The sequence below is a fragment of the Paenibacillus sp. sg306046 genome (genome assembly GCF_059821225.1).
The window spans coordinates 1-47,555 of sequence record NZ_JCAMRT010000031.1; the positions used below are offsets into that span (position 1 = coordinate 1).

Here is a 47,555-nt window from a genome sequence, read left to right on the forward strand (position 1 = left end):
ACGTTTCCCAGTATACAAGAGGTGCTTTTTTCGTTCAAAGCTCAAATTACTTCATTACAGGAATGGCTCCTTTTGCCGCCTGAGGGCCGTTGACGTTCAGGCGGGTGTGTTTTCGCCGCACGCACTTGCATGGCGATCTTCTCCAGCAGTTCATAGCTGAGCTGGCTCGACTTCAAAATTGCCTTCATATGATCTCCTCCGTTTCACGTGCTGGATAAGAAGGATTGATTTCATCGAGAACATCACCCTTCCACCAATCTAGCAACGTCTTGATTTTCAAAATATCCACTTAAAGTAGATTATAGATTAAAAAAATTTCGTTAACACTCCTTCCTACTAACTTCGAAAATTCTTTTGCTTTCCCCACCGGCATATCATCAGAATTGTTTTCCCACTTCATATATGTTTGCCGATGGACACCCAACATAGATGCAACTTCCTTTTGCGATAAATCAGCCAGTAGCCTGGCCTGTTTAGGAGTTACCGCCACACTCAACATCTCCTTTAAGCGGATATGACTCTATAATTATCTTCTAAAAGTAGATTGTCAACATCAAAATGAATATTTTATCTTCTTTTGGTTGATTTTATCCGACTTGAAATGTATAATCCACTTATAATAGATTCCTCGAGGGTGGATATCATGACTATTGCAGAAAATATTAAAAAGATTCGTGAGCGTTATAATTTGACGCAAGAGGATCTAGCTGAAATTGCTGGAGTTACTAATAAAGCTGTTTCCGCTTGGGAAACTGGAAGAAAAGAACCGAGAATGGGACCAATTGAACGAATCGCCAGTAGGTTTAACTTAAAAAAGAGCAACATAATCGAAGATAACGGGATGGAGGACATTTCACTATATCAAGAAAACGGCACAGGCCTAAAAGTGAAAGAAGAAAATATTATTCAGCCCGAAGAACGTGTGCTACTCAAAAAGTATAGAAATTTGGACGATAAAGGCAAACACACAGTAAACACGGTTCTCGACATGGAATACAACCGTGTTCAAAAACCGCATCTGGAAGTTGTCGCGGCGCACAGCGATGATTACTCCGAGGAGCAAATTGGACTAATGAGACAAGACCTAGAGGATCTGTAGACCGGAGATGATGCGATGGCGAATTATGAATACCTCATAAATCACGCTTCCGCCCTTGGACTACAGGTGGAAGAGAAGGATTTTAGATCAGCGGCAAAGGGGCTGATCAAGGGAAGTAAGATCGGCATACGGAAGTCCATGCCGACGACTACGAAAGCCTGCGTCGTGGCCGAAGAGATCGGCCACTACCGCATTACCGTCGGCGACATCCTTGACCAGTCCGATATCCGAAACCGCAAACAGGAGCTGCTTGCCAGACAATGGGCTTATCAGTGCATGCTTCCCTTGGACCGCATCGTGCAAGCCCACCGTGCTCGGATATCCGGCCGCTACGAACTAGCGGATTATCTGGGGGTTACAGAATGCGATTGATCGGTATACCGAAAAATACGGTCTTTCCGTCAAAGTAAACGAACGGTATATCATACACTTCGATCCCTTGAATGTAACAGATCGCTATCCGTATCTTTGCTGAATAGGCGCTTTCCAGCCGCAAGGCTGTTAACCATACATAATTCAAGCTAATCGAAAGGACGATGAACCATGAACGATCAAATCTTAGCGCAAATCCTGGAAGAGCTGAAGGACATGAAGCAACAACTGGGGGAACTCGAAGGCATGAAGCAACAACTAGGAGAACTCGAAGGCATGAAGCAACAACTAGGAGAACTCGAGGACATGAAGCAACAACTAGGAGCGCTCGAAGGCATGAAGCAACAACTAGGGGCACTCGAAGGCATGAAGCAACAATTGTCTAGAATCGAATCCCAAACCGCAGATATCCCTTTGCTCAAGCAAGCTGCCTTAGAAACTCTGGATATTACGAAAGAACTTTCGACCTCACAGAAAAGCTTTGAGCGCCACGCGGAGAGTGAGCTGAACACCTTTAAACACTGAACACCTTTGAACACAGTATTGATATTCTGAATCGCCGACAACTCAAGCTGGAAACCGATTTGGAGAAATTGAAGAATCGGTAAGATGGGGTCCGGCCGACAGGCCTCTTCATACCAAAAATAGAACATACGTTCTTTTCAGGGGAGGAAAATGGATGCGAGCTGCTATTTATACGAGAGTAAGCACAGCGGCACAAGCCGAGGAAGGCTTCAGCCTGGAAGCCCAGGAAGAAATTTTACAGCAAACAATTGAGCGTAAGGGACTGGAATTATACCGCGTCTATTCCGATCCCGGCGTGAGCGGCAAGACATTCAAGCGCCGCGGCGTTCAGGAAATGATTGCAGACATGAAAGCCCGACGCTTCGAAGCCCTGCTGATTCATAAGCTCGACCGTTTAAGCCGCAATATGGGCGATATCATCGCCTTCATCGACATGATTAACCGGCTGGACATTCGCCTTATTATCGCAGCGCAAGGGCAGGATGAGATCGACACCCGCTCCCCGATGGGCAAAGCGTTCCTGCAGCTCAACGGGATCTGGGCAGAGCTGTACATTAACAGCCTCCGGGAAGAGACGCTCAAGGGGCTTGTCAAGAAGGCCGAGAACGAGGGACAACATATGTCACGTCCGCCGCTGGGCTATCGGTTTGAAGAGGTGGAAGCATGAAACTTGTTATCGTCGAAGAAGAAGCGCAGCTTGTCCGGGAAGTCTTCGACCTGTTCACTGAAGAAGGTTGGGGCGTGACGAAAATCGCCAAACATATGAACACGAAGTGCCGAACGAAGGAAGGTGGGACGTGGGATAGCAAAACAGTGCGGAATATGCTGACCAATCTTACCTATGCCGGGTTCAACCACTTCAAGGCCGAGGACTGGGAAGAAGATCAGCGCATCATCAAGCCCGGAACGCATCCGGCGATCATCAGCAAGGAACAGTTTGATCAGGCACGTAACTTCCGAAAACGCCGTGCAGAAGGCCACATGTCCAGGCGATCATTCGACTATCCGTACAGCGGGATCATCAAATGCGGAAAATGTGGAGCGACATACGCCGGTAACGCATCCGTTCGTAAGAACAAGAAATACCTGAGCTACCGATGCCTCAACCAATACGCCAAAGGCACGTGCGACGCGTCCAGCATTTCTGAACGGCAATTGACGGAGTTGGTGTTCAAGCACATTGAACTCATCGAAGACGGATTTCAGAAGCCCACGCCGAAGGTCAAGCGCAATAAAATTAACTTGGACAAGGAGCTGGCCGTGAGCCAGAAACGCCGCCGTAACTGGATGATGGCGCTAGGGGATGGAAAACTTTCAGGCGATGATTACGCTGCACTGATTGATGAGGAAGACGCGCGGATCAGCGAGCTGAGAAAGCAGGCCGGGCCGGAACTGCAGCCTGAACAAACGATTCCTATCGCCGAAGTCCGCGAAGCGTTCCATAATTTGAAAAGCAACTGGAACTTGATCGAAACCGCCACGCAAAAGCAAGTGGTTCAATCCCTCTTCCGCAAAATCACCATAAAAAAATCAGACGATTGGCATATCGTCGATATGCTGACCGTCTGATCCTTCCTCTTACATTTTCTGTACTTTAATGGAGACGAGGGGAGTCGAACCCCTGTCCGAAGATAACGCCACACAGGCATCTACGGGTGTAGTCACAGTTTTGATGTCACCCAGGCCGACGCCCCGTAACCGGCTTCGATCCAGGTCAGCCTGATTGTCTTCTTCAGCTCACCGCAGGCGGAGATGAGACAGCGTATCCCACTAAGGTTGAGCCCCTATCCCGGCACATGGGCGATGCAGGGTAGAAGCCGCGTCACAGGTTATTAAGCTGCGAAAGCGAGTTGTTGTTGTTGTTTGCCAGTTAATTGGCGTTAGCGTTGATAAAGCGGACGCTCCCCACTACCCGCAACCCATGCTCGAACTACCCCCGTCGAATCCAAGAACGTCCCCGCATAGGAGGGACCTGCTAGGGTCCCAAAAGTAAAGCAAAAGGTTATGATGAAAAACTTATCAGCCGATCCTCTGAACGAAGATCCGTGATTCTGTCCTGACACTTCGTGCTGACTGACTTTGATGATTTTCGCTTGGCAATGGCAACGACAAGCTGGGCGAATGCCAGCTGCTGATTTGCGCTGTACAGGCTGACTTCCTGTGGCGCTTTTTTAGTATAACACAAGTCCACGAGTTTTGCAGGCTGACTTATTGGAAAGCTGGCCAATATCCGGTGTACTGTTCGTCACACTCTATCGCTAGCTTAACGCGCCACCTTCTGCTTCTCGCGCAGCGCACGCTGGATGTCCCGTTGGGCATCGCGCTTGGCGTCGCTTTCACGCTTGTCGTACTGCTTCTTGCCTCGACCAAGGCCGATTAGCAGCTTGGCGTAGCCGTTGCGGATATATACCTTGAGCGGCACGAGGGTATAGCCGTCGCGCTTTACGTGGCCGACAAGCTTGCTGATTTCCAGCTTTTTCAGCAACAGCTTGCGTGCCCGCGTCGGATCGCTGGGATTGTGGCGGTTGCCCTGCTCGAAGGGACTGATATGCATGTTATGGATAAAGGCTTCCCCATTCCGGATCGTAGCAAACGCATCGCCAATGTTCGATCTGCCAAGACGCAGCGACTTGATCTCCGTACCGGTCAGTACCAAACCGCATTCATACGTATCTTCGATAAAATAATCATGCGACGCCTTCTTGTTCTGCGCCAGCAGCTTACCGTCATTCTTCTTGCTCATGGGCACCTACTCCTTCCCCTCAAGCTTCAGGCAAATACCAGCAATAGCTAGGGATGGAGTTCATTGTACCAACTCCATCCCCGGAAATCAAGCGTATCAGCGCTTGATTGTTTTCTTCCGCTTCTTCTTCGCGAAGCCGATGCCAGAGCCGCTCCCGCCGCCGCGCTTGCCTGCGCCGGCTTCGCTCCCTGCGCTGCGGCCTACGGCCTCCAGCGCACGCGATTTCGCGGCGGCTGCGCCTTTACCGCGGCCGCCACTGCTGCGCTTGCCCGCACCTGCGGCAGCGCCACGACCACCGGCGCGCTTGCCCGCGCCGCCACTGACAGCGCGCCAGAAGCCTGGCGCGGCATCGCCCTCGCGGCCGCTACGTTCGGCCGCGCCTTCACCCCGCCGGCCGCTGCGCCCTGCTGCGCCGCCATAACCCGGCGCCGCCTCATCGCGGCTGTCGCGCTCCGCTTCCGCGCGTCCTCGCGGCGCGTACTCCTCCGCATTCGCGCCCTTGCCTGCGCCACGACTCCAGGCCGGCGCTCCTTCGCCTCCGCCGCGCTCCGCTTCACCGCGCGCAGCAGCTCGCTCGCGGCGGCCCGGACGGCTGCCGCCTTTCCCGCCGCCGTCGCGTCCGGCGGAGCGCCCGCCTTTGCCGCCGCCAGCTGCGCCGCGTAGTCCGCCGCCCTTGCGTTTGTCCTTACGCACGGCGTTGAGCGCATCGACCAGGCTGACTTTTTTCTGACGAGGCTTTGTGTTAACCATCGCAAAGTCGACCGTTTTCTCGTCGAGACTGACGCGTGTAACCTGCACCTTCACCTCGTCGCCGAGCCGGTAAATGGTCGACGTCCGCTCCCCGATCAACGCATGCTGCGCTTCATGATAGTGGTAGTAGTCGTCCGCCATGTCAGACAGCCGGATCAAACCTTCGACTGTGTTGTCCAGCTCGATAAACATCCCGAAGCTCGTCACGCTGCTAATGATGCCGTCGAATTCCTCGCCGACCTTATCCAGCATAAACTCCGCCTTCTTCAGCGACTCCGTTTCACGCTCGGCATCGACGGCCATTCGCTCCCGCTCGGAGGACTGGCGAGCAATATCCTCCATCCGCGAAGCCAAATACTCATGCCGCTGATCCGTCAGCGAGCCGCCGCTTTCCAAAACCTCGCGGATCACGCGATGAATAATCAGATCGGGATACCGGCGAATCGGCGAAGTGAAGTGCGAATAATATTCCGCAGCCAGGCCATAGTGGCCCATGCTGTTCGCATCATAACGCGCCTGCTTCATCGAGCGCAGCATAACCGTGCTGATGACCGTTTCTTCCTTCGTCCCCTTGATCTCCTCCAGCAGCGTCTGCAGCGCGCGCGGATGCACCGTGTTGCCCTTGCCCCGCACAGCATAGCCGAAGTTCGAAATAAACTCCATAAAGTGCTGCAGCTTCTCGCCGTCCGGGTCCTCGTGAATCCGATACAGGAACGGTACCTTCAGCCAGAAAAAATGCTCCGCGACCGTTTCATTCGCCGCCAGCATAAATTCCTCGATAATCATCTCGGCAATTGTCCGATCGCGTTTAATGATATCCGTAGGCTTGCCGTCGGGATCAACCAAAATTTTCGCTTCCTGAAAATCGAAGTCGATCGCGCCACGGTTCATCCGCCGCTTGCGCAGCTTCGTGGCCAGCTCCTGCATCAGCCGGAAATCATCCATCAGATAACCGTACTTTTCCAGCAGTTCCGGGTCCGGCGACTCTTCGGTCAGCAGCGTACGAACATTTTTATACGTCATCCGTTCGCTCGTGCGAATAACGCTGGTGAAAATATCATGGCGAACAACGTTCGCCTGCTGATCGAACTCCATCTCACAGGACATCGTCAACCGGTCCACCTGCGGATTCAACGAGCATATGCCATTCGACAGCCGATGCGGCAGCATGGGAATAACCCGGTCCACCAAATACACGCTGCAGCCGCGGTTATACGCTTCCTGATCGAGCGCCGAGCTTTCGGTCACGTAGTAGCTCACATCGGCGATATGCACGCCCAACACGTAATTGCCGTTGTCCAGCCGCTCGACGTTAACCGCATCATCCAGGTCCTTCGCATCTTCGCCGTCGATCGTCACGATCCGTTTGTTGCGCAGGTCGCGGCGTCCCTGACTGCGAATTTCTTCTTCCGTGATCGTCTCCGGCGCAGCCGTAGCCTCGTTCATCACCTCGTCCGGAAATGTCTCCGGCAAGCCATGCTTGCGGATAATCGACAAAATGTCGACTCCCGGATCGTTGCGATGTCCGAGAATTTCGACGACCTCGCCTTGCGCCGCAGCCCGGCCTTCCGGATACGTCACGATGTTGATGACCACCTTATGACCGTCCATCGCCCCGTTAAACGCATCCTTCGGAATAAAAATATCCCGCACAACCCGCTTGTCATCCGGCACGACAAACGCATATTCGCCCTGCGATTGAAACAGTCCGACAATTTGCGTATTACCCCGGCTGACGACGCGAACAACCTCGCCTTCCAGCCTGCCGCCGGAGGCTCCTCTTGAATTGACGCGCACTAGCACGATATCGCCATTCATGGCCGTCCCCATATCGTTGGCATGAATATATACATCCGGCAGCTCCCGGTCATCCGGAATTAGGAAGCCAAAACCTTTGGCATGCGCCTGCAGCTTGCCGCGCAGCAAATTCATCCGTTCCGGAATCCCGTACCGGTCATTACGCGTCCGCAGCACATGCCCTTCGTTTTCCAGCTCATTCAGCAGCTTGAGGAACACCTTAAAATCAGCCGCGTCCTCCAGCTCAAACTGCTGCTCCAGCTCCTGGTACGTCATCGGCTTATAAGCCGTTTCTTTCATAAAATCAAGCAAGCCTTCCTTGGTTACCATCCTTGGTTCACCCCTTACTTTCTATTATAATGCGGCAGCTTCGATCACCGCCTGTTCTTTCGCTGTCTCGCTCTACATCAGCATGCCCAAAAACAGAGCTTGTTTTACCTCAAGCTTCCGGTTCGACTTCATGGACTGATGCCCACCGGCTGCCTCACCCATCGCTAGCCTGGGAAAAGCTTCGTCCCAACTATACCCGCTCAAAACGTATGCCCTCTGATCTTATAAAAAAACAGCAGGAGTCATAAGCCCCCTGCTGTCGCTTGTTAACGTTACAGAATGTTTCAGTTCGCTAAGCGCTAAAGCACTGTACATATTCTGTATCCACAAAACGTGCCTCGGAAACGCAGTCGCTCATCCTAGAACGGCCTTGATCGAGGTGTTGTATCATCTAAACGGATCTGACGAAATAAGCTACAACAATCGTCAGGACAAAGAAAATGACCGCAAGTGCCATCGTCAAACGCTGGAGGAACAGCTCCATCCCGCGCGCCTTCTGCTTACCGAACAAGTGCTCCGCACCCCCGGAGATGGCACCGGATAACCCAGCGCTTTTGCCTGGTTGCAGCAATACCGCCAAAATTAATCCAATAGACGCAATCACCAAAACAATTTTCAGTGCAATTTCCATCTTCACACCTCCTACAAGCAGCGATTCACGATCTTGTCCGTAAATAGACAGCATGCATAGTATAGCATAAAAAAAGAAACCTGACAAATCTTGTTTGGCCGATCACAAACAAAGCCTCGGAGTCAGAGCAGTCTTCCATCTGCTTCCATTCCCAGGCTCCCTGCTCACATGCTTGCCATCATGATTAAAAGGCAAGTCTGCTTCGCTCTCAGTAGACTCGCCTTTTCCTCTCGCCGTTGCGCACCCTCTCCTGCGATTGCCTGGAACGACTAGTCTGGGGCTAGCCAGCCCACCTGCCCTGCTCCGAGCGATCCGCCCTCAGCTCTGCCTACACGCCCGGCTCCGAACGGTCCAGCCGCAGCTCCGGCTTCGTACGCCGTCCCGCCCTGCCGGATCGCCGTCCACGCATAAAGTGACCAAGCGCCTGAGCCGCGCACCACAACGCAAACAGCGTAAACAGCAGCGCCCAGCCGACCGCCGGGACCGGCGTCATGTTGGCCAGATTCGTCGCGTCGCCTGCCTTGGACGGATCACTCCAGGCGTACAGCAGCAAGGAAAACGGCCCGAACACCGATTCCTCCAGAGTCAAAAAGGCCAGCAGCAAATAATACACATCCCGCAGCCAACGCGGAGCGAGCGCTAGCACCAGCACGGTCAAGACGATAAAGCCCAGCAGCCACACGATCCCTGACTGATTGCGTACGAACAGCACAAGCGACAACACAGCGACCAAGGTCATCAGCTGCAAGCCCAGCCGCTCCTTGTCAATCGCACGCAGCCAAAACAGCAGCAGCGCGAATAGCGAAGCAATCGTATAGCCGGCAAGCGAGATCGGAATCAAGCTCCAGCGGTTTGACACCTGCGAATAGGTGACGCCGCTGTGATTGGCGTACAGCTCGATATACATTACCTTGCCCGACAGCAGCAGCGTCACCAGCGCATGGCCGAATTCGTGGATCATCGTATCCAGGCTGCGGAAGTAATCACTGAAGGGAACCAGATGCGTAAGAAAAGCCGAGATCACCAGAAATAACACGGTCTTTATCAGATTACCCATAGGTTTCCCCCCGAAAAATAATTGGAAAGACGCAAGCTGCGTCCACCTGCCGGATACAGCCTGGAATAAAAACCACCCGCTGGACCCAGGAAGCGGGACGGCAGCGGGTGTAGCGCAGAAAAGCTGTATAGGCTAGCTTATTTGAAGTTTTTGAGGTTGTAGAACGCCGATTTGCCAGCGTATTGAGCTACTGCGCCGAGTTGATCCTCGATGCGAAGCAATTGGTTGTACTTCGCTACGCGGTCCGTACGGGATGGAGCGCCGGTTTTGATTTGACCCGCATTCGTAGCAGCTGCGATGTCAGCAATAGTGCTGTCTTCACTTTCGCCGGAACGGTGGGAAATAACAGCCGTGTAGCCAGCGCGCTTTGCCATTTCAATCGCATCAAACGTTTCCGTCAAGGAGCCGATTTGGTTTACCTTGATCAGGATGGAGTTCGCGATGTCTTGTTCAATCCCCGTGGACAGACGCTCCGTGTTCGTTACGAACAGGTCATCGCCAACGAGTTGAACCTTGGAGCCCAGCTTGTCAGTCAGCAGCTTCCAGCCATCCCAGTCATCTTCGGAGCAGCCGTCTTCGATAGTGATGATCGGGTATTTGTCAACCCAAGCAGCCAGGAAGTCTACCCACTCAGCGGAAGTGAACGATTTGCCTTCGCCTTCGAGGTGGTACTTGCCGTCTTTGAAAAACTCTGTGGAAGCAACGTCCATACCCAGGAATACGTCAACGCCTGGCTTGTAGCCTGCTTTTTCGATAGCGGTGATGATCGTTTGGATCGCTTCTTCGTTGGAGCCCAGGTTTGGCGCAAAGCCGCCTTCGTCGCCGACAGCTGTGTTCAGTCCTTTTTCTTTCAGAACCGCTTTCAGGCTGTGGAAAATTTCCGTACCTGTACGCAGAGCTTCCTTGAACGTAGGAGCGCCAACCGGCAGAACCATGAATTCTTGCACGTCAACGTTGTTGTCCGCATGCGCGCCGCCGTTGATGATGTTCATCATTGGAACCGGCAGTGTTTTAGCGTTGAAGCCGCCGAGGTACGTGTACAATGGAACATCCAGAGCGTCAGCCGCAGCGCGGGCAACAGCCATGGAGACAGCAAGAATCGCGTTTGCGCCGAGCTTGCCTTTGTTAGCCGTACCGTCCAATTGAATCATACGTTGGTCAACGCCAACTTGATCAAGCGCGTTCATACCGATCACTTCAGGAGCGATAATATCGTTGACGTTCTCAACAGCCTTCAGAACGCCTTTGCCCAGGTAACGGGACTTGTCGCCGTCGCGCAGTTCAACAGCTTCATAAGCGCCTGTCGATGCACCGGATGGTACGATTGCGCGGCCGCGTGCGCCGGATTCCAGATGAACATCAACTTCTACCGTCGGGTTACCGCGGGAGTCCAACACTTCACGAGCATATACATTCGAAATAATTGTCATGATTCGAAAACACTCCTTCATTGAATGGTTTGAATTTAACTGCGCATGCCTGAGCGTGTAGGCCGACATGCGGACAAGCTTACTTACGTGGCGCAGCAAGCGTGGTTCCGGTCATTTCTTCAGGCTTGTCGACACCAAGCGCCGCCAGAATCGTTGGCGCAATATCCGCCAAAATGCCATCGTTTCTTAGTGTAACATGACTGTCGGTCATAATGAAAGGCACCGGATTTGTCGTGTGCGCCGTGTTCCGCGAGCCGTCCGGATTCGTTACGACATCGGCATTTCCATGGTCCGCCGTGATCAGCGCAACGCCGCCCTTGGCAAGAACCGCTTCCACCACTTGACCGAGGCAGTTGTCCGTCGCTTCGATCGCTTCGATGGTCGGCTGCAGCAGGCCGGAGTGGCCTACCATATCCGGATTGGCAAAGTTCAGGATGATGACATCCTGGCGTTCCGCTTCAATCTCCGCCACTGCGGCGGCTGCCACCTCGTAAGCGCTCATCTCCGGCTGCAGGTCATAGGTGGCCACAGCAGGCGACTTGATCAAAATGCGCGTTTCGCCCGGCAGCTCGACATCACGTCCGCCGCTGAAGAAGAAGGTAACGTGCGGGTATTTCTCCGTCTCGGCAATCCGCAGCTGCTTGAGGTTGTTTTGCACCAGCACCTCGCCCAGCGTGTTGTCGAGATTTTTCGGCTTATACGCCACATACCCGCCGACCGTCTCGCTGAACAGCGTCAGGCACACGTAATACAGATCGGTCGGAGCCTTGTCCCCGCGCTCGAAGCCGCGGAAATCGCTGTTGGTAAATACTTGAGACAGCTGAATCGCCCGGTCCGGACGGAAGTTGAAAAACACGACGGCGTCGCCGGATTCGACCAAGCCTACCGGCGTCCCGTCCGGCTTCACGATGACCGTCGGCATGACAAATTCATCAAACACGGAGCGCGAGTACGACTCCAGCACGGCCTTCATCGGGTCTTCAAATACAGGACCTTCGCCGTACACCATCGCACGGTACGATTTCTCCGTCCGCTCCCAACGCTTGTCGCGGTCCATTGCATAGTAACGGCCTTGTACCGTCGCGATGCGGCCAACGCCCAGCTCGGCGATTTTCGCCACCAGCTGCTCCATGTACTTGGAGGCGCTGTCCGGGGCAACATCACGGCCATCAAGAAACGCGTGAATGTAGACGTCTTCGAATTGCTCGCGTTTGCACACTTCCAGCAAAGCGAACAGGTGCGCGATATGGCTGTGTACGCCGCCGTCCGACAGCAAGCCGTACAGATGCAGCTTTTTCCCGTTGTCCTTGGCATAGCGAACCGCTCCAAGAATCGTCTCATTGTCGAAAAACTCGCCGTCGCGAATCGACTTGGAGATGCGGGTCAAATCCTGATACACAGTGCGGCCTGCGCCGATGTTCAGGTGACCGACCTCGGAGTTGCCCATCTGGCCTTCAGGCAAACCGACCGCTTCCCCGCAAGCAACAAGCGTCGTATGCGGGAATTGATTCCAATACCGGTCATAGTTCGGTTTCTTCGCCTGAGCGACAGCATTGCCCTGCACGTCGCTGCGCAGGCCGAAGCCGTCCAAAATAATCAGCGCTACCGGTTTCGGTCTCGTAGCCATCTTACTTAGCCCCTTCCACCAAGGCAATGTAGGAAGCCGGCTCCAGGCTGGCGCCGCCTACAAGCGCGCCGTCGATGTCCGCTTCGCCCATATACTCGGCGATGTTGCCCGGCTTCACGCTGCCGCCGTATTGGATGCGTACCGCTGCCGCTGTCTCTGCGCCATACAAGCCTTCTACCAAGCCGCGAATGTAACCGATCACGTCCTGCGCATCAGCTGCTGTAGAGGACTTGCCTGTACCGATGGCCCAGATTGGCTCATAAGCGATCACGACTTGCGCCGCTTGCTCTGCGCTCAGACCAGCAAAAGCCGCTTCCGTTTGCACCTTGCAAACGTCCTTCGTCTGACCCGCTTCGCGCTCTTCAAGCTTCTCGCCTACACACACAATCGGCGTCAAGCCGTGCTTGAATGCAGCCAACGCCTTCTTGTTGACGATTTCATCCGTTTCCGCGAAGTAAGCGCGGCGCTCGGAATGGCCGATGATGACATAATCAACGCCAAGCTCCTTCAGCATTACACCGCTGATTTCGCCGGTAAATGCACCGTTGTCTTCGAAGTGCAGGTTTTGTGCGCCGATTTTCAACGATGTTCCTTTCACCGCTTCAACGAGTGCAGGCAAATTCGTGTAAGGCGCGCAAATGACGCTCTCCACGCCCTCTACCTCAGCCTTGCCTTTCACCTCATTGATGAATGCCGTCGCTTCGCTGACGGTTTTGAACATTTTCCAGTTGCCTGCAATAATAGGCTTACGCATTAGATGGTTACCCCTCTCTGCCTGCTCATCGTACTCCGCAGCCCGGCCGGAGCCGGGCGCTGAGCCGCTTCATTTCCTGAATTACTGCTTACTTGTCGTTCAGAGCTACGACGCCTGGCAACGCCTTGCCTTCCATAAATTCGAGCGAAGCGCCGCCGCCTGTGGAGATATGGTCCATTTTGTCAGCCAGCTGGAACTTCTCTGCAGCAGCAGCCGAGTCGCCGCCGCCGATCACGGTGTAAGCGGAAGTTGTTGCGCAAGCTTGGGCAACGGCACGCGTGCCATGGGAGAAAGGCTCGATTTCAAATACACCCATCGGTCCGTTCCACACAACCAGCTTGGATTCAGCAATAACCTTTGCATATTTCTCGCGTGTTTTCGGCCCGATGTCGATGCCTTCCCAATCAGCCGGAATTTCATTGATTGCTACGATCTTCGTATTTGCGTTAGCGCTGAAATCGTCTGTAACGACGATGTCCTCAGGCAGCAGGAAGTTAACGCCTTTTTCCTTCGCCTTGTTGATGAAGCTCAGCGCCAGGTCGATTTTCTCGTTGTCAACAAGCGACTTGCCGATTTCATTGCCAAGCGCCTTCAGGAACGTATAGGAGAGGCCGCCGCCGATGATGATGTTGTCAGCCAGGTTCAGCAGGTTGTTGATGACGTCAATTTTGTCCTTTACCTTCGCGCCGCCGACGATCGCCGTGAACGGGCGCTCCGGATTGTTCAGCGCTTTGCCAAGCACATCCAGCTCTTTCTCCATCAGCAAGCCGGAAACGGCCGGCAGATGATGCGCGATGCCTTCCGTGGACGCGTGTGCGCGGTGAGCGGCGCCGAATGCATCGTTGACATACAAATCAGCCAGCTCGGCAAACGACTTCGCCAGCCCGGCATCATTTTTCTCTTCGCCTGCATAGAAACGCACGTTTTCAAGCAGCAGCACGTCGCCTTCGTTCAGCGCAGCCACCTGTGCTTGAACCGCTTCGCCAATCGCCTCGTCAGCCTTCACAACCGGCTTGCCGAGCAGCTCGGACAAACGGACAGCCGCTGGCGTCAGACGCAGCTCCTCGACAACCTCGCCTTTCGGACGGCCGAGATGGCTCGCCAAAATAACCTTCGCTCCGCGCTCCGTCAAATACTTGATCGTCGGCAGCGTCTCGCGAATCCGTGTATCGTCCGTAATTTGACCGTTTTCCAAAGGTACATTGAAATCAACCCGTACAAATACCCGCTTACCGCTTACTTCCACATCACGCACGCTTTTTTTATTCATCTCCGTGGCCTCCCGCTTTTTTCTATGAGTTATGTCCCTACACAAAAATTGTGGTCATGATCTGCGTCACGCCCAAAAGCACGGACCCGGCATAACACCGGACATCCGGCGCGCCGCCTGCTCATCAAGGAGGCTGCTGCCTGGATGTCCGATGCCGGACGCACTTCTGAAGCTTGAGTTTCAGTTCATCACCACAACTAGAGGTTGTTGCTTACAGGCCTTTGGACGCGATGTAGCCTACGAGGTCAACTACGCGGTTGGAGTAGCCCCACTCGTTGTCATACCAGGAAACAACCTTCACCAGATTGTCGCCAGCAACCATCGTCGACAGCGCGTCGATTGTGGAGGAAGCAGGGTCGCCGTTGTAGTCGCTCGATACGAGCGGCTCGTCGGAGTAGTTCAAGATGCCTTTCAGAGCGCCGTTAGCCGCTTCTTTCAGAGCTGCGTTTACTTCGTCAACCGTTACGTTTTGCTTCAGCTCAACAACCAGATCCGTTACGGATACGTTTGGCGTAGGTACGCGCAGTGCGAAGCCGTTCAGCTTGCCTTTCAGCTCAGGCAATACGAGGGATACAGCTTTCGCTGCGCCAGTCGTCGAAGGAATGATGTTTTCTGCAGCAGCGCGAGCGCGACGCAGGTCTTTGTGCGGCACATCAAGAACGGACTGGTCATTTGTGTAGGAGTGAACAGTCGTCATCAAGCCTTTTTCGATACCGAACTTGTCGTTCAGCACTTTCGCGAAAGGAGCCAGGCAGTTTGTTGTGCAAGAAGCGTTGGAGATGATTGTATGTGCAGCCGGATCGTATTTGTCTTCGTTTACGCCGAGTACGATCGTGATATCTTCGTTCGTTGCAGGTGCGGAGATGATAACTTTTTTAGCGCCGCCCTTCAAGTGAAGCTCAGCTTTTTCCTTGGAAGTGAAAATACCTGTAGATTCAACAACGATTTCTGCGCCAGCTTCTGCCCAAGGCAGGTTTTCAGGGTTGCGCTCAGCAAATACTTTAACGGTTTTGCCGTTCACGATCAGCGCGCCTTCTGTCGCTTCAACTGTAGCATCAAGCGTGCCGTGCGTCGTGTCATATTTCAGCAGGTGAGCCAACGTTTTCACGTCTGTCAAATCGTTGATTGCGACGATTTCAACATTCGGGTTGTTCAATGCTGCGCGGAATACGTTACGACCGATACGACCAAATCCGTTAATACCAACTTTAGTTGCCATGAGAAGGTTCCTCCTAAGAATGGTTTGTGTTGTATATAGTCAAGACGGGGGTGAGCCCGTCAAGATGACAATAGCTGTACAATTTCTGCGGCGGCCGCTTCATCCGTGACCAGCACGTCCTCGTGTCCGTGTCGGAGCACAGCCAAAATCGCCTCGCCTTTGCCTCGCCCGCCCGCGACTCCGATCACCGTATCCATGTCATGGATATCCTCGATCCGCAAGCCTATGGTCGGCATCTTATGCAAAATTCGTCCGCTGCGGTCGAAATAATAACCGAATGCTTCGGCCAGCGCTCCTTCGCGCTGCAAGCTTGCCGTCGTATCGGGATCAACCTTTCGCCGTCTGGCCATCACCATAGCATCTCCCATGCCATGAACGACCATCCTCGCGTTGCGGATAAAATGGAACACTTCTGTAATATGATCATCCTGCATCAACAGCTGGTACGCCTCGTCATTCAGATGATCGGGTACATGCAACAGCCGGTAACGTCCGCCTGCTTTCTTCGCCATCGTGGCAGCAACCGTATTGGCCTGCAGCTCTACGCTTTCGCCCAATCCGCCGCGCGCCGGCACAAACCAGCAGCTTTTCATCGGCGCAGTAGCGTTCAATTGCCCGGCAACCTCCGCCATCGTAGAACCGCCGGTGACAGCGATCACTTCTTCCTCGCGAATCAGCTTTCTCATCACCGAAGCGCCAGCGCGCCCCAGCTCCTTCTTCGCATGCGGCGAGGTCTCCGAATCGCCAGGCACAATCACAACCTGCTTCAAGCCGAATCGGGCACGGATACGTTCCTCCCACTCGGTCAAGCCGAACAGGTCCTTAATCAGTGGTTCGATGCTCTCCAGCAGCAGCCGGCCATCCTCGGTGATTCGCATCCCCGAAGCGTCAATCTGCAGCAAGCCCTGCTCCTTGAGAAATTCAACCTCGCCGCGCAGCACACGTTCCGTCGAACCGATGGAAGCCGCAAGCGTACGGCGTCCGACGACGCCCGATACCAGTATGTGCTGCAGCACCGTGTACCGCTTCTTCATGGTGTCGAGCAGATCGGGCAGCAGTTGCTTTTGAATGTCCAGCATATCCCGCATGGCGCTCACATCTCTCCGCCCTGGGACTCGATTCGTCCCGGTGATGCATTTTTAGTCCCACACGCTTCAAAAAAAGTACTAAGTTGTTCACTTAGTTAACTACAGTATAGACCAACACTACCGCAAGATCAAGTCGAACCCTGTTAAAAAACGATAAAATTAGCCCGATTCTGCTCCCGATTCGCGCCTCTGCTGGAGCCGTAAATTATTTTGGGCGAACCGCTTGCATTATTATGAATTATGTTATATAATAACTTCTGCTGTCACAGTTGTTGAACTTTGTTTAACATCATGCATGCTGTGTGAATGTGCATGCTGTGTGAATGGATGTACAGCACTAGATACGCGCCCGTGGTCCAATGGATATGACGTAGGCCTCCGGAGCCTGAGATTAAGGTTCGATTCCTTACGGGCGCGCCACTTATGATTGAAACAATCAGTCCTGATGTTGATCGAGGCTGATTTTTTTATGTCTTCATTTGACCTTTCTTGACCTTTGATTGAATTTCCGTTATGATGGGTATAGCTTGTTTTATATGAGATTGATTAGAGGTTTATTAAAGGAGGCTGCAGCTCATGAGTTTTATTCCAATGGTTGTCGAACCGGATGGCAGAGGAGAACGCGCTTACGATATTTACTCGCGCCTGCTGAAGGACCGGATTATTTTCCTCGGTAGCGGAATCAACGATGTTGTAGCCAACTCGATTATTGCGCAACTGCTGTTCCTGACCGCACAGGACCCTGACAAAGACATCAGCATCTATATCAACAGCCCCGGCGGCTCCATCACGTCCGGCATGGCGATCTATGATACCATGCAATTCATCAAGCCGGACGTATCGACGATCTGCGTCGGCATGGCCGCTTCGATGGGCGCTTTCCTGCTTGCGGCAGGCGCCAAAGGCAAGCGCTACGCGCTGCCGAACAGCGAGGTTATGATTCACCAGCCGCTGGGCGGCGCAGAAGGTCAAGCAAGCGATATCGAAATTCGCGCGAAGCGCATTCTGAAAATGCGCGACAAGCTGAACACGATTCTCGCTGAGCGCACCGGCCAGACGTTCGAGAAAATCGAGCGCGACACGGACCGCGACAACTTCATGTCAGCTGCGGAAGCGCAGACGTACGGCTTGATTGACAAAGTTATCGAGCGCATCTAATCCGCTGACAGTCAGATGTCAGACGCTCAGAACAGTGACGCCCCTAGAGGACGCCAACTCTGCTCTGAGCACAACGAAGCCCCAGCTTGCTTGCCGCCTTCCCGGCGGCCGGAGCACGCTGGGGCTTTATTGTGATGAAACGACTTGCTGTCTGTTCATTCTCCAGCAGTCGCTATTTCACCCCTGTCTGAAATGAAAACGTATGGCTGCGGCGCTCCGAGTCCACCGTCACTTCAACCTCGCGCCCCGGCGCAAAGCCTCCCTCCGGTTGAAAGGTGATGCCATATCCGGTGCCCGCTACTTCGCCAGGCAACGCTTCATCCGGCTGGTCTTTATATCGGATTTGCATGCCCATGGCGTCCCGCTCCCCGTGCCAGATGACCTCAACCTTTGTATCCCTGGGCACCTCAACCGCACCGTCGACCGGATAGGTACGTGCAATCCAGCGCTGGTCAGCATACCGGTCCCAGCCCCAAAGCGCGCAGAACCCCACAAGCAGCAGCACTGCAGCCGCCATCCCTTGCTTGCGAGACAGTCTTAACCCGCCGCGCAGACGCCCTGTCAGCGCATGGGCCGCCGTGATGATCGACAGTGCGGCCAGCGCCGTGAGCGCCAGATGGAGCGACAGCCCGATGATCACCCCCCCAGGCCCCCAAGGCGTCCACGCTTGCGTAAACAATCCTCCATACATTAACCAGCTGAATAATGCGGGCATCTGAGCCAGCATCACCAGCAGCATCCCGACGATACTGAACAGCAGCAGCCAGCGCTGTGCCTGCTCACCGCTTCTCATGAGCAGCGCTCTCCCGCCCAAGGTCAGGATACCGCCGACTATCGACATCTGTCCCCACGAACGAATCTCAGCCTCCTGCACCTCGCCCAGCACATACCACGGCAGCTCCGGCACAAACAAGCTGCCGGTCACAATCAGCAGCCCCCCTGTCCAGCCAAGCCAACGCTCCGGACGCAACCCCTGACCTGTTTTCATACAAACAACCCCCGCCTTTCTGCATGTGCTCACACCTTCCAAACGATCCAGCCGCCCAGAAGTTTCACATTTGTCCGTGACAACTTCCTGACGATCGGCTGACGGCTGCCAGCGCTGCACAGCACCCGCTTGCAATCCCTTCGTCGCTGCGGGACGCTTCCCGCTTGAACGCACAAAAAACCGCAAGCGCGCCCGAACACGAGCGCTTGCGGTTCTGTATCCTATTTAGACGGATCACGGACAGCCCGGACAGTTTAGCAGACAGCCTGGCGTTCAGCCTGACACCCCGAAACAACTACCTCGTCTCGCGGTCGTCCAGCGGATAAAAGATCAGATCAATCGGGAACGCCGATCCGGCCGGCGGGCTAAATTCAATATCCAGCGCGTCCTCCGTGCCTGTCGTCTTCGCGATAATTTGCAGCCCATCGAAGGCTGTCATCACGCCTGACTCCGGTACAAGCCGCATTTCACCATTAATTTTAAACGGCCCCTTGAAGACGCCGCCCTTCGGCAGCACCATAACGGCCATCTTGCGCGGCTTATCGGCGTGAATTTTATAAATAACGCCATAATTGCCGTCATTTTTTACTTCCTGCTTGCGGATTGTATCATAGCCTGGCAGGAACGGATCAATTTTGCCGTCGCCGACGATCAGCCGTGAAGGCTTGGTAAATGTCGTGCCGTCGATGTTCCACCTTAGCTCCGACACCGGGAACGTGCCGCGCACATGCCCGTCAAACGGCAGCAGCGGCAGTGACAGCGAATTGGCTGTTATTTCACTTGTGGCAATAAACGAGAACTGCACAGGTCCGTCCGTTTCAATATCGTAAAACAGATTGACCCCCTGCGCCGGGTAAAAATCCGGCATTTGCTTATAAATAAATGTCTGGTTAGCCGGGATCGTCATCTTTTCATTCATCGGATCGCCAAGCAGAAAATCAACGGTAGCCTCATTGCCGATCAGATTGGCATAGACGGACGGCCATACCTCGCCCTGATTGGTCGTGCGGATCGTAATCGGCTTCGTGCTCATATTTTTGGCGAGAATCGCCATCGTCACCTTCTGCTGCGTTCCGTTAATATGATCAGCGTACAGCCGCCCCTTGCCATCGACCGTATCCTGATACAAAATGCCTTGCTGCGTAAACGTCTCCGGGCTGTCGCTGACAAGCAGCTTGCGGGTCGTATCTTGCGTGACCTGCTTGGGAAGCTCCGGCAGATCGTAGAAATTGCCCCACAGCACGGACCAGTTTGTTTTAATATACCCGCCAACCGGCTTCATATAGATCGGGTATTCCACTTCGTTCAAATACGTTTCCTTGCCGACAACGATATTCCGGGTATAGGGCTCGCTTTTGTTGCCATGGCGGTCCTCAACCGTCAGCGTAACCGGGTACGTGCCCGGGCTGAAATACACCTCTTGACGCCCTTCCCACTTGTGATTAATAACTCCCTCTGCATCCGGATCATAGCTCAAGTCGATGAACTTGATCGGCTCGCCGATTTTGTAGCTTGTTTTACCTAGGCTGAACTTCGCTACCGGCTTCGAGTTGTCATTCGCCGGAATGTAGATGCCGGTCGGAATTTTCGTGTACAGCACTTCCACACGCCGCAATTCGTCGTTGTACGTGTAGCGAGCGCCCATATAATCGGCCAGCCAGGTGAGCTTGATCATCAATCGGCCGTTGACAATCGCCGCCGCGTCGTCGAAGCGCATCCAGTATCCGTTAATCCAAATGGACTTGTTATCGCTATCCAGCGAAATCGTCGCTTTCGGCGTAACCATCTCGATCATTCGCGACGCCTCATTCCATTCCACCTTCATGCCGAACGCATCGCCCAGAAATTTGGCCGGTACGTACATCTTGTCCTTGATAATGGTAGCCGGAGCATCCAGGGTCTCAAGGTCGCCGTTCAGGAAAGCTTCAGCTTTGTTTAAATATAACAACACCTGCACCGTACCCGAAGACATAGGCGACTCCCGGTCAGCCGCAGTCGCCGCCCCTTGACTGAAGGTTGTCAGCAGCAAGCTAAGTACCAGAAGAATTGTCCACTCTCTTTTCATCCGCTTCATGATCTCTTTGCTCCTTCATTTCTTGTTGTCTCCGCTCGCGCGTCGGATGACGAAGGTTAGACGCCGACATCATGACAAAGGTTGCGCTGCATCCGCACACCCTGGGCCGGCATTAGGCAGAATCGTATCGTTGTTCACGAAACATACACATTATCGCCCGATCCCCCTGCCCCCTATCCATCCTTGCCTGCGCAAACAAAAAATCCGAGCGGCAAAGCCGTCGGTTAGCTGAAAAACAAATTTAGTTGTAAGCGTATGCAAGATGTACCGAACGCGTCCGGCAATCCCTCTGCTCGATAAACGGGCGAAGACGGATTTCCGTGTTCACGCTGGCTCGTAGACGCTGGCACTGCGGCCTGACAGGTTTGGCAGCCCTCCGTCCGGAAGAAGCTGTCGATGCCCGAGGCGCTCCAACGGCAACAAGCTTCCTTCACGGAAGCTTGCTTACCGGACTCTTATTGGTTCTCGAGTTCCTCTTTGCTGACCAAGGTGACTAAAGCGTTTACAGCCTGCTCAGCGTCTGAACCTTCCGCACTTATGTGTACTTCAGTCCCTGTACTGATCGCAAGGCTCATAATGCCCATGATACTTTTGGCGTTGACCTTCTTCTCATCCTTCTCCACGAAAATCTCGGAAGAAAATTTGTTTGCTTCCTGTACGAAAAGTGCCGCCGGTCTGGCATGAAGACCTGTTTTCAATTTGACGACTACTGGGCGTCTCGACATGCAACCAATACCCCCTAGTTTTAATTGCTCATCCATGAAGGCGCTGGCCCTATAGATAAAGTTCGTGTACCGAATTTCGTCTGTCCCGGTTCGGGATGCCGCTTGTTGCTGTTCATGAAAAAATCACGCCGACCCCCCAGCCCGATTGCCGGGATCGGCATAAAAGCGGTTTTCAACTAGTATAGCATTTTTCGGCGAATTGCACTAGAATTTTTGATGAATTACACAAAAATTCTATATTTGCTCCTCATGGGAACAGCTTACCTTCTGAGCTTCTCCGCCAGCTCATCAATTTTGCGCAGCCGATGATTGACGCCGGACTTGCTGACACTGCCCTTCAGCAGATCGCCAACCTCCTTCAGATTCATATCCGGATGCTGCAGCCGAATTTCAGCCACCTCGCGCAGCTTCTCCGGCAGATTTTCCAGTCCGATCTGCTTCTGGAGCAGCCGGATATTGTCGATCTGTCGGACAGCGGCGCCAATCGTTTTGTTCAGATTCGCCGTCTCGCAGTTGACAAGCCGATTCACCGAATTACGCATATCCTTCATGATCCGGACATCCTCGAACCGGAGCAGCGCCTGGTGAGCGCCAATCAAGCTGAGAAATTCGATGATTTTCTCGCCTTCCTTGATGTACAGCACGAATCCTTTTTTGCGCTCGATGCAGCGGGCGTTGAGATCGAATTCGTTGGCCAGCTTGCAGAGCGCCTTGCAATGCTCCTCGTACATCGAATAAATTTCCAGATGATACGACGAGCCCTCCGGATTGTTCACCGAGCCTCCCGCGAGAAAAGCTCCGCGTAAATAGGCGCGCTTGCAGCAATCCTGCCTGATAATCGACTCCTCAATTCCGTCTGTAAACAAAAAGCCCTCGGAGACAATGTCCAGCTCTTTCAGTATATGCTGAACTTGCACCGGCACACGCACAATGTACACATTATTTTTTTTCAACCGCATTTTTTTACGGACGAGCAGCTCGGTATGAACCTGAAAAGTTTTTTTCAGCAAGGAATAAATGCGTCTGGCGATGGCGGCGTTCTCCGTGGAAATATCCAGCACAACCTTCTGACTGGACAGTTGGACGGAACCGTTCATGCGAATAAGGGAAGACAGCTCCGCCCGTTCACAGCAAGGGTCGGACTCCATCAACGTCAGCTCTTTCTTCGTCTGAGCGGCGAAGGACATGAACATCACCTCTTCTTGAACATCCAGCTCTCAACCAATTGGTAAATGTGCTGACTCAGCTTCTCGGCATCATGGCGCAAATAGGTGCGGAACAACACCAGTTGATCGGCAATCACCTTGTAGCCCTGGCGGGTAACCTCATCCAGATCCAGATGCACCACCTTGGCGCCCTTCTCCGCATATCGGGACTGCACCTGCTCCGGGATTTCGCCGTTGTTCACGATCACGTAATCGAACAAATCGACGCCGATATGATCGCGGACCGCCTTCAGATGGTCGCTCACCTTGTAATCGTCGGTTTCACCTGGCTGGGTCATCACATTGCATATAAACATTTTGAGCGCGGACGATTGGACAATCGTTTGTGTAATTTCCGGAACGAGCAAATTGGGGAGAATGCTTGTGTACAAGCTGCCTGGCCCGATCAAAATCGCATCGGCCTGGCGCAGCGCCTCCAGCGCCTCCGGCAGCGCCTGGGCATCCTGAGGTTCTATTCCGACTCTGCGGATCACGCCGCCCGCCTTCGGAATTTTGGACTCGCCCTCGACAATCGAGCCGTCCTCCATCTCCGCGCGCAGCACAAGCGCCTGGTTCGCCGACGGCAGCACGCGCCCGCGAACCGCAAGCACCTTGCTCAGCTCGCGTACCCCGGTCACGAAGTCGCCGGTAATGTCGCGCATCGCCGCCAGCATCAGATTGCCGAGACTATGTCCGGCCAGTCCGTTGCCTTTGTCAAACCGGTAATCCAGCAGCTCGCCCAGCAGCGGCTCCACATCGGCCAGCGCGCTCAGCACGTTGCGAATATCGCCAGGGGGAATAATCTCCAGCTCGGACCGCAAAATCCCGGAGCTGCCGCCGTCGTCGGCTACGGTGACAATCGCCGTAATGTCGATCGGCTTCTGCTTCAACCCCCGCAGCATGACCGACAATCCGGTGCCTCCGCCCAGCACGACGATTCGCGGCAAATACGCTTCCGGTTGCGGATCAAGGTTCATCGCTTCACCTCAGCCCGGTCGCGCTCGGAATCCCGATGGCTAACCCGCACGATCTCCGTTTCACTGTTGCCCATCACTTTGCCCAAATATTCGGCGATGGCGACCGAGCGATGCTTGCCGCCCGTGCAGCCGATGCCGATGACGATCTGGCTTTTGCCTTCCTTGCGGTATTGCGGTACGAGAAAATGCAGCATATCGAGCAGCTTGATCAGAAACTCCTGCGTCTCGCCCCACTTCATTACGTAGTCGTACACATCGGGGTCCTGACCCGTATTCGGGCGCAGCGTATCAATATAATGCGGATTCGGCAAGAAGCGGACATCAAAGATCAGATCGGCATCAATCGGGATTCCGTACTTGAAGCCGAAGGAAATCACATTAAGCACAATCCCGCCGGTCCCGAGGCTTGTAAACCGCGCGACGATCCGTTCCTTTAATTGGGCCGGCTTCAGGCTGCTTGTGTCGATCACCTGCGTCGCCAGCCCTTTCAGCTCCTCCAGCAGCTTGCGCTCCTGATGGATGCCTTCGAGCGGGGCGCCGGTCGGAGCAAGCGGATGCTTCCGCCGACTCTCCTTGTAACGCTGCACCAGCGTGCTGTCCGTCGCGTCCAAAAATAAAATTTCGTAAGTCAAGGTGTCATTATCATGCAAATATCGCAAGGATTCGGATAACGTATTGAAAAACTCACGGCCGCGCAAGTCGATAACCAGCGCAACCTTGCCGATCCGACCCTTGGACTGCTCGATCAGCTCTGCAAACTTTGGAATCAGCACTGGAGGAAGATTATCAACGCAGAAAAAGCCCAAGTCCTCCAAGCTCTGCACGGCGATCGTTTTACCCGCCCCGGACATGCCGGTAATAATGACCAGCTTGCCCAAGCTATGCAATTCATCCATAGGGACCCCGCTCCTTCGCTTGAATGCCTCGCCGGACGGCTCCGGTCAGAGCCGCGCACGACGGGCTTGCTTAACCGCGCAAATTCAGGCCGGCTGCTCCGACGACGCCCGCATCATTGCCCAGCACGGCCGGCACGATGTCGACGCCCTCCTGGGACGTTTCCTGCGCATACTCGCGGTAATATTTGCGGATCGCTTCAAACAAAATGTCGCCTGCCTTGGAGACGCCGCCGCCTACAACATACCGCTGAGGGTTGACGATCACCGATACCATCGCCATCGACTTGCCCAGATACAACGCCGCCCGGTCAATAATGCGCAGCGCGGTCTCGTCGCCTGTCTTGGCCGCATCAAATACATCCTTGGCCATGATGTGCTCAACCAGCGCCAACGAAGTATGCTCGCCGCGCTCCACCGCTTCCTTGGCCATCCGGATAATGCCCGTCGCCGAGGAGACCGTTTCCAGGCAGCCGCGTTTGCCACAGCCGCAGTCTATGGCCTCAAGGTCGGGCACCAGCGAAATATGGCCCAGCTCGCCCGCCATGCCGTTGGAGCCTTGGTAAATGCGTCCGTTAATAATGATGCCGCCGCCGACTCCGGTGCCGAGCGTGTAGCAAACGACGTTCGGCAGCCCTTTGCCAGCGCCCGCCCAAGCTTCGCCGAGCGCGGCAACGTTTGCATCGTTATCAATTTTAACCGGCTTGCCGAGCTTCTCTTCGAGAATTTTTTTCACCGGTACGTTCCGCCAGCCCAGGTTCGGAGACAGCTTAATGAAGCCCTCGGGAATATCCATAAATCCCGCGATGCCGGCGCCGACCCCGGCTACCTGCTCCCATGTGTATGCCGAATCCGCTATAATCTTGCGCGCGTACTGCGCGATGTTCTCCAGCACAACATCCGAGCCGTGCTCGGTGCCGGTTGGCCCTTCGTACGTTGCCAGCAGATTGCCTTCCACGTCGCACAATCCTACCTTAATCGCAGTTCCGCCCAAATCGACTCCCAAGTACACTTGATCTCCCATACCTGCTTCTCACCTCGTAATAATGTGCTTGACCTGCTTCTTCAATCTGTAGCTATTGTGAAACAACCCATCCGTTGCCGAATAACGGCGTCAGGACGGCGTATCCAGCCCCGGCAGCTTCCGGAAGATGGCCTCCATCTTTTCCTGCAAGCCGCAAGCCTCGTCGATCAGCTTCGCGTTTTTGCGAATCGTTGCTGCGGATACGTCATACCGTTCCGCCATCTCCTGGTACGTCGCCGGACGACGGTGCATCTTCGCCACCCAATATTCCAGCGCAGCGGCCCAGCCCTCCAGCTTGGTCAGCTTGGGCACCGCAGGGAACATCCGCGACAAATATTCGACCCACAGCGTCTGCAAATCGTATTGCTGCACCATATCGTAACGCCCCGCCATCCGGCCGAGCGCCAGCTCCATCACGGCCTGCCACTTTCGTTCCCAGACGGGCAGATTGGGCGACGGCGGCGACGGCGAAACCGTCGTCTCACGTCCCTCCAGCACCGCGGCCAGCGGCTCCTGCACCCCTATGCTGCGCAGCACAAACACCGCAACCTTCTTCAGATAATCGTCCTCATCCGGCTCCTGAATAAACCCGGTCAGCGCATCCTTCACCTCATCGTCGCCGATCAGCCCGAATGCCTGAATCACCTGCAGCTTCGTATCCATATCGCCGTGACGCAGCGCCCAGAAAAATGACGAGCGTACGAGCGGGTCCTTCTTCAAATGCTCCGGCAAGCCGCCTTCCACCTTCTCCAGCCCGCGGAATTGCTCCTCGAACGGCAGATGGTAATGATAGCTCACCGGCGGCTTCGGCTCACTCTGCTGAATACGCGACAGCACATTCAAGTAAAATTTCGGAATTTCGGAACGCGGGTCGAACTTCTCCGTCTGCCGCCACAACCGCTCGGCTTCAGCCATCCGCCCCGTATTGTAAGCCGCCACGGCCGCGTAATGAAACAGGCACGGGTCAAGCCCGGCCTCGCCGGTTTTGAGCAGCCGCTTGAACAGCCGGAACGCCTTGTCATGCTCGCTCAGTATACCCATCGTCGTCGCAAGCTTGAAGACATGGTCCTGATGAAACGGATACGTTTTGCGCAGCACATCCAGCAAGCCGGCCAGCTTCTCTTTGTCGCCAAAGTGCTGATAGAAAATCGCAAGGTTGCATAACGCATGCAAATTGCCCGGCTCCAGCTCAAGCACCTCGCGGATCATATGCACCGATCGTTCGAAATGACCCATGTAGTAGTAAGCGAGCGCAAGATTGTTACGGGCCGCCATAAAGTCCGGATGACTGCGGATCAGCCCTTCCAGAATACGCACGGCCTCGGAAAACTTGCCCTCCTCCAGCATGCTGCGCGCCCGGTCGTGCTCAAACATGCCCTCCCGGCTCTTGATGGTCGTCAGCTTGGTCGGTCGATCAAGCTCGATCCGGAGCAGCTCCATCATTTCCTCCGACTCTTCGAGATATTGACCCGTCGGATCGTTCTCCAGGTAATGAACAATCGCCGTCTCGGCGGACTCGTAATTTTCCATGTTGGCAAAGTTATTAGCCATATAAAAGTAGCATTCCGTCATCGACGGATCGATCTGATCAAGCACATGCTGTAAAATGCGATTGGACTCCTCGTAATTGCCCATCTCCGACAGCAGCCCCGCCAGATTGCAATGATTGACCGGATTCTCCGGTTCATATTCAGCCGCCCGGCGAAAATACTTCAATGCCTTATCGTAATGAAGCCGGTCCATCGACTGGACAGCTTTTTCGAAAAAGAACGTGGCGTCCATTTTCATCGAAACGACATTGGTGCTGGTACGAGGCAGCACACGTTTTTTCTTCTCCATGGTATAAGGCACCTCCGTGACCCGTCCGGAAGAGATAACTGCCGAATACGAGGTAGGTAGCTATCGTCTCTTGCTTTCCGGAAACCTAATGATTGATCAATTATAACACAAACCGGCCCAAAACCGTAGGGTTTGCGGGCCGGATTCAAGTGGTAATATAATCGAACGCGCTTGATCCTCCTTATGAGGACCTGTTACACGCCGCCGTATTTGAACAAAGAGCTAAGCGAACCGCCTGCCTGGATAATATTGATCGCATCCGCGAGCAGATGGGAAACGGACAGCACCTTGAAGCGGGAGGAGCAATCGTTCGGAATCGCGATGGAATCCGTAATGACAACCTCCTTGATGTTCGGATGATCCAGACGCTGCAGGGCAGGACCGGAGAACACCGGGTGCGTCGCACAAACGTAAGCATCGTTGGCGCCGCGTTCCTTCAAGCCTTCGACGACATTCACGATGGTCGTGCCTGTGTCGATCAAATCCTCGATAATGATTGGCGTACAGCCTGCCACCTCGCCGATGACATGAGTAATGACCGATTCATTGTGCGCAGGGCGCTTTTTGATCATCATCGCGAACGGCGCATCGAGAATGTTGGCCAGGTTTTCAGCCGTTGTCGCGCGACCCGCATCCGGCGATACGATGATCGGATTCGGAATATTGAGGCTCCGGATATAATCGCTAATCAGATCCAGCGCAGTCAAATGATCCACCGGGATGTTGAAGAAGCCTTGGATCGCAGGGGCATGCAGGTCAATCGTGATGACACGGTCGGCTCCTGCGGCCGTCAGCAGATCCGCCACGAGCTTGGCCGAGATCGGCTCCCGCGGCGCAGCTTTCCGTTCTTGGCGGGAATAACCATAGTATGGAACGACAAGGTTGATCGTTCTCGCCGATGCACGTTTGGCCGCATCCATCATGACGAGCAGCTCCATAAAGTTCTCGTTGATCGGATGGGAGAACGTTTGCACGAGGAAAACGTCGCAATTACGGATGCTCTCCTCGTAGAGACAGTAAATTTCACCGCTCTTGAACCGGGAAAGCTGAATTTGGCCCAGCGGCACCTCAAGCTCTGCACAGATGCGCTCCGCCAGTTTCGGGTTGGACGAACCCGAGAAAATCTTCATTTTGTCGCTGTACATGGTTACCTCCGCTTTTCTTCATGGTACATGGTTCGTTTGACGCGCTCCGATTCGGTAATCCTGAGCCGCTATAACATCATCGGGTTCACACAATCTTTAAAATGTCCCTCACTCATTATACATCAAAAGTGTCAAATCCAATAGGCAACATTGTCCGTTTCCGACACTTAAATGTGGCTAATTCGTTAAAACCGACATTTTTCAACAAAGCGACCGCCTGGTCCAAATATTGCGTCAGCCGCTCCGGCTGATGGGCGTCCGAGCCAAGCGTCACCGGGATGCCCAGCTCAAGCGCAACTTCCAGCATGCGGCGGCTTGGAAACATTTCACCCACCGGCATCCGCAAGCCGGAAGCGTTTAATTCAATCGCCAGACCGGCCGCCTTCACCGCCTCCAGCGCTTCCCGCTCCAGCTGCTCTACGCTGCGCTCCGGCTTGAACCCAAACCGCTTGATTACGTCAATATGGCCGATATAATCGTAGAAGCCTGTCCGGCAGGCTTTGGCGACGGCCTCGTAATATTGACGGTACACCTCATAAGCGTCGCGCCCTTGCCAGCCATCCGTCTGCCGGAAATCGGTAATGTCCCACTCCCCGAGAAAATGCACTGATCCTATTACATAATCCCACGGATAAGCCTCAATGATTCGTCGGATTTCCGTTTCGTAGCCTTCAATATAATCGCCCTCCAGCCCAACGCGGATGTCGATCCGATCCTTGTATTTCTCCTGCAGCCGGAAAGCCTCTTCGACATAATTCGGCAGCTCTTCCATCGGCATCGCCATGCCGGGCAAATACGTCGCCGGGTCTACATGGAGCAAGGGCATGTGATCGGACAAGCCCAATTGGACCAGTCCGAGCTCAATGCCCTTCTGTACATACTCCTCAAGCTCCCCCGACGCATGACCGCAGCGCACATGATGCGTGTGGTAATCAATGCGCATAGACGTTAGCTCCTACTTCTTTTTATTGTGACGGTGGTCCAGCTCCTGCAGCACATGATCAAGCGGCAGCTTTTGCTCGCGCAGCAGCACCATCAGGTGGAACACCAGATCGCTTGCTTCGCAGCGCAGCTCAACCGGGTCGCGGTTTTTCGCCGCAATGATGACCTCGGCCGCTTCTTCGCCGACCTTCTTGAGAATTTTATCGACGCCCTTCTCGAACAAATACGTCGTATACGCGCCTTCAGGACGCTCGGCATCGCGTTGGGCGATGGTCGCCTCCAGCGTGTTCAAGATCGCGAAGCGATCCGCCTCGCCCTTGCGTCCGCTGGTCTCGGCTGCAGCCGCGTTGTCAGCGGCAAGCGCGCCAAGCTTCACCTCTTGGGTGAAGCAGCTGTAGCTGCCCGTGTGGCAGGCCGGGCCGGTCTGATCGATCAGCACCAGCAGCGTATCGCCGTCGCAATCGTAGCGGAGCGAGCGCACCTGCTGAAGATGGCCGCTGGTCGCGCCTTTATGCCACAGCTCGCTGCGGGAACGGCTCCAGAACCACGTTTCGCCTGATTCCAGCGTCTTGCCCAGCGATTCGCTGTTCATATACGCCATCATCAGCACTTCCTTGCTGGCCGCATCCTGCACGATGGCAGGCACGAGGCCGTTTGCATCCCATTTAATCGCACTTACAAGCTGCTCCAGATTTGCTGCCGCACCGGTATAGCCGCTCATCGTACTTCCACTCCTTTTGCCTTGAGATCATCCTTGACTTCCTGGATCGTGATTTCCTTATAATGAAAAATCGTCGCGGCCAATCCCGCATCCGCCTTCGCCTCAGCGAACACGTCATAAAAGTGGCCCTTCTGCCCCGCGCCGCCGGACGCGATGACCGGCACCGACACCAGCTCCGATACCGCCTTCGTCAGCGGCAGATCGAAGCCGTCCTTCGTCCCGTCCGCGTCCATACTGGTCAGCAAAATTTCGCCTGCGCCGAGCCGTTCGATTTCCTTAACCCATTCCAGGGTGCGGATGCCCGTCCCGTTCCGGCCGCCATGGGTGAACACTTCCCACTCGCCCCATTCCGCGTTAAAGCGGGCGTCAACGGCCACCACAATACATTGTGAGCCGAAGCGCCGGGCCCCGTCCGACACCAGCTGCGGATTGCGCACCGCCGCCGTGTTGATGCCAATTTTGTCCGCGCCTGCGCGCAGCAGCCGCTTCATATCGTCCACGCTGGCAATGCCCCCGCCGACGGTGAACGGAATCGTGATTTGCTCCGCCGTTTTCTGCACGACCTCCACCATCGTCGCCCGGCCTTCATGCGAAGCCGAAATATCGAGAAATACGAGCTCATCCGCACCTTCGCGGTCATAAAGCGCCGCCAGCTCGACCGGATCGCCCGCATCGCGCAAATTGACGAAATTTACGCCCTTCACAACCCGGCCGTCCTTGACATCCAGACAAGGAATAATCCGTTTGGTCAGCATCGCTGCACCCCTTTCCGTAAGTGACTCCCCGGCAATCACCTATACAAGCGCGTGCGCCTCCGCCAGCTGAATACTGCCCGTGTACAGCGCCTTGCCGACGATCGCGCCGCCGACGCCTTCCTCGGCATGCTCCGCCAGCTTCTGCAGATCCTCGTACCGGCTCACCCCGCCGGAAGCAATGACCGTTTGGCCGGACACCTTCGCCAGGTTCACAATCGCTTCAACATTCGGGCCAGCCATCATGCCGTCGCGGGAAATATCCGTAAAAATAAACGTGCGCGCCCCTTCGCGCGCCAGCTCCACCGCCAGCTCATCGGCCTTCACCGCCGAAGTCTCCAGCCAGCCGCGAGTCGCTACGTACCCGTCGCGCGCGTCGAGCCCGATCGCAATCCGCTCGCCGTGCTTCTGCAGCACCCGGCTGACGAACGCGCGATCCTCGATCGCCGCCGTGCCCAGAATAAGTCGCGACACGCCCAGCGACAGCAAGTAGTCGACGTCCGCATCCGTACGGATGCCGCCGCCTACCTGCACCGGCACATTTACCGATTGAGCGATGCTGCCGATCAGCTTGTCATTGACCGGCTTGCCCGCTTTGGCCCCGTCCAGATCGACCAGATGAATCCATTTGCCGCCCTGCGCCTCCCAGGACTTCGCGACCTCCAGCGGATTTTCGTTGTAGATCGTCTCCTGGTTGTAATCGCCCTGGATCAGGCGCACGCATTTGCCGTCCCGGATATCAATCGCAGGATAAATAATAAACGAAGACATGATTTCGATTCCTCCACTGCATTAGGTTTATCGGTGCTGCTTGCTTCCGCACTGCGCCAGAAAGTTGTCGAGCAGCTTCATGCCGACGCTGCCGCTTTTCTCCGGGTGAAACTGCATGCCGTACACATTGCCGCGGCCGACAATCGCCGTCACTCGCTGGTAGTAATCCGTCGTCGCCAGCAGATCGCTCGCCTGCTCCGGCCGGACATGATACGAGTGGACGAAGTAGACATGACCTTCCTCCAGTCCTTGAAACAGCCCGCTCTCCTGCTGGAAATCCAGCTTGTTCCAGCCCATATGCGGCACCTTGTAGTCGCCGCGGAACCGTACAACCTCGCCCGGCAGCAAGCCCAGCCCGTCATTCAGCCCATGCTCCTCGCTGCGGTCGAACAGCAGCTGCATACCGAGACAGATGCCGAGCAGCGGCTTGCCGCTTGCCGCATACGCCTTCGTCGCCTCATCGAGCTTCGATGCGCGCAGATGCTCCATCGCATCGCCGAACGCGCCGACGCCCGGCAAAATCGCGCCGTCCGACTCGAACAGCTCCCGTTCATCCGACGTAATCCGCACCGGGTAGCCGAGCCGCTCGACTGCAGAGCGGACACTATGCAAATTGCCCATGCCATAGTCAATGATTGCGATCATGGCTACAGCACCCCTTTCGTCGATGGAACCCCCTGTACGCGCGGGTCGATGCTCGTCGCTTCATCCAGCGCCCGTCCGAGCGCCTTAAACACCGCTTCGATCATATGATGCGTGTTGTGCCCGTAGTGGACGATTACATGCAGCGTAATACGCGCCTCCTGCGCGAACTTCCACAGAAATTCGTGGACCAGCTCCGTCGTGAAGCTGCCGACCGTCGCCGACGGGTATTCCGCCCGGTATTCGAAATGCGGCCGGTTGCTGATATCAATGATGACCTGCGCAAGCGCCTCATCCATCGGAATAAAGACGCTCGCGTATCGCTTGATGCCGCGTTTGTCGCCAAGCGCTTCGCGCAGCGTCTGGCCGAGACAGATGCCGATATCCTCGACCGTATGATGATCGTCGATCTCCACGTCGCCCCGCGCGTCCACCTTCAGATCGAATTGGCCGTGCTTGGTGAACAGATCGAGCATATGATTGAGAAACGGCACATCCGTTTCAAGCTCGGATACGCCGGTTCCGTCTACTTGAAAAGCCAGCTTGATGTCCGTTTCATTCGTTCGGCGCGCTACGTCCGCCCGGCGCGCCTGCGGCGCTGCCGCTTCTGTTCCTGCTTGCTCGCGTTCAGCCACGAGAGTCCCCTTCTTTCTGCATCCGAATGTCAATCGCGCGCGCATGCGCCTCCAGCCCTTCATGACGGGCCAGCGACATAATTTTGCCGCCGTCGCGCAGCAGCGCTTCCTTGCTATAATAAATCACGCTTGATTTTTTCATAAAGTGATCCACGTTCAGCGGTGAAGAAAAACGCGCCGTCCCGTTGGTCGGCAGCACGTGGTTCGGACCGGCGAAATAATCACCGACCGGCTCCGAGCTGTACGGACCAAGGAAAATGGCGCCGGCATTCTCAATCCGGCTCAAGTAAGCGAACGGCTCTTGCACCAGCACCTCCAGATGCTCCGGCGCAAGGCGGTTGACAACCTCGATGCCTTCATCCAAACTGGACACGGTCAAAATCGCACCGTTGTCGCGGATCGACTTCTCCGCGATCTCGCGGCGCGGCAGCTCGGCCAGCTGACGCTCGACCTCCAGCTTCACCGCTGCGGCCAGCTCGGCCGACGGCGTCACGAGAATGGCCGACGCCATCTCGTCGTGCTCCGCTTGCGACAGCAGATCGGCGGCGATGTACGACGCATCAGCCGACGCATCGGCCAGCACGACGATTTCGCTTGGCCCGGCGATGCTGTCGATATCGACGACGCCGAACACGTAACGCTTGGCCAGCGCGACGTAAATGTTGCCCGGCCCGACAATTTTGTCGGCCGGCGCAATCGACGCGGTGCCGTAGGCAAGCGCGGCCACCGCCTGCGCTCCCCCGACCCGGTAAATTTCCCGCACGCCCGCCTCAGCGGCGGCGACGAGAATATGCGGGTCGATCCCCTCTACACCCGCCGTCGCAGGCGGCGTTACCATGACGATTTCCGGCACGCCCGCCACCTGAGCGGGAATCGCGTTCATCAGCACCGAGGACGGATACGCCGCTTTCCCGCCCGGCACGTACAGACCGACCCGGCGCAGCGGACGCATCACTTGGCCGAGAATCGTCCCGTCCGGCTGCAGGTCCATCCAGGACGAGCGCAGCTGCTTCTCATGGAAGCGGCGAATATTGACGGCCGCCTCGCGGATCGCCTCCAGAAATTCAGCGTCCACCTTGCTGTACGCCGCCTCCAGCTCGCTGTCCGTCACGCGCAGCTGCTCCAGCTCAACGCGGTCGAACTCCTTGCTGAGGCGTCGCAGCGCCTCATCGCCATCCTGACGCACCTCGTCGATAATGCGCTTGACCGCAGCATTTTGCTCCGGCGAGCCGTACTCCACTTCCCGCTTTAGCGCAAATTCAGCAGCAGGTATCACCTTCATAAACCAAGTCCTCCTTCCATTGTTCGTTGTATGGCTTTCCCAGACCTTCGATCCTCCGACACTCCGCTAAACGCTCGTCCTTTGGTCACGCACTGATTTTCCGATGAAGACTTCCGGTCGTTATTTCCTCGCACTTGCCGCTATAGCCTCGGCGATCACCGGCTGAAGCCGGTCGCAGAGCGCCTGGATCGCATTATTTTTCATCCGGTAGCTGACACGGTTCGCAATCAGACGGCTCGTAATCGAGAAAATCGTCTCATGCTCCGCCAGTCCGTTTTCACGAATCGTACTGCCGGTCTCGACCATATCGACGATCCGGTCGGCCAGACCGATCAGCGGCGCCAGCTCGATGGACCCGTTCAGCTTGATCACCTCAACCTGCTGGCCCCGTTCGCGGAAATACTGCGATGCCACGTTCGGATACTTCGTCGCCACGCGCGGATTCAGCACCGGCTTCCAATCCGGCAGCCCGATCACGGACATCCGGCAGCGGGCGATACCCAGATCCAGCAGCTCGTAGACGTCGCGATTTTCCTCCATCAGCACGTCCTTGCCGACGACCCCGATATCCGCCACGCCGTATTCCACATAGGTCGGAACGTCGACCGGCTTCGCCATAATAAACTCCATGTTGGCCTCCGGCACCGCAATGATCAGCTTGCGCGACTCATCCGCTTCGTCGGGAATCGTCAGTCCCGCTTGGCGGAACAGCTTGGAGGCCTGCTTATAGATACGCCCTTTGGGCATGGCTACTTTTAATAACTCCTGCATCGCTTTTGCCCGCTCCTTTACTTCACAAACTCAATCACGCTGCGATACGCCGTATCGCGCACGAGGATTGTTCCGTCCGCCTGCTCCGTCCGCTCATAGCGGCCGTCGGCGGGCAGCAGCAGCGTTTCCACGGCAGCATGTCCGTCTCCGCGCAGCTCTCCGGCCTTCCCAAGCGCCTCCGCGCGGTTAGCCGCTGCATACACAATCAGCACACGGCCTTCCGATTCACGGGCCGCTCCCTTGCTGACGACCTCCAAAATCCGGTTCGTCTTGAGCGCAAATCCGGTCGCTGGCGCCGGACGGCCGAACTGGGCCAGCAAATTGTCGTAACGCCCGCCGCTGCATACCGGAAACCCGAGATCAGCCGCATACCCTTCAAAGGTCATCCCCGTGTAATAGGAGAAATCGCCGATCATCGTCAGATCAATCAGCACATGCTCGCTGACCCCATACGCCACCAGGACATCCCATACCTCGCATAAATGGTCAATCGCCGCCTGAGCCACCGGATCGCCGGTCAGCTTGCGCGCTTGCCCGCACACCTCTTGCCCGCCGCGCAGCCGGAGAATGCCGTCCAGCTCTTCCTGTACCCCGTCAGCGAGGCCTAATTCGCGGATCGCTTCCCGGTAGCCGACATAATCGCGGTTCAGCAAGCAATCCTTGAGCTGCGTCTGCGCGTCAAGTCTATCCCGCAGCGTCTCCTGAAACAAGCCGTTCAAAAATCCGACATGACCGACTGCAATCTTGAACTGCTCCACACCGGCCGCCTGCAAACAGGCTATCGCAAGCGCGATCACCTCGGCATCGGATTCGCTCGAAGCATCGCCTACCAGTTCCACGCCAGCCTGGAAAAATTCCGCATCCCGTCCCGCTTCGGCTTCAATCGCCCGAAAAACGTTCGCATGATACGACAGACGCAGCGGAAAACGGTAGTCCCGCAGCAGCGACGATACGACCCGTGCAATCGGCGCGGTCATATCCGAGCGCAGCACAAGCGTTGTGCCATTGCGATCAAGCAGCTTGAACAGCTTTTTGTCTTCCGTAGAGCTGGCTACCCCGACGGTATCGTAGTACTCCAATGTTGGCGTTATAATTTCCCGGTAACCCCAGCGCTCCATGCATTGCATGACCTTCAGCTCGATGCTGCGCAGCTTGGCCGCCGCCTCCGGCAAATAATCCTTTACACCTGTCGGTTTTTCAAATACTTTCGGTTTGGACATCCGACTTCACCCTGCTATCGTAAGTATTTATCACTTTAGTTCGCTAATGTGCTACCATGCTACCAAAATAAAGAATGTAAAAGTAAGTCTAACATGGAATGCAAGCTCCGTCAATGGTATCCGGTCAGCCGTAAGGGCAAGCGCCTTTACTGAGAAATGCGGAGAAAACGGACGCGCCGGGCGCAAACGAACTTCCAAATCATTCACTTTGCGGCCTTACTGCTGTCCTCGTCTCCATACCCGCCGTCAGCCTCGCGCACATCGGCCCGAATCACCTGCAGCGGATTGCCGCCGACCATGCTGTAAGGCGCAACATCCTTATGTACAACCGAGCCCGCGGCCACCACCGCATGATCGCCGATCGTCACTCCCGGCAAAATCGTCGTATTGGCGCCGATCATCACATGCGAGCCGATCCGCACCTGGCCGAGCCGGTATTCCTTGATCAAATATTCATGCGTCAAAATGGTCGAATTGTACCCGATAATGGTATTGTCGCCAACCTCAATTTTCTCCGGAAAAAAAACATCAACCATCACCATCAACGCAAAAGAAGCATGCTCCCCCACCTTCATCCCCAGAACCCGGCGGTAAATCCACCGTTTCAGGGTAAGCGAGGGCGCATACCTCGAAATTTGAATCCAGATGAAATTGCGAATCGCCTTCCAGCGGCTAATCGTGTTGTATACCTGCCATAACGAATTGGGACCTTTAACCGGAAATCGTTCCGTCTGTCTCAAGCGCGATTGCTCCTTCAACGCCGATAATCCCCAGCAGCTCGCGGATATCGTCTATGATATAAGTCGGATGATATGCCTGCAAATAGTCAACACCCTTGAGCGTCCAGGCTACGCCGACCGATGGAATGCCCGCGTTGCGCGCCGCCTCCAGATCATAGTGGCTGTCGCCGACCATCAGCGCGCCTGCCGCGTCTGCGCCCATCAGCCGCAAGGCCTGTCGGATGCCTTCCGGGTCTGGCTTGGCCCGTTCAACTTCCTCCACCGTTACGATCGCGTCAAAGTAATCGAAGATCCCTGTCAGCCGCAGCCCCATCTCCGTCGTCCGGCGCACCTTGCTTGTTACGACGCCAAGCTTGATGCCCGCCGCCTTCAAACTTGCCAGCGTCTCCTGCACGTAAGGGAATGCCTGTACCAGCTCGTCATGCCGGCTAATGTTGTAATCCCGATACTTGGACACGAGATCGTCTACTTGCTCGCGTCCGGAAAAAAACACCATTTGCTCCACGAGCGGGCGGCCCATGTTCGGAATAATTCGCTCGCGGGTTACCGGCTCGGCCGTTATGCCCTCGAAGGTATGAAGAAACGACTGGATAATCAATTCATTTGTATCCAGAATCGTTCCGTCCAGATCAAACAGTACGGTTTTTATCATCGTCTCGCACTCCTTCTGCGTTGGCCGCCGCTCGGGTTATTTTACAGTCCTGCGGCGGCCTCTCTATATGTTGCCTGATTGCCTGATGCGATCACTTATGACCTATGCTCCGGCTCCGGTGACGATGCTGCTTCCGGCGCGTCAGTTGCCGGGGAAGCATCCGCAGCGACCGCTCCAGGCGGATGAACGACCGGATCTGCATAATACTCCGCTGATGCTCCCGTACGCCGTCTGATCACAATCAGCGCAATAGCAGCCAGCACGATCAAAATCGCCAGCAGCTGCGAAATACGAATATTGCCGCCGTACGTCATAATGCCTTGCTCGAAGCCAAAAGCATGCATCGGCGACCATAAGCCCTGCAGCAGCGAAGCCAGCCATTGCGGTCCCGTAAAGTCCAGACTATCCGTTCGGAATGCCTCGATAAAGAAACGGCCGATGGAGTAAAAAATAAAATAGCCAAGGAACACTTCCCCTACCCGGACAAACTTTTGCCGGCGCAGCACAAGCAGCAGGACAAGCACCAGCACATTCCAGAGCGATTCGTACAGGAAGGTCGGGTGGTAATACACATCTTGGATCAGCATCTGATCTACGATGAAATTCGGCAGATGCAGGTTGTCGCGCAAAAACGATTCGGCGACCGGACCGCCATGCGCCTCTTGGTTCACATAGTTGCCCCAACGCCCGATCGCCTGCCCGACGATCAGTCCCGGCGCGCAAATATCGGCGATTTTCCAGAACCCGTAGCCCTTGCGCCTCGTATAGATGACAGCAGCGATAATGGCCCCGATTAACGCGCCGTAAATCGCAATACCGCCATTCCATATTTTAAACACGTCAACCCAGTTGTTTTTATAGTCCTCCCACTTGAAGGCCACGTAATAAACTCTCGCTCCGACAATCGCGGACGGCACGCCGATCAGCACCAAATCCATGAAAAAGTCTGAGGAGATGCCAAACCGCTTGCCCTCTTGAATAGCGAGCACCAGCCCGATCAACGCCGCGGTCCCCAAAATGATGCCGTACCAGTGTACGCTAATCGGCCCGAGCGAAAATGCAATTGGATTCAAAGCAAGAAACATAATTTTTCGTCTCCCTTAAGCTCTTCTATTCCATCTCATCCATATCATCGTTCAGCGACTCGGTCAGCTTGTTCGTGAATTGGAGCGCAGCGTTGTAACCCATCCGTTTCAAGCGGTAATTCATGGCCGCTACTTCGATAATAACAGCGAGATTTCGCCCGGGACGTACTGGAATAGTGACGAGCGGCACATCGGTATCAATGATTCTCGTTGTTTCTTCATCCAAGCCGAGCCGGTCATATTGCTTGTCCTGCTGCCAGTTCTCCAGCTTGCACACCAACGAAATTTTCTTGGCGGTCAATACAGCGCCTGCTCCGAACAGCGTCATCACATTAATGATCCCAATCCCGCGAATCTCCAGCAAATATCGGATCAGCTCCGGCGCATTGCCGATCAGCGTATGATCAGCCGTTTGGCGAATTTCAACCGCATCGTCCGCCACCAGACGGTGTCCGCGCTTCACCAGCTCAAGCGCCGTCTCGCTTTTCCCGATGCCGCTTGAGCCGGAGATCAGCATCCCGATGCCATACACATCCACAAGCACCCCGTGAATCGTCGTCGATGGCGCCAGGCGGTTTTCCAGAAAGTTTGTTAGCCGGCTTGCCAAAATCGTCGTCGCCATCGGCGTACGCAGCACAGCTACCTGATGCTCACCCGCCGCCTGAAGCAGTTCTAGCGGAGCCTCCATCCCGCGGCTTAAAATAATGCAAGGCGTCTCCTGAGGGGCGCACAGCCAATTCATCCGCTCCACGCGGCATTCAGCCGTCAAGCCTTCGAAAAAGGTCAGCTCTGTTTTACCGAGAATTTGAACACGTTCATGCGGGTGAAATTCATAATATCCGGCCATTTCCAGACCAGGCCGGTATAAATCGGCCGTCGTGATCGGCCGCTTCAAGCCTTCTTCGCCGCAAATGACTTCGAGTTTAAACTCTTTAACCATATCCGCTACTCTGACTTTTTTACCCAAGTGTGTCGTCTCCTTTTTATCCCAATATGCTCATCGTATCGGAATCGGGCGTATAAATCAACCGCCGTCCGTCTCGCTTGATGCGATCGCAAAAAAACCAGCCTGCAGCAGGCTGGTTTTTGGGGTTGTATAGATTAAGAGTTCAACAGAATCGAAGCTGTTGTTTCTTTATCGAAGAAATGAACTTTGTTCATGTCGATCGCCAGCTTCACAGTTTGACCTTCGTGGAATCCTGCACGACCGTCTACACGAGCTACGATTGTGCCGCTGCCGAGACCCTTCAAGTGAACTTGCATCTCATGACCGAGGTTTTCGGAAACTTCGATGTGCGCGTTCACTACGGAGTTCGGGGAAGCTTCGATGAAGATTGCCTCTTCATGCAGATCCTCCGGACGTACGCCGAGCACAACTTCTTTGTTCGCATAGCCTTTATCGCGCAGCGTTTTTGCTTTGCCTTCCGGAATTTGCAGGTTCACGCCGGAAGCGCGGAAGTACAGGCCGCCGCCTTGCTCAGCGAAGCTGCCGCTGATAAAGTTCATGGATGGCGATCCAATGAAACCGGCAACGAACATGTTAACCGGGAAGTTATAAATTTCTTCAGGCGTAGCAGCCTGTTGGATGATCCCTTTATCCATAACGACGATCCGGTCGCCCATTGTCATCGCTTCGGTTTGGTCATGCGTTACATAAACGGTAGTCGTTTCAAGACGTTTAACGAGCTTCGTAATCTCAGCGCGCATCTGTACGCGGAGCTTGGCATCCAAGTTGGAGAGCGGCTCATCCATCAAGAACACTTGCGGTTCACGGACAATCGCGCGACCCAAGGCAACACGCTGACGCTGACCGCCGGAGAGCGCCTTCGGCTTACGATCAAGCAAATGCTCGATGTCGAGAATTTTCGCAGCTTCGCGAACGCGAGCCTCGATATCAGCTTTCTTGAATTTGCGAAGCTTCAAACCGAAAGCCATGTTTTGGTACACGTTCATGTGCGGATACAATGCATAGGACTGGAACACCATTGCGATGTCGCGGTCTTTCGGAGCAACGTCGTTCACGAGGCGGTCGCCGATGTACAGCTCGCCTTCCGTAATTTCCTCCAAACCAGCGATCATACGAAGTGTCGTCGATTTCCCACAACCGGAAGCTCCTACAAGTACGAGAAACTCTTTATCTTTGATGTCCAAGTGAAAGTCTTTAACTGTTGACTCTGTTGCACCCGGATATTTTTTAACGATGTGGTTCAAACGTACACCTGCCATGATTAATTCCCCCTACAAGATGGTATCTGAATATGTATAAATCATACCTCACGCACCGCGGGATGACTATGCACAATCTTCACAAAAAAATCACTTTCTTTTCGTTACTTTGTACAATAGCATGGAAATCTTCACTAATACCGCATGGTTAAACGTTCTCACGTCGAGCCCGGTTTCCTGTTTAAACTTGTCCAGTCGATACAACAGCGTGTTGCGGTGGATGTACAGCTTTTTGGCTGTTTCGCTGACATTGCAGTCCAGTTGGAAAAAATGCTCCAGCGTCGTCATCGTCTCCGAATCGAAGGCAAGATCGCGCCTTTTCAGCACCCGCTCCAGAAAATTCGCCTTCTCGCTATCCGGAATCAAATGCACCAGCTTCTCCAACTGCAGCTCCCACGGCAAATGCATATTGCTGCCGATCTGGTACGTCCGCCCCAGCATAATCGTCTCCCGCAGCTGTAAAATGGCCGAGTACAGCGATTTCGACGGCAGCATCGGATAATGCACGGCGAGATGGCACTCCCCTACCCACTCATTTTCCAGCATCTCGTGCAATCCGTAGCCAAGTGTGGCGAGCCGGTCCTCCAGCGTTTCCTCGGACGAATCCGCCCGTTCTTCGCCTATATCCATCGTCAATATTTTCTCCGGACCAAGCACGAGCCATTCCTTGTCCGTCAGCGGAATCAGCGTGATGGAAGCGTCAAAAAACGACTCCAGCAGCTTCTTCAAATCGGTGTAATGAACCCGCCGCGAAGTCGTCTGATCGACATAAACCAACAATGGAATTTTTGTCGAATACAGCGACAGCTGCGAAACGAGCGGATCAGGCAGCTCGGCCTGCACATAACCAAGCTCCTGCTGGCCCTTGAACCAATCGCGGATTAACGCCGCCTTCCGCTCCTCTTCTCCGCTTGGTCCCGCCGCTTTCTTGTCTTGAAGCTTGCGGGCGTCCAGCATAAGTCCGATCAGTTGACGTTCCCGTGCGGAGACGCCTTCGGAAGGGAGCCGCAGCAGCAGGACATGATGCCCGTCCCGCTGAACCGGGATATAGGTCAAGTCGCCGAGGGTGAGTCCGGCAGGCGAACCTGTTTCGGATGCGGCAGTCCCGGTTTCCTTCATCATTGCGGCCCATTCTTCCGCAGACCGTTTTTCCACGTTGACAGTAATGCCCAAAACACTCTCGATTTGCTGTCGTACGAGTTCCCAATCCATCCTGAGGCTCCCTCTCTTTACGTGCGTCGGCCTTCAGATCACGCTGCCTCTGCCTGCCGCCGGCATTCTCTCTACGGACGTCCGGTTGACCGGCGTTTCCTCCGTATATTGTAGCATAAACGCTCTGCCGCACAAACAAAGGGAGCCCGAAGGCTCCCTCGCAAGCTTATATTACCGGATAACCCGGCGCGCTGTTACATAGTGCTCATCCCACCAGCCGCTTGTGATGCTGCTGAACTTGACTCCACCTTCGCCGTACGTATGAATCATCATCCCGTTGCCGACGTACATGCCGACATGCCCGATCTTGCCGCCTGAATCCCTGGTCGTGAAAAAAACCAGGTCGCCAGCGTCCAGCTTGCTGCGGCTGACAAAGGTGCCCTCCTTCGCCTGATCCCGTGACACACGCGGCAGATCAATGTCATATTTATTGAAAATCCATTTCATAAAGGAGGAGCAGTCGAATGTTTTCGTCTGGCCGTATTTGGCCCCGAAATCATAAGGAACACCCAAATACTGCTGAGCCGTTAAGATCAAATTTACGCGCAGCCGATCCTTCTCGGACAAAATCCGGCGCCCGCTGATAAACTGGCTGCTCCAATCGCTCACTTTTCTGGTAACCACCTCGGATTTGCTTTTGGAGGACATCACCATTTTGCCGTCGCCGGTATAAATCGCGGAAAAGGTCGGCTTGCCATTTTTTCCGAAAAACAGCACATCGCCTGGCTGAGCGGCTCCAAGGGAAGTAACCTTGGGACGGTTCATCTTAAACTGCTCGTCCAGCCCGCTGGGAAGTTTGTAATCAAGCGTTTCGAAAACATATGAAATCAGTCCGGCGGCATCGAATCCTTTACTCGGTGTTTCCCCGCCTGCGGCGTAATCTTTGCCTACCATTTTGGTGGCCAGCGATACGGCATCCATGTCATCATAAGCGGCGGAAGCCGTGCCTGCGAGTGCCCCTGTCAGCAGAAGAGCCAGCGCGGCAGTCATTCCTGCCGTACGAATGGAAAACGGTAAAATGTTCATCATGTTCCTCCTACTTTGTCAAGGTTTATCCATGTTGGGCAACGATTGCCCCCGCCCTCATAGATTACCATGGGAGAAAAACCAAACGCACCGAGTAATAACTTCCTCTGTTCGCAATCTATTTCCTTTATATCCAAAGCTGCCCACAACCCGTTCAGACCGCTGCAGCCCGCCTACATTTATCTCAACGCTGAAATAAGCGGCCCAAAGCCGCGCCAAACCTCGGTTTATGGTCACTGCCATGCAGCTCCCGCAGCATGAAAACCCTCCCCTTGCCCAATTCCTGCTTGTAGCCGACGGGAACAATTACCTTGTGCCTGAATCATGAACAGACCTAATCAAACCGGATGAACTCCAGGCTCTTGATACAGGATATAATTCACAAATGAGGGAAACCTGTGAAGGCTGCCCGCTTAACGAGCTTACCCAAATGTCATGTTCAAACAGCTTGAACCTGAAAGGAGGTCCCGCATGAATGGAAGCATCTGGTCTTTGGAACGATTCCTTTACCTCTTTGTAGCCGTTGCTTTTTTGGCTGTAGGCCTTCAGGTGACGCTTTCCCACTATCGGCAAAATTTCCATCACCGCTCGATGTGGGCGCCAGTCATCGCAGCTCCTGTATTTAGTCTATCGGCCTTGTGGCTCACCTACTCGCCCGGTACAACGGCGCTTCTGATGTTTGTGATCCTGATGTGGCTAGGCGTCGGAATCGGCTCCATCGGTGTATTTTTTCATGTGCACGGGGTTAAAGTCCGTGTCGGCGGCTACACGCTGCGCAATTTCATGACCGGACCGCCGGTCATGATGCCCGTCCTATTTTGCGCGCTCAGCGTCCTTGGCCTGCTGGCCTATTATTGGAGGTGAAGCTTCGTATGTCCGTCAAACGTCTGACCCGTTACCCTGCTTATGATGTTATGAGCCAGCAGCAGCAATGGGATACGCATACACGCCAGATTGTCAACGAACGTCTGCATACTTCGGGCGAATACAGCTTATTGTCGCCGATCGAAGCCGAAACGCTGCGCGCGCTGTGCAGCCTGCTCATGGATGACGGGCGCCCCGAAATTATCCAGTTTGTGCTGGATCATCTTGATCAAACTTTGGCCGCAGGTACGGAGAGCCAGCGCAAGCCCGGCATCCCGCCCGCCCCCGAGCTGATTCGCGCCGGTCTCCGTACGCTGGATACAGCGTGCCAGACCATGCATACAAAGCGATATTTCCACCTTGCCGAAGACAAGCAGCTGGCTATACTGGAGGAGCTCAGCCGGGACGAGGCGGCGCCTGTGCAGCTATGGCGAGACATCCCGGTGAAGGCTTGGTTCACCAAGCTGCTGCAGATTACCCTTGAAGCGTATTATTCTCATCCCGAAATCTGGTCCGAAATCGGATTCGGCGGCCCCGCCTACCCGCGCGGCTATGTGCGGATGCATCCCGCTGAGCCGGACCCGTGGGAAGCTCAGGAGCCAAGGAAGCAAGCGGCCGACTCGACCGATGGAGGAAGCCCGGAAGGGCGTCAACAGCATGAAGCGCAGCTATGAAGGTCAGGAAGTCGATGTCGTGATCGTCGGGGCAGGCGCGGCCGGCGGTGTGCTGGCCAAAGAGCTGAGCGAAGCCGGGATGCGGGTGGTCGTACTTGAATCCGGTCCATTTCGCGATCCGCAGCGGGATTTCGCCAGCGATGAACTGTCCATGCAGCAGCTCGGCTGGCAGCAGACGCGAATCGTTAATGGCTCCGATCCGTTGGAGATGGGCGCTAATTTGACAGGCTGGGGCGTAGGCGGAGGAACGACGCATTTTACCGGGGTCTTTCTCCGGTTTCATGAGACGGATTTTCAGGGGCGTACATTGGAGGGCCATGGGGAAGACTGGCCGATCACCTACGCGGAGCTTGAGCCTTATTACCGAAAGGTTGAGCAGGAGCTGGCCGTTTCCGGCCCCAAGCATTTCCCCTGGGGACCGTTCCGTGGCCCATACCCTTATCCGGAGCGTGATCCGATCAGCCCGAATGCCCAGCTATTTGCCCAAGGCTGCGAACAGCTTGGTATCCCGTGGACGGTGACGCCTCTTGCTATTTTATCCGCTCCCTTCGAGGGACGCCCTCCCTGCATCAACCGCGGCTTCTGCAACCAGGGATGTATGCCTAACGCCAAATTCAGCACGCTTATCGTACATATTCCCCAAGCAATTCGCGCAGGAGCCGAGGTGTTGGCCGATTGTACGGTTCTTCGTGTGAATACGAACGCTGCTGGCAGAGCTACAGGAGTCACATTCGAGCATATGGGCAGCTTGTATGAGCAGCGCGCCCGCATCATTATTTTGGCGGCCCATGTTGTCGAAACTCCGCGTCTTCTGCTAAATTCGGCCAATTCCCTTTTCCCCGAAGGATTAGCGAATCGCAGCGGCTGGGTGGGCCGATCGTTTATGACGCACAGCAGCCATGATGTGTATGCCCGATTTCCTCATGAGGTGCGGTTGTACAAGGGGACGCCTGTGTTGGCCTCAACCCAGCAGTATTATACTTCTTCGTCTGACCGCGACTTTATCAAAGGCTACACCTTACATGCGCACGGTGCGCGGCCCGTAAGCTTTGCACAAGGCATCTCCAAGTCATCCGGTCCCGAACAGCCACCGTTGTGGGGAGCACGGCTGCGGCAAGCCATGCTGGATTATAACTACTATGCACGGGTCACAATGGTCGGAGAGGTGCTTCCTAACCCCGATAACCGAATTACACTGAGTGACGCGAAAGATCACCTTGGCATGCCTGTGGCCCAAGTTACCTTCAGCTATGGCGACAATGATAAGCGGCTGATCATGCATGCTGTCGAGCAAATGAGCCGTATTCTGCAGGCGGCCGGAGGACAGCCTGAATTCATCGTGCCTGACAGCGCACATCTGATGGGCGGCTGTCGCATGGGGCTTGATCCGGGCACCTCAGTCGCCAACAGCTACGGACAATCGCATGACATTCCGAATTTATTTTTGTGCAGCTCCAGTTTGTTTGTCACTTCGGGAGCCGGAAATCCGACCAACACCGTCATGGCGCTCGCCTACAGAACCGCAGACTATCTCAAAGCACATGCGCTGAAGTCGGCATGGTAGCGGCTGATCAATTCGTTTTATTGCATAAAAATTGCATGAAAAAAAGCCCTTCAGTGAAGGGCTTTTGAGTTTGTGAAAATGGTGAGCCATGTAGGACTCGAACCTACGACACCCTGATTAAAAGTCAGGTGCTCTACCAACTGAGCTAATGGCTCGAAATGAAATGGTGGAGGCTGATGGATTCGAACCACCGAACTCGTCAGAGAACAGATTTACAGTCTGCTGCGTTTGGCCACTTCGCTAAGCCTCCGTAAAACTATGGTGGCTCGGGACGGAATCGAACCGCCGACACGAGGATTTTCAGTCCTCTGCTCTACCGACTGAGCTACCGAGCCATGTGTGAAATCTTCTTTAATTAAATCAACCTTGCACAGCATACAAAACCAAACCTTCAGACTTTCACCCCGACTTCCAGGAGACAATCCATGGCTGGTCTAAAACAACAAATGCTTTAATTAAACTTTTTGGTTTTCATCCTGTTTCCAGAAAATAAATTCATGGCGGAGCCGACGGGATTCGAACCCGCGGTCTCCTGCGTGACAGGCAGGCATGTTAGGCCTCTACACCACGGCTCCTCATGAAAGGGTGCCGCCGAGAGGACTTGAACCCCCAACCTACTGATTACAAGTCAGTTGCTCTACCAGTTGAGCTACAGCGGCATATAAAATTAAATGGTGGAGGCTGACGGGATCGAACCGCCGACCCTCTGCTTGTAAGGCAGATGCTCTCCCAGCTGAGCTAAGCCTCCACATTGTAATCAAAGTAAAATGGTAGCGGCAGAGGGGATCGAACCCCCGACCTTACGGGTATGAACCGTACGCTCTAGCCAGCTGAGCTACGCCGCCACAAAAAAATCAACGGAGAGAGAGGGATTCGAACCCTCGCACCACTTACGCAGTCTAACCCCTTAGCAGAGGGTCCCCTTGAGCCACTTGGGTATCTCTCCAAAGCTACATCTTCAAGGTTTGCGCCCTGAAAACTGGATACGAAACTTAGCATGCTGAATGCTACTTGCTTGGATAAGCCCTCGACCGATTAGTATTCGTCAGCTCCACA

The 47,555-nt window shown here is 54.8% G+C and carries 46 protein-coding genes, 9 tRNA genes and 1 other RNA gene; 10 read left to right on the top strand and 46 right to left on the bottom strand.

Features of this window, described 5'->3' with window-relative positions; translation table 11 throughout:
- Positions 1–41: 41 nt before the first annotated feature.
- Together AC6ROY_RS22890 and AC6ROY_RS22895 are read right to left on the bottom strand one after the other, a co-directional pair.
- Positions 42–188 (bottom strand): hypothetical protein, encoded by a 147-nt coding sequence (locus AC6ROY_RS22890; RefSeq protein ID WP_500102899.1) that lies wholly within the window; start codon positions 186–188, stop codon positions 42–44.
- A 101-nt stretch (positions 189–289) separates the two neighbouring features.
- Positions 290–490 carry a helix-turn-helix transcriptional regulator gene (locus AC6ROY_RS22895; RefSeq protein WP_500102900.1) on the bottom strand — a complete coding sequence of 67 codons (201 nt, stop codon included), beginning with the start codon at positions 488–490 and terminating at the stop codon, positions 290–292.
- 153 nt (positions 491–643) lie between these two features.
- On the opposite strand from AC6ROY_RS22895, the gene AC6ROY_RS22900 reads away from it, so the two are divergent.
- From AC6ROY_RS22900 to AC6ROY_RS22920, 5 genes are all read left to right on the top strand, one after another.
- Positions 644–1,099, top strand: coding sequence for a helix-turn-helix transcriptional regulator (locus AC6ROY_RS22900; RefSeq protein WP_500102901.1), 456 nt, complete (start codon positions 644–646; stop codon positions 1,097–1,099).
- A gap of 15 nt (positions 1,100–1,114) precedes the next feature.
- Positions 1,115–1,471 (top strand): ImmA/IrrE family metallo-endopeptidase, encoded by a 357-nt coding sequence (locus AC6ROY_RS22905; RefSeq protein ID WP_500102902.1) that lies wholly within the window; start codon positions 1,115–1,117, stop codon positions 1,469–1,471.
- 171 nt (positions 1,472–1,642) lie between these two features.
- Positions 1,643–1,996 (top strand): hypothetical protein, encoded by a 354-nt coding sequence (locus tag AC6ROY_RS22910; protein WP_500102903.1) that lies wholly within the window; start codon positions 1,643–1,645, stop codon positions 1,994–1,996.
- Between the two features lie 154 nt (positions 1,997–2,150).
- Positions 2,151–2,663: a recombinase family protein gene (locus AC6ROY_RS22915; protein WP_500102904.1), complete on the top strand. Its 513-nt coding sequence runs from the start codon at positions 2,151–2,153 to the stop codon at positions 2,661–2,663.
- Entirely contained in the window at positions 2,660–3,565 is a 906-nt protein-coding gene (locus tag AC6ROY_RS22920) for a recombinase family protein (protein WP_500102905.1), read from the top strand. Before AC6ROY_RS22915 ends, AC6ROY_RS22920 begins: the two co-directional genes overlap by 4 nt.
- Positions 3,566–3,591: 26 nt before the next feature.
- Here the strand turns inward: AC6ROY_RS22920 and ssrA are convergent.
- From ssrA to AC6ROY_RS22975, 11 genes are all read right to left on the bottom strand, one after another.
- Positions 3,592–3,955, bottom strand: a transfer-messenger RNA (tmRNA) gene (ssrA, locus tag AC6ROY_RS22925).
- Between the two features lie 304 nt (positions 3,956–4,259).
- Positions 4,260–4,739 (bottom strand): SsrA-binding protein SmpB, encoded by a 480-nt coding sequence (gene smpB / locus AC6ROY_RS22930; protein ID WP_500102906.1) that lies wholly within the window; start codon positions 4,737–4,739, stop codon positions 4,260–4,262.
- Between the two features lie 96 nt (positions 4,740–4,835).
- A complete protein-coding gene (gene rnr / locus AC6ROY_RS22935) occupies positions 4,836–7,616 on the bottom strand; it encodes a ribonuclease R (protein ID WP_500102907.1) in 2,781 nt (926 codons plus the stop codon).
- Positions 7,617–8,007: 391 nt separating this feature from the next.
- Positions 8,008–8,247 (bottom strand): preprotein translocase subunit SecG, encoded by a 240-nt coding sequence (gene secG / locus AC6ROY_RS22940; RefSeq protein ID WP_500102908.1) that lies wholly within the window; start codon positions 8,245–8,247, stop codon positions 8,008–8,010.
- 328 nt (positions 8,248–8,575) lie between these two features.
- A complete protein-coding gene (locus AC6ROY_RS22945) occupies positions 8,576–9,304 on the bottom strand; it encodes a M50 family metallopeptidase (RefSeq protein WP_500102909.1) in 729 nt (242 codons plus the stop codon).
- Positions 9,305–9,441: 137 nt separating this feature from the next.
- Positions 9,442–10,734 carry a phosphopyruvate hydratase gene (eno, locus tag AC6ROY_RS22950; RefSeq protein WP_500102910.1) on the bottom strand — a complete coding sequence of 431 codons (1,293 nt, stop codon included), beginning with the start codon at positions 10,732–10,734 and terminating at the stop codon, positions 9,442–9,444.
- A gap of 79 nt (positions 10,735–10,813) precedes the next feature.
- Positions 10,814–12,361, bottom strand: coding sequence for a 2,3-bisphosphoglycerate-independent phosphoglycerate mutase (gpmI, locus tag AC6ROY_RS22955; RefSeq protein ID WP_500102911.1), 1,548 nt, complete (start codon positions 12,359–12,361; stop codon positions 10,814–10,816).
- Between the two features lies 1 nt (position 12,362).
- On the bottom strand, positions 12,363–13,115 hold the full coding sequence (tpiA, locus tag AC6ROY_RS22960; protein WP_500102912.1) for a triose-phosphate isomerase: 753 nt from the start codon (positions 13,113–13,115) through the stop codon (positions 12,363–12,365).
- Between the two features lie 88 nt (positions 13,116–13,203).
- Complete coding sequence (locus tag AC6ROY_RS22965; RefSeq protein ID WP_500102913.1) at positions 13,204–14,385, bottom strand: phosphoglycerate kinase; 1,182 nt, start codon at positions 14,383–14,385, stop codon at positions 13,204–13,206.
- Positions 14,386–14,596: 211 nt separating this feature from the next.
- Positions 14,597–15,604, bottom strand: coding sequence for a type I glyceraldehyde-3-phosphate dehydrogenase (gene gap, locus AC6ROY_RS22970; protein ID WP_500102914.1), 1,008 nt, complete (start codon positions 15,602–15,604; stop codon positions 14,597–14,599).
- A gap of 59 nt (positions 15,605–15,663) precedes the next feature.
- The gene (locus AC6ROY_RS22975; protein WP_500102943.1) at positions 15,664–16,692 is read right to left on the bottom strand and encodes a sugar-binding transcriptional regulator; all 1,029 of its coding nucleotides are present in this window, start codon (positions 16,690–16,692) and stop codon (positions 15,664–15,666) included.
- A 345-nt stretch (positions 16,693–17,037) separates the two neighbouring features.
- Here AC6ROY_RS22975 and AC6ROY_RS22980 point away from each other — a divergent pair.
- Positions 17,038–17,112, top strand: a tRNA-Arg gene (locus AC6ROY_RS22980).
- Between the two features lie 156 nt (positions 17,113–17,268).
- Positions 17,269–17,850, top strand: coding sequence for an ATP-dependent Clp endopeptidase proteolytic subunit ClpP (clpP, locus tag AC6ROY_RS22985; protein WP_500102915.1), 582 nt, complete (start codon positions 17,269–17,271; stop codon positions 17,848–17,850).
- A gap of 172 nt (positions 17,851–18,022) precedes the next feature.
- On the opposite strand, the gene AC6ROY_RS22990 is transcribed toward clpP, so the two are convergent.
- From AC6ROY_RS22990 to AC6ROY_RS23110, 25 genes are all read right to left on the bottom strand, one after another.
- Positions 18,023–18,838, bottom strand: coding sequence for a hypothetical protein (locus AC6ROY_RS22990; protein WP_500102916.1), 816 nt, complete (start codon positions 18,836–18,838; stop codon positions 18,023–18,025).
- A 295-nt stretch (positions 18,839–19,133) separates the two neighbouring features.
- Entirely contained in the window at positions 19,134–20,912 is a 1,779-nt protein-coding gene (locus AC6ROY_RS22995; RefSeq protein WP_500102917.1) for a stalk domain-containing protein, read from the bottom strand.
- Between the two features lie 455 nt (positions 20,913–21,367).
- Positions 21,368–21,637, bottom strand: coding sequence for an HPr family phosphocarrier protein (locus tag AC6ROY_RS23000; protein WP_010500412.1), 270 nt, complete (start codon positions 21,635–21,637; stop codon positions 21,368–21,370).
- Positions 21,638–21,897: 260 nt separating this feature from the next.
- A complete protein-coding gene (whiA, locus tag AC6ROY_RS23005) occupies positions 21,898–22,824 on the bottom strand; it encodes a DNA-binding protein WhiA (RefSeq protein ID WP_500102918.1) in 927 nt (308 codons plus the stop codon).
- Between the two features lie 5 nt (positions 22,825–22,829).
- Positions 22,830–23,819 carry a gluconeogenesis morphogenetic factor MgfK gene (gene mgfK / locus AC6ROY_RS23010; protein WP_500102919.1) on the bottom strand — a complete coding sequence of 330 codons (990 nt, stop codon included), beginning with the start codon at positions 23,817–23,819 and terminating at the stop codon, positions 22,830–22,832.
- Positions 23,816–24,715 (bottom strand): RNase adapter RapZ, encoded by a 900-nt coding sequence (rapZ, locus tag AC6ROY_RS23015; RefSeq protein ID WP_500102920.1) that lies wholly within the window; start codon positions 24,713–24,715, stop codon positions 23,816–23,818. Before rapZ ends, mgfK begins: the two co-directional genes overlap by 4 nt.
- 70 nt (positions 24,716–24,785) lie before the next feature.
- Positions 24,786–25,736, bottom strand: coding sequence for an ROK family glucokinase (locus AC6ROY_RS23020; protein WP_500102921.1), 951 nt, complete (start codon positions 25,734–25,736; stop codon positions 24,786–24,788).
- A gap of 90 nt (positions 25,737–25,826) precedes the next feature.
- On the bottom strand, positions 25,827–27,575 hold the full coding sequence (locus AC6ROY_RS23025; RefSeq protein WP_500102922.1) for a tetratricopeptide repeat protein: 1,749 nt from the start codon (positions 27,573–27,575) through the stop codon (positions 25,827–25,829).
- A 194-nt stretch (positions 27,576–27,769) separates the two neighbouring features.
- Positions 27,770–28,720 carry a ribose-phosphate diphosphokinase gene (locus tag AC6ROY_RS23030; RefSeq protein WP_500102923.1) on the bottom strand — a complete coding sequence of 317 codons (951 nt, stop codon included), beginning with the start codon at positions 28,718–28,720 and terminating at the stop codon, positions 27,770–27,772.
- Between the two features lie 115 nt (positions 28,721–28,835).
- Positions 28,836–29,663 carry a histidinol-phosphatase HisJ gene (gene hisJ, locus AC6ROY_RS23035; RefSeq protein ID WP_500102924.1) on the bottom strand — a complete coding sequence of 276 codons (828 nt, stop codon included), beginning with the start codon at positions 29,661–29,663 and terminating at the stop codon, positions 28,836–28,838.
- A gap of 12 nt (positions 29,664–29,675) precedes the next feature.
- Complete coding sequence (gene hisIE, locus AC6ROY_RS23040) at positions 29,676–30,383, bottom strand: bifunctional phosphoribosyl-AMP cyclohydrolase/phosphoribosyl-ATP diphosphatase HisIE (protein ID WP_500102925.1); 708 nt, start codon at positions 30,381–30,383, stop codon at positions 29,676–29,678.
- Positions 30,380–31,138 carry an imidazole glycerol phosphate synthase subunit HisF gene (gene hisF, locus AC6ROY_RS23045; protein ID WP_500102926.1) on the bottom strand — a complete coding sequence of 253 codons (759 nt, stop codon included), beginning with the start codon at positions 31,136–31,138 and terminating at the stop codon, positions 30,380–30,382. Before hisF ends, hisIE begins: the two co-directional genes overlap by 4 nt.
- Before the next feature lie 39 nt (positions 31,139–31,177).
- Entirely contained in the window at positions 31,178–31,906 is a 729-nt protein-coding gene (gene hisA, locus AC6ROY_RS23050; RefSeq protein ID WP_500102927.1) for a 1-(5-phosphoribosyl)-5-[(5-phosphoribosylamino)methylideneamino]imidazole-4-carboxamide isomerase, read from the bottom strand.
- 27 nt (positions 31,907–31,933) lie between these two features.
- Complete coding sequence (gene hisH, locus AC6ROY_RS23055; RefSeq protein WP_500102928.1) at positions 31,934–32,551, bottom strand: imidazole glycerol phosphate synthase subunit HisH; 618 nt, start codon at positions 32,549–32,551, stop codon at positions 31,934–31,936.
- Between the two features lie 2 nt (positions 32,552–32,553).
- Positions 32,554–33,183, bottom strand: coding sequence for an imidazoleglycerol-phosphate dehydratase HisB (gene hisB, locus AC6ROY_RS23060; RefSeq protein ID WP_500102929.1), 630 nt, complete (start codon positions 33,181–33,183; stop codon positions 32,554–32,556).
- Complete coding sequence (gene hisD, locus AC6ROY_RS23065; RefSeq protein WP_500102930.1) at positions 33,176–34,465, bottom strand: histidinol dehydrogenase; 1,290 nt, start codon at positions 34,463–34,465, stop codon at positions 33,176–33,178. Before hisD ends, hisB begins: the two co-directional genes overlap by 8 nt.
- Before the next feature lie 120 nt (positions 34,466–34,585).
- Positions 34,586–35,236, bottom strand: coding sequence for an ATP phosphoribosyltransferase (hisG, locus tag AC6ROY_RS23070; RefSeq protein WP_500102931.1), 651 nt, complete (start codon positions 35,234–35,236; stop codon positions 34,586–34,588).
- Between the two features lie 17 nt (positions 35,237–35,253).
- The gene (locus AC6ROY_RS23075; protein ID WP_500102932.1) at positions 35,254–36,456 is read right to left on the bottom strand and encodes an ATP phosphoribosyltransferase regulatory subunit; all 1,203 of its coding nucleotides are present in this window, start codon (positions 36,454–36,456) and stop codon (positions 35,254–35,256) included.
- Between the two features lie 203 nt (positions 36,457–36,659).
- Positions 36,660–37,196: an acyltransferase gene (locus tag AC6ROY_RS23080; RefSeq protein WP_500102933.1), complete on the bottom strand. Its 537-nt coding sequence runs from the start codon at positions 37,194–37,196 to the stop codon at positions 36,660–36,662.
- The gene (gene ppaX, locus AC6ROY_RS23085; protein ID WP_500102934.1) at positions 37,168–37,848 is read right to left on the bottom strand and encodes a pyrophosphatase PpaX; all 681 of its coding nucleotides are present in this window, start codon (positions 37,846–37,848) and stop codon (positions 37,168–37,170) included. The genes AC6ROY_RS23080 and ppaX overlap by 29 nt, the downstream gene beginning before the upstream one ends.
- Positions 37,849–37,943: 95 nt before the next feature.
- Positions 37,944–38,933: a prolipoprotein diacylglyceryl transferase gene (gene lgt / locus AC6ROY_RS23090; RefSeq protein ID WP_500102935.1), complete on the bottom strand. Its 990-nt coding sequence runs from the start codon at positions 38,931–38,933 to the stop codon at positions 37,944–37,946.
- Between the two features lie 25 nt (positions 38,934–38,958).
- Positions 38,959–39,900, bottom strand: a complete 942-nt coding sequence (gene hprK / locus AC6ROY_RS23095) for an HPr(Ser) kinase/phosphatase (protein ID WP_500102936.1) — start codon at positions 39,898–39,900, stop codon at positions 38,959–38,961.
- A gap of 134 nt (positions 39,901–40,034) precedes the next feature.
- Positions 40,035–41,159 carry an ABC transporter ATP-binding protein gene (locus tag AC6ROY_RS23100; RefSeq protein WP_500102937.1) on the bottom strand — a complete coding sequence of 375 codons (1,125 nt, stop codon included), beginning with the start codon at positions 41,157–41,159 and terminating at the stop codon, positions 40,035–40,037.
- Positions 41,160–41,249: 90 nt separating this feature from the next.
- The gene (locus AC6ROY_RS23105) at positions 41,250–42,371 is read right to left on the bottom strand and encodes a PucR family transcriptional regulator (protein WP_500102938.1); all 1,122 of its coding nucleotides are present in this window, start codon (positions 42,369–42,371) and stop codon (positions 41,250–41,252) included.
- Positions 42,372–42,542: 171 nt separating this feature from the next.
- Positions 42,543–43,397 (bottom strand): NlpC/P60 family protein, encoded by an 855-nt coding sequence (locus AC6ROY_RS23110; protein WP_500102939.1) that lies wholly within the window; start codon positions 43,395–43,397, stop codon positions 42,543–42,545.
- 471 nt (positions 43,398–43,868) lie between these two features.
- Between AC6ROY_RS23110 and AC6ROY_RS23115 the strand changes: the two genes are divergently transcribed.
- From AC6ROY_RS23115 to AC6ROY_RS23125, 3 genes are read left to right on the top strand one after another with little or no spacing between them, the layout of a single operon-like run.
- The gene (locus AC6ROY_RS23115; RefSeq protein ID WP_500102940.1) at positions 43,869–44,261 is read left to right on the top strand and encodes a hypothetical protein; all 393 of its coding nucleotides are present in this window, start codon (positions 43,869–43,871) and stop codon (positions 44,259–44,261) included.
- A gap of 8 nt (positions 44,262–44,269) precedes the next feature.
- Positions 44,270–44,935, top strand: a complete 666-nt coding sequence (locus AC6ROY_RS23120) for a gluconate 2-dehydrogenase subunit 3 family protein (protein WP_500102941.1) — start codon at positions 44,270–44,272, stop codon at positions 44,933–44,935.
- A complete protein-coding gene (locus tag AC6ROY_RS23125) occupies positions 44,889–46,499 on the top strand; it encodes a GMC family oxidoreductase (RefSeq protein WP_500102942.1) in 1,611 nt (536 codons plus the stop codon). The genes AC6ROY_RS23120 and AC6ROY_RS23125 overlap by 47 nt, the downstream gene beginning before the upstream one ends.
- Positions 46,500–46,578: 79 nt before the next feature.
- Here AC6ROY_RS23125 and AC6ROY_RS23130 read toward each other — a convergent pair.
- From AC6ROY_RS23130 to AC6ROY_RS23165, 8 genes are all read right to left on the bottom strand, one after another.
- A tRNA-Lys gene (locus AC6ROY_RS23130) sits at positions 46,579–46,654 on the bottom strand.
- A 9-nt stretch (positions 46,655–46,663) separates the two neighbouring features.
- A tRNA-Tyr gene (locus tag AC6ROY_RS23135) sits at positions 46,664–46,749 on the bottom strand.
- A 9-nt stretch (positions 46,750–46,758) separates the two neighbouring features.
- Positions 46,759–46,834, bottom strand: a tRNA-Phe gene (locus AC6ROY_RS23140).
- Between the two features lie 163 nt (positions 46,835–46,997).
- A tRNA-Asp gene (locus AC6ROY_RS23145) sits at positions 46,998–47,074 on the bottom strand.
- An 11-nt stretch (positions 47,075–47,085) separates the two neighbouring features.
- Positions 47,086–47,158 (bottom strand) — tRNA-Thr (locus AC6ROY_RS23150).
- 13 nt (positions 47,159–47,171) lie between these two features.
- A tRNA-Val gene (locus AC6ROY_RS23155) sits at positions 47,172–47,247 on the bottom strand.
- A 20-nt stretch (positions 47,248–47,267) separates the two neighbouring features.
- Positions 47,268–47,344: transfer RNA gene (locus AC6ROY_RS23160), tRNA-Met, on the bottom strand.
- 13 nt (positions 47,345–47,357) lie between these two features.
- Positions 47,358–47,445, bottom strand: a tRNA-Ser gene (locus AC6ROY_RS23165).
- Positions 47,446–47,555 lie beyond the last annotated feature (110 nt).

Bases quoted from the DNA above. Each gene is read 5' to 3' on its own strand.
- AC6ROY_RS22890 (WP_500102899.1), bottom strand. From the start codon at position 188: ATGAAGGCAATTTTGAAGTCGAGCCAGCTCAGCTATGAACTGCTGGAG.
- AC6ROY_RS22900 (WP_500102901.1), top strand. From the start codon at position 644: ATGACTATTGCAGAAAATATTAAAAAGATTCGTGAGCGTTATAATTTG.
- AC6ROY_RS22905 (WP_500102902.1), top strand. From the start codon at position 1,115: ATGGCGAATTATGAATACCTCATAAATCACGCTTCCGCCCTTGGACTA.
- AC6ROY_RS22910 (WP_500102903.1), top strand. From the start codon at position 1,643: ATGAACGATCAAATCTTAGCGCAAATCCTGGAAGAGCTGAAGGACATG.
- AC6ROY_RS22915 (WP_500102904.1), top strand. From the start codon at position 2,151: ATGCGAGCTGCTATTTATACGAGAGTAAGCACAGCGGCACAAGCCGAG.
- AC6ROY_RS22920 (WP_500102905.1), top strand. From the start codon at position 2,660: ATGAAACTTGTTATCGTCGAAGAAGAAGCGCAGCTTGTCCGGGAAGTC.
- smpB (WP_500102906.1), bottom strand. From the start codon at position 4,739: ATGAGCAAGAAGAATGACGGTAAGCTGCTGGCGCAGAACAAGAAGGCG.
- rnr (WP_500102907.1), bottom strand. From the start codon at position 7,616: ATGGTAACCAAGGAAGGCTTGCTTGATTTTATGAAAGAAACGGCTTAT.
- secG (WP_500102908.1), bottom strand. From the start codon at position 8,247: ATGGAAATTGCACTGAAAATTGTTTTGGTGATTGCGTCTATTGGATTA.
- AC6ROY_RS22945 (WP_500102909.1), bottom strand. From the start codon at position 9,304: ATGGGTAATCTGATAAAGACCGTGTTATTTCTGGTGATCTCGGCTTTT.
- eno (WP_500102910.1), bottom strand. From the start codon at position 10,734: ATGACAATTATTTCGAATGTATATGCTCGTGAAGTGTTGGACTCCCGC.
- gpmI (WP_500102911.1), bottom strand. From the start codon at position 12,361: ATGGCTACGAGACCGAAACCGGTAGCGCTGATTATTTTGGACGGCTTC.
- tpiA (WP_500102912.1), bottom strand. From the start codon at position 13,115: ATGCGTAAGCCTATTATTGCAGGCAACTGGAAAATGTTCAAAACCGTC.
- AC6ROY_RS22965 (WP_500102913.1), bottom strand. From the start codon at position 14,385: ATGAATAAAAAAAGCGTGCGTGATGTGGAAGTAAGCGGTAAGCGGGTA.
- gap (WP_500102914.1), bottom strand. From the start codon at position 15,604: ATGGCAACTAAAGTTGGTATTAACGGATTTGGTCGTATCGGTCGTAAC.
- AC6ROY_RS22975 (WP_500102943.1), bottom strand. From the start codon at position 16,692: ATGCGGGATATGCTGGACATTCAAAAGCAACTGCTGCCCGATCTGCTC.
- clpP (WP_500102915.1), top strand. From the start codon at position 17,269: ATGAGTTTTATTCCAATGGTTGTCGAACCGGATGGCAGAGGAGAACGC.
- AC6ROY_RS22990 (WP_500102916.1), bottom strand. From the start codon at position 18,838: ATGAAAACAGGTCAGGGGTTGCGTCCGGAGCGTTGGCTTGGCTGGACA.
- AC6ROY_RS22995 (WP_500102917.1), bottom strand. From the start codon at position 20,912: ATGAAGCGGATGAAAAGAGAGTGGACAATTCTTCTGGTACTTAGCTTG.
- AC6ROY_RS23000 (WP_010500412.1), bottom strand. From the start codon at position 21,637: ATGTCGAGACGCCCAGTAGTCGTCAAATTGAAAACAGGTCTTCATGCC.
- whiA (WP_500102918.1), bottom strand. From the start codon at position 22,824: ATGTCCTTCGCCGCTCAGACGAAGAAAGAGCTGACGTTGATGGAGTCC.
- mgfK (WP_500102919.1), bottom strand. From the start codon at position 23,819: ATGAACCTTGATCCGCAACCGGAAGCGTATTTGCCGCGAATCGTCGTG.
- rapZ (WP_500102920.1), bottom strand. From the start codon at position 24,715: ATGGATGAATTGCATAGCTTGGGCAAGCTGGTCATTATTACCGGCATG.
- AC6ROY_RS23020 (WP_500102921.1), bottom strand. From the start codon at position 25,736: ATGGGAGATCAAGTGTACTTGGGAGTCGATTTGGGCGGAACTGCGATT.
- AC6ROY_RS23025 (WP_500102922.1), bottom strand. From the start codon at position 27,575: ATGGAGAAGAAAAAACGTGTGCTGCCTCGTACCAGCACCAATGTCGTT.
- AC6ROY_RS23030 (WP_500102923.1), bottom strand. From the start codon at position 28,720: ATGTACAGCGACAAAATGAAGATTTTCTCGGGTTCGTCCAACCCGAAA.
- hisJ (WP_500102924.1), bottom strand. From the start codon at position 29,663: ATGCGCATTGATTACCACACGCATCATGTGCGCTGCGGTCATGCGTCG.
- hisIE (WP_500102925.1), bottom strand. From the start codon at position 30,383: ATGAGCGGCTATACCGGTGCGGCAGCAAATCTGGAGCAGCTTGTAAGT.
- hisF (WP_500102926.1), bottom strand. From the start codon at position 31,138: ATGCTGACCAAACGGATTATTCCTTGTCTGGATGTCAAGGACGGCCGG.
- hisA (WP_500102927.1), bottom strand. From the start codon at position 31,906: ATGTCTTCGTTTATTATTTATCCTGCGATTGATATCCGGGACGGCAAA.
- hisH (WP_500102928.1), bottom strand. From the start codon at position 32,551: ATGATCGCAATCATTGACTATGGCATGGGCAATTTGCATAGTGTCCGC.
- hisD (WP_500102930.1), bottom strand. From the start codon at position 34,465: ATGAAGGTGATACCTGCTGCTGAATTTGCGCTAAAGCGGGAAGTGGAG.
- hisG (WP_500102931.1), bottom strand. From the start codon at position 35,236: ATGCAGGAGTTATTAAAAGTAGCCATGCCCAAAGGGCGTATCTATAAG.
- AC6ROY_RS23075 (WP_500102932.1), bottom strand. From the start codon at position 36,456: ATGTCCAAACCGAAAGTATTTGAAAAACCGACAGGTGTAAAGGATTAT.
- ppaX (WP_500102934.1), bottom strand. From the start codon at position 37,848: ATGATAAAAACCGTACTGTTTGATCTGGACGGAACGATTCTGGATACA.
- lgt (WP_500102935.1), bottom strand. From the start codon at position 38,933: ATGTTTCTTGCTTTGAATCCAATTGCATTTTCGCTCGGGCCGATTAGC.
- AC6ROY_RS23100 (WP_500102937.1), bottom strand. From the start codon at position 41,159: ATGGCAGGTGTACGTTTGAACCACATCGTTAAAAAATATCCGGGTGCA.
- AC6ROY_RS23105 (WP_500102938.1), bottom strand. From the start codon at position 42,371: ATGGATTGGGAACTCGTACGACAGCAAATCGAGAGTGTTTTGGGCATT.
- AC6ROY_RS23110 (WP_500102939.1), bottom strand. From the start codon at position 43,397: ATGAACATTTTACCGTTTTCCATTCGTACGGCAGGAATGACTGCCGCG.
- AC6ROY_RS23115 (WP_500102940.1), top strand. From the start codon at position 43,869: ATGAATGGAAGCATCTGGTCTTTGGAACGATTCCTTTACCTCTTTGTA.
- AC6ROY_RS23120 (WP_500102941.1), top strand. From the start codon at position 44,270: ATGTCCGTCAAACGTCTGACCCGTTACCCTGCTTATGATGTTATGAGC.
- AC6ROY_RS23125 (WP_500102942.1), top strand. From the start codon at position 44,889: ATGGAGGAAGCCCGGAAGGGCGTCAACAGCATGAAGCGCAGCTATGAA.